This is a genomic window from Roseburia sp. 1XD42-69 (assembly GCF_003612565.1).
In the GTDB taxonomy this organism is placed as follows: Bacteria; Bacillota; Clostridia; order Lachnospirales; family Lachnospiraceae; genus Roseburia_B.
The window spans coordinates 1-57,671 of the sequence record NZ_RAZG01000001.1 but is presented as its reverse complement, the minus strand read 5'-3'; the positions used below and the strand labels follow the sequence as shown (position 1 = coordinate 57,671).

The window sequence follows — 57,671 nt, the reverse complement described above, 5'->3', positions numbered from 1 at the left end:
ATTTAATTATTAAAGAAAAAATATCTATTGAAGAACTTATAAGAAGAGTAAAAGCTGCCAATGAAGATCCGAATATTGTTTTAGATAAATTGTTTACAGATGGGTATTGTAATGATGTAAAAATGGCATAAGGAAATGAGAATAAATATATGGGGTGTGTAAGTACAATTACTTATGATAAATTTCCGAAGCAGAAAGATGAAAATTATAAATTTCCTGAATTAGCTGTAGGAAGTAGGGTTGCAGTTTGTTATCACTATGATACCAGCAAGAAACATTTAGGAACAGTTGTCAGGGATGATTTAGAAGAACCCTACGAAACTATCATTAAACTGGACAACGGCAGGTATTTACGAGGAACTGAATGTCAGTTTTCATATATCTAAGATATATACAATATATAGATATTTAAAGGAAGAACAACTACTATATATTGATGCGAAAAGCGGTTGAAATTCTTATTTCATTGGGATGAGTTTAGAGGAGGTGGGACATTGGAGAAACTTAATCAAGACGATAAGGATAAATTGTCTCAAATATTACATAATAGTTGGGACAATGTATTTAAACTTCTAACTGGTTCTTCAGTTGATGAATATGGAGTTCCTTACAAAGAAGTATATAAATATGAACTTGCGGAAAGAGAAAAAAATTTCCCGAATTTAGTTGATATTTATTTGGAAAGCAATTCATTCTTTGATAGAGGGACGATGAAAGATTGGCTAATTCAAGAAATTGTTGGAACATTATTGAGAGACACAGATTGTAGAAGATTTCAGTTTTATATGTGTACCAATCAACTATATGATTTGATTTTGAAAGTCATTCGACCATATTATAAAGGTTTGTATCCTGACAGAAATAAAATAGAAGTAAATGTTATAGAAACAAATTTAAGTATCAAGAATGGTGAAATGTTTGATCATCAATCAAGAATGGTTTCTGTAGATAACTGGGAAGATTACATAAAAGCATTTGTAGAATATGATGGATTGGCAGTTGGAGGTTTCCATGCAATAACTAATATGCTTGGTAATTCAATTCAAAAGAATGCGGAAATTTCTAATTTACAATATGACGAGTTTCATTTATCTTGTGATATAAAATATAAAGATGGATGGACAGAAAAGAAATTAGCTTATAAATGTCAATTAAGATAGCTATTATAAGCATTACAATTGATAAAATATAGAATAATAAATCAAATACACACAGTAACAAGTAAACAATTCGCACGGTTATCCGTAGAAAATCCAATATTAACAACTGAACAGTTATATTCGTTTTGGGTGGTGAACAGCATACCCTTGGTTAAATTACGTCAAATTTAGCCATAAACCACTGATTAGCATAGATTTTATATGGATTTAATCTCTATGTTCCAGTCTGAAAAGGCTGTTGATGTTATATAAGATGCAAAAATATTTAAATAATTTTATTTTACAGGAGGATTTTTATTTAATGGCAGAAACAAAGAAAAAAGGAAGACTATTCGATTTACCTGAGACAAAAGGATCATTCCAGTTAAAGGGCGTTGTTAGTGGTGTAGAGAAGGAGAACTTTTATAAGGAAATTAAAACCAAGAGCAACAAGGATATGAGAATGATTAACTTTGGAGTCGGATACGCTGAAGGTAGCACACTCTATGTTAATTTACAGGGTATGGAACAGGAAAATGTGTATTTCTCAAAGAAAGCTGAAAAGAAGGGCGATAAGCCTGAAACTGCAAAGGTTCCTTGGGCAGATAGGTTTTCTTATAATCGTGAAGGATTTCGTCTTATCGGTAAGAACATTGGCGTAAAGAAGAAGGTAGATGAGAATGGTAAGACCATGAATGACAAGAAGGTTATGACAGATTTTGATGCTTGTAAAGAAGTAAGTGAAAATCTGAAAGATGGTGCAAGCGTATTTATCAGAGGTGGTCTTGATTATAGTAGTTTCTTGGATAATAACGGCAACAAGAAGACTTCTACTAAGTTAGTGCCTAACCAGATTTCACTTTGCTCAGATATTGATTTCAGTGATGGGAACTTTACTCAGCAAAATGACTTTATCCAGGTAATTGTATTCATGGGTATTGATCAGGAAAAGGGAAATGATAAGCCGACTGGAAGATTTGTTGTATCAGCAAAGGTTATTACATACAGCAACATTGAAGATGTTGAATTCATTATTGAAAATAAGGATTTGGCAAATAAGTTCAAGAAATCCTTAAAGCCATATAATGCAATTCAGGTTAGTGGTCATATGGTCGCATCTACACAGACAGAAACGATTGAAGATGATGATGACAACTGGGGTGAAGAAGTATCTATGGAGAAGGTTCTTGCACCTACAAAGAGAGAATTTATCATTACAAACGCAAAGGGTTCTACTGTTGATAAAGAACTTTATACGGAAGCAAATGTTACAGAAGCTGTGTCAAAGATTGTACAGGCAAACAAAGCTGAAAATGATTTCGGTGGCGATGTTGATGGTGATAATTGGGGAGAAGCTGATTTGGACTCTGGAAATGATGAAGATGAGGCATGGTAAAGATAAATACTTCGGAACGTCAGAAATGGCGTTCCACAATACTTAATAATATTACAATTTCGGAGGTAATTTAATGGCAAAGGCAAGAAAAGCGTCAGTAACACAGAGTAAGTTAGGAATGATTTTATATGGAGAACAATTTACAGGTAAATCTACTATGGCTATGCAGTTAGCATATTTCAAACGCCCAGATGGTAAGCCCTTTAGGGTATTGTATCTTGATCCTGAGACTGGTTCTATTGATGATTATTTGGGTGAATTGGAAGCAAACGGTGTAGACCTTGAAAATATTTATATCGTATATACACAGTCTCTTGGAGAAGTAAGAGAGTATATTGCAAGGGTTAAGAATAATGAAGACTTATACGTTCTTGATGAAGAGACTGGTGATGAAACCGATGAAGTTCTGTTAGATGCAGATGGTGAGCCTTTTAGGGCAGACGCAATTGTTGTTGATGGTACAAGCATTTTGAACTTGACAACAAAACAGGGATTGATTGAGTTCTCTAAGAAAAGAAATAAGGTAAAAGCTGATAAGGATGGTCTTGTAGGTGATGCTCGGCTTGTAAAGATCGAGGGAGCCGGTATGGAGCTGAAGGACTATCAGACTATCAACTTTAAGGGACAGGACTTGATTCTTGATTTGATGGCATCTGGCGTTCATTACATTGTGACCGCAAGAGAAACGGATGAGAAAGAAACGATTAAACAGGCAGATGGTTCTACCATGAGTGTTACAACGGGCAGAAAGATTCCTGATGGATTCAAGGGTATGACCTATAATGTCAAGACAGAAGTTCGTATGTTTAGAAATGAAGATGGTGTTGTATGCGCCCATGTCAAGAAGGATAGGACACATACCCATGAGGACAATATTATCATTGAAGATCCTACTCTTGTTGATTGGCAAGCAGTCATTGATAAGACGGCAGATAAAAAGGCATTTGTTGTTAAGAATGACTTAACTAAGGCTGTTGATGTTGAACAGGACATTTATAGTAAAGAGATTCTTGGTAAGGTTGGTGAACCAGCAAATGAAGAATCTGCTGAAGAAAATGGTTCTGGTGTCGATATCGAGGTAATGAAGAAAGAAATCATTGCAAAGAAAAATGCGCTGTCACCTGTTGATAAGAAGGAGATGGGAGATAAGTTGAAAGCGGCAGGACTTCCTACGGCATTTAAGAATGTTACGGATGCGGTTGTTTTGCAGAAAGTTCTCGATATGTTTCAGTAATCAATTTTCTTATGTAAAGGTGGACTAATGCGGTATATAAAAGATAATCAACATGTTGGAATAAGAAGAAAATGCGGATGTTGCGAGGAATACTTTTACATAAGCCATAATGATATTGACGATGCAATCTACTATGATAAAAAAACATATCATAGTAGTTGCTTTATCAATATGTGCAACAAACGCTCACAAATGAAGAGAGAAGATGTTTCGCAGAAATGGACATGGGTTCTGGATCATTTAGATCAAATAAGAAAAGAATCTTATAAACATTTAAGCTTAGCTATTACAAAAGAAAATGTATTTGAGTTTATAAAGGATTCGTATGATGTCACGATTGTACCAACAACCGTATGGCAAAAGTTAAGTGATATATATAATGGTACATTTAAAGGCATGTCTGTTGGAATACCACCAGAGCATTTACTTGATATGTGGAAAAGAAAGATTGATATGTTAAATGGTATTGCAGATAGGAACAAAACAAAAGGACTTGTAATGAGTTCTGATAAACGTATCAATTATGACTTGTCAATTTTGATTAATAAATATGATAGCTATTTAAGATGGCTTGAAAAGCAAAGAATTATAGAGGCAGAAAAAGAAATAGAAAAAAGCGAAAATATTGTTGGTAAAAGTATTGGATATACATCAAATAAACCAGAAAAAAATGATCCAGATGATATATCTGCTTTAGTTGATGATATTTTCGGATGATTGGTGGTGATAATTGATTGGCAGAAGAACATAGTGCTGCAAATATCCAAGCTGAGATATGCTTCGTGGGCGCACTACTAAAAGACCCTGATTCATTTGTTAATTATGGCAATTTTATGAGAAGTAAATATGACTTCTCTGATCCAGCAGTAAAGTTCTTTTATGATTGTTTTGAAACGTATTATCTGACTTTTTCACAGACAGTAGATGAGACAAAGATGAATGTCTTCATGAGCCAAAATCCAGAAAGATTAAGTACATATAAGCAATATAAAGGCTGGAAAACTATACAGCAATATATGAATTTGGCTGATGAAAATGACTGTAAAAACTATTTTGATACAGTTAAAAAGTATTCTCTTGTAAGGGAATATGGAAGAAATGGTTTTCCTGTCGAAAAGATATTAGCTCATAAAAATTTCGATAAGATGTCACCAAATGATATATATAGGATCATCCGTACAAAAGCAGACAAGATTCATACAGTTATAAACGCAGGAGAGGAGGCAGTAGAGCTTACAGATAATAATACAGTACAGATTGATAAGTATCTTGAAAAACCTAATTTCGGGTTACCTTTCCCGTGGTACATGTATAATGAGTATTTTCTTGGTATGAGAGATACAAAATTATTATTTGAGGGTTTCTTATCGAATGAAGGTAAAACAAGAAAACTGGTATTATTGGCAGCATATGTTGCACTTGTGCAGAACGAAAACTTTTTCCTTATGAGTAATGAAATGGATGAGGAAGATTTGCGTAGTTGTTTGATTACTACTGTTATTAACAATAAGGAATTTCAGGATTTACATGGTGTAGTGCTTGAAAAGCCAGAAAAGGAAATTGTTCTTGGTGTATATCACGACAAAAAGGGAGAAATCATCAGAAGAAAAATAGATGATTTTGGTATCTACACAGAATCTAATGAAGAATATATAAAAAGAGTCCAGGCAGAATCAGATGAATATTGGCAAGTAAAAACTGTAACGGAATGGATTGACAGTTCTGACCGCAAAGGTAAAGTGCTATTTAAAGATGTTGGTAATGATTACAGTCCAGAGCAGATTGAGTTTGAATTGCGTAAAGCAAAGATGGTTCAAAACATCAAATATTATGGATATGACACATTAAAAGGATATAACACAGATGATTGGTCACAAATAAAACAGTTTGCTACTAGACTGAAAGAATTGACAAAAGAATTAAGAATGAGTGGTTATGCAGTGTTCCAGTTAAGTGATGATACTGTGTTTACAGATATTTTTAGTCTAAGCAGTAACAATATTGCAAATGCTAAACAGATAAAGCACGTTGCTGACATCTTAAATATTGGGAAAAAGCTGAATAAAGATGAATATCACAAATATCAAATGGTCGCAGAAAATGATAGCTGGGGAGAACCAATTACAGAAGATTTAGACTTAAAAAAGCAATATTTTTGTATTAAACCTGATAAAAACAGGGCTGGCAGTAAAGACAAAGTTATGTTATTTGAAATAGATCTCAATTTTAATATTTGGAGAAATGTAGGTTATATCATTAAAAAACATAAAAGTACAGAATAATTTGGAGGGTGGCACTTGGATGTAAAAGAATTAAAAAATTACATATATGAAAACCGATATGTTGAGCAAATCCTAGAATCCATTGGTTGCCACCATATCAAATATCATGCTTCAAATGATTATTGGACTTGTGCAAACGCAACAGGAGATAACAATGGAGCAGTTGTTCTATATAACAGCGAATATTTAATGTGTCAGAACTACACAAGGCAAATGGTTAAAACCAATAGAAAAACGGATATTATTGATTTGGTTTGCTATACGAAGGATTTAACTTTTCCTAAAGGACTACAGTTTATATGTGACGAAATTGGAATGTCTTATTATCATGATTTTGAAGAAGATATTCCAGAAAGTTTTAAAATCTTAAAGATGATTGATGACATGTGTTCTAATACAAGTATAGAAAAAGAAAAACCATTAAAACCAATTAATGAGAATGTACTTTCTTATTATAAGGGATATGTCAATGATTTGTTTTGTGAAGACAACATAGATTATTCTACCCAAAAAGAATTTGAAATAGGTTTTGATGAAGAAAGCAATAGATACACAATTCCCATCCGCTCGGAATTAGGAGACTTAGTTGGTATAAAAGGTAGGTATTTTTATAGAGAGGTTCCTGATAGTGAGAACAAATATATTTATTTAGAACCATGTGCAAAATCAAAGATTATTTATGGATTATACAAAACTATTGATTATATAAAATCATCAGGAAAAATTTATGTAGGAGAATCAGAAAAATTTACACATCAGTTATGGAGTTATGGTTATAGAAATAGTGGAGGAACCGGAGGAAAGGAATTATCACAATGTCAAATTGATATGTTGGTTAGGCTTGGCATTGACATTATACTTTGTTTTGACAAGGATGTGACTAAAGAAGAATTAGAGAAATTGGCAGACAGGTTTCCAGATGGAGTACCGCTTTTTTATATGTTTGATGAAGACAATATTTTAGGTGATCATGAGTCACCTTCGGATAAACCTACAAAATGGCAGTATATGGTAGAACATAATATTTATAAATTAAGATAGAGAGGTACAAACTTGCAGTACAAATTATATGAAAACGGAAACAATGATACTTCCAATGTTTTAAAGGAAGTTCTTAAAAATAGAGGGATAAATGATTATAATAGATATTTGAATTTAGACGAGAATGTCGTTGAGCCATATCAAAACTTAGACAATATTGAAGAAGCAGTTAATCTCTTTATGAAACATTTTAATCAAAAAGATAAAATTGGAATATTGGTGGATGAAGATCCAGACGGATTTTGTTCTGCAGCAATGATGTATTTATACATCAAACAAATGGATAGTAAATATCCTGTTGGTTATATATTGCATGGAAGAGCAAAGGCACATGGGTTATCAGACGATGTAGTCATTCCTAAAGATATACAGTTATTGATTATTCCAGATGCAGGAACAAATGATAATGAGCGGTGTAAAGAATTATCTGGGAGTGGTATTGATATTTTGATTTTAGATCACCATGAAAAGGAAGAAAATAATCCATATGCACTGATTGTCAATAATCAAATGAGCAATGATTATTCCAATAAAAATTTGTGCGGAGCTGGAGTTGTATATCGTTTCCTTCAAGCATTGGATGAAGAAAATTGGAATGAATTTGCAGATGATTATTTAGATTTGTGCGCATTGGCGAATATCAGTGATGTAATGGATATGCGTTCTTTTGAAACATGCTATTTAACAGACATGGGGTTATTAAATATTCAAAATAAGTGTTTTAAAGCTCTTATAGATGCACAGGATTATAGTATGAGTGGCAAAATCAATGTGCATAACGTACAGTGGTATATTACACCTATCTTAAATGGGATGATTAGAATCGGTTCCCCAGAGGAAAAAGAATTACTATTTAGAGCATTTATTGAACAGGATGAGTTTTTTGAATATAAGAAACGTGCCACTAAAGATAAACCTGCTGAAACAATACAGGAAAGTATATATGATAGAGCAGCCAGACTTTGCAAGAATGCAAAAAGTAGACAAGATAAGCAAAAAGAAAAATGTGTATCACAAATTGCAGAGATTGCGCAGAACATTTCAAAAGAAGACAAGGTAGTTATGATTGATACTTCTGATATTCTGGATAATGGCTTGACAGGCGTTGTTGCTATTAAAATTGCAGAAATGTTTAATAAACCATGTATTTTACTGAACAAGTTTTTAGATAAAAAAACAGGAAAGATTACATATGGTGGGAGTGCTAGAAATATTGATCACAGTCCTATTGACAGTTTTAAAGATATTGTAAACAGCACTAACATTTTAGACGGAAGAGGTCATGCTAATGCTTTTGGCATTGTTGACTTAGAAATAGATAAGAAAGAAGAAGCATTGAACAGATTAAATGATATCCTGCAAGATGTTGAATATGATTCTACTTATCGAGTTGATTTTATTATGGATATTGATGATGTTTCTATAAAAATTATTACTGATTTGGCTAGGTTTGAAGATATTATTGGACAAGGTATCGAAGAGCCGATGCTTGCCATTGAAAATATCAGCCTTACAAAAGAACAATTTGAGATATTCGGCAAGAATGAAGACACTATCAGTTTTTTGATTGATGAGATTAAATATATTCAGTTTAAGTGTAAAGAAGGAAATCAACTGTATGACTGGCTACAAAATGCATGGGATGAGAATGATAGTGTTGTCTTTGACATTGTAGGAAAACCATCAATTAACGAATATAAAGGAGTTAGAACACCACAAATAATTATTGAAGATGTGGTTGTAGTTAGCACAAATAATTCAGATGACGATGAAGAATGGTAGGTGATTGATTGTTTACACATTTACATATACATACAACTAAAGGTTCTTTGTTAGATTCTATATTGACTGTTGAAGAAGCAGTTAAATTTGCAAGTGAAAATGGTATGAAGGCTGTGGCTATAACGGATCATGGAAGTATGGCTTCATTTGTAGATTTTGTTAAAGAGTGCAATAAATATAATATCAAACCCATAATCGGAAATGAGATTTATGAAGTAGATGATATGTGGGAAAAGGCAGATACAAAAGAGTACACTCAGCCACGCTATCATTTAATTTTACTTGCAAGGACTCAGGAAGGATATAAAAACCTTATCAAAATCACATCTGCATCAAGAACAGAAGGTCTTTATAAGAAACCAAGAATTGATATTAAGTATATACAAGAAAATGGTCTTGGGAAAGGTATTATCTGCTTAACAGCTTGTCAAGCTGGGCGGTTGAGTAGATACCTTGTAAATGACAAATATGAAGAATCAGAACAATATATTAATAAACTGAAAAATACATTTGATTATGTCGTTTGCGAACTTCAATCACATAATACAGAAGATCAGGCAAATGCAAATCAACTGATTTATGATTTCTCACAGAAACACAATCTGCCATATACGATTACGACAGACGCACATATGTTAAGTGATTCCTTCAAAGAATCACACGCAATGTTTGTTGAAATAGGGGAAGGGAGAGAAGTAGGAGAAAGTTATACAGACTGCTATTTACAGACTGAGAATGAGATATACGAAAAGTTATCTGACCAATTTTCTGAAGACATTATAAGAAAAGGCATTGAAGAGTCTGTAAATATAACAGACATTATTGAAAACATTGATATTGGTCTGAATAAAGGTAACATCATGCCAAAAATAAATATTGAAAATGGCTATGATAATCACGAAGAATATTTGAGATATTTGGTATTCAAAACCTTTGATGAAAAATTTGGTCATATGTCTAAGGAAGATCAGGAGATAAGAAGACAAAGGCTTGAAACAGAACTGCCAGTATTATATGCAGTTGACTATACGGATTATTTTATTATGCTGTATATGCTTGCAAAAGAGGCAAGAAAAAGAAAAATACCATTGGGGTATTCCAGAGGTTCAGGAGCAAACTGTTTATGCCTATTTATGTTGAATGTGACACAGATAGACAGTGTTAGATGGGATTTAGACTTTTCACGTTTCGCAAATCTTGGCAGAAAATCTATGGCAGATTTCGACTGGGACATATCAAAGCGAAGAAGAAAAGAAATGGTTGAAATATCTGAGGAGTTATTTGGGAAAGAAAACGTGGCTCCTATTGCTACATTCAATACACTAAGTACAAAAGTTGCAATTCGTGATATTGGAAAGGTATTGGATGAGAAAGACTATTCCCCATACTACAAACAGATTCCGTATAAATTGCGTGACGAAGTTGCAAAGATGATCCCTACAATCATGACGCTAAATGATTTAGGAGAAGAGGAAGAGAAAGACGTTCTGCTCAAAGATATTCTCAATAAGAATGAAAAGTTGAAAGAAGTATATGAAAAGTTCCCACTTTGGTTCAAGTATGTCATGGATGTTGAGGGTTTACCTAAGTCAATGGGAAGACACGCAGCAGGAACACTTATAACACCTACTCCAGTTACAGATTATTGTCCATTATGTTATGATTCTGAAAAAAATATTATGATCGAGTTAGAGATGCATAATGCTATGGATGATTTGGGGCTTGTCAAGATGGACTATCTTGGTCTGGAGACTCTTGATATTGTTGATGACACGCTAAAAATGGCTGGTATTACATGGGATGATGTTGATATTAACCATTTGAATTTAGAAGATAAAGAAGTTTTTGAAAAAGTATATAAGAATGGCAATACAGTTGGTATCTTTCAGATGGAATCGGCAGAAGGAAGACGAATGTGTATTGAAGCAAAAGCGGATAACGTAGAGGATGTTATTGTTGTCAATGCAGCCAATCGTCCAGGAACAAAAGAGAGTTTTCCAACATATTGTCAAAATAAACTAAATCCAGAAAATGTAAGCGTTTTGCATGAAGATTTAAGAGAGTTGTTTGGAAAAACACATTATATATTGCTGTATCAGGAACAGGCATTGCAATTATTCAGACACGCAGGGTTCCCAGAAGAACAGGTTGATAATGCAAGAAGAGCTATCGGTAAGAAAAAGAAAGAAGTAATGGAACAGCTTGAAGTAGATTTCAGAGCTGGTCTTACTCAAAAAGGATGGAACAATGAACAGTTGATTGAGATTTGGCAGTTAATGCTAAAACAGGCAGAATATTGTTTTAATCGTGGTCACGCTGTTGCATATGGTCTATTATCTTATCTTACTGCATATTTGAAAACTCACTACACAATTTATTTTATGGCAGCACTACTTACATCTAAAAGCGACAAGGTACAGAAAATTAGTATCGTAATCAACGACTGCAAGAGATTGGGTATCAAAGTGTCTCCACCAAATGTTAATAAATCAGATATTGAGTTTACTGCCCTACCAGAAAATAATGAGATTTTGTTTGGATTATTGGCTGTAAAAGGTCTTGGCGAGTCTATTGTTGATAAGATTATTGAAAATAGACCATATCAGAGTATGAATGTTTTTATTGAGAAAGTTGCTGATAAGACAGCAATCATTACACTAATTAAAGCTGGTGCTATTCCAACAAAAGATAAAATGCTTTCTTTGAAGAAATATGCAAATAGACTTTTTGAAAGAAAAGAATATAAGCCAGTAACTACATTGCCATCTCCATATTCAAAACTTATACCTTTTGGATTGAATGTTGATGATTACAGGGACGGTAAAAAAGTAAATAAGGAAGCATTACTGATAGATTATAACAAAGCAAAAGAGAAATTATTTATAGAAGAACAGAACCAAAAATATAAGAATCACATGATAGAGTTTCAAGAAAAATATGCAAAAGATGAATATATGTGGGAATTTGATACATTGTCTATGTTCCTGACGAATGACCCGTTAAAAGATGCTTACAAATATACAAAAACAGATTGGGATATGGTAGAGGACGGAGATAAGACTACATTATTTTGTGTCATAGTTGATATTAAAAGGAAGAAAGATAAAAACGGGAATCAATTTGCATATTTAGACCTATATACGCCATTTGGTATTGTTGAAGCAACTATATGGTCAAGCCAGTTAAAACAGTATAGCGATGATATTAAGAAAGGAAATTGTCTTGCAATACTTGGAAGAAAGAGAGAAGAACATTTTTTTGTAGAGAAGGTAAAACCATATAATACTTGGTTGGATCAGATGAGGAAGAAAGGAGTGGCAGTATAAATTTGTTTGAAAACGATGAAGATATTTTGAAATTTAAAGCAGTAATAACTTATGAACGATACTACAATTCAGATACCACTTGGGGCGTATATGGTTTTTACACAAACGATGATATTCCTCAATATACAAAAGAAACAAAAATGGATTTACCATTTGAAGATAGTAAAGAAGTCGATCCAGATAAAAAGTTTAGTTCTTTGGCTGGCAAAATGCAGGAATTGGTTGTCGGTGGAGAATATATGATAAAGGCTAGGTATAAGTATGACAAAACATATGGTCATCAGTATACACCAATAGCCATATATGCTCTTATACCACAAACAAAAGAGTCACAGTTAATGTTTCTGCAATCCATTATTTCACCTTGGATTGCGGAGAATTTAATAAGTGTGTACCCAAATGTAGTAAATGATGTGGCAAATGGCACGTTAAAAGAAATTGATTATGATTTAGTAAAGGGAGTTAGAGAACTTACTTGGAACAGGATTAAGGACAAGATCATCAATAATTATCTGATTTCAGACATTATCACAATGTTAAAGCCATTAGGAGTTACATATACGATGATTAAAAAACTTCTAACAGATGAACCTAATCCGGCATTGTTAAAACAGCAATTAGAAGAAAATCCTTATATACTTACAAAAATTAATGGGCTTGGGTTTAAGAAAGTCGATGACTTGGCATTAAAATTGAAGCCAGAACTCATAAATACAACTGAAAGATTGGTTGCGTTTATAAAATACTATTTCACAGATTTGGGAGAAAGTAGTGGTCATACTTGGTGTTCAGTTAAAATTCTAAAGTCGGCAATAAGTAATAGTGTTCCTGAGTGTGCCGATAAAACGGATTGGTTATTGGAAAACAATGAGTTTTTACACATATCAGAAGATAGAGTAGGGCTGAAATATTATCACGATATCGAAATGCAGATTTATAATATACTGCTTGAAAAGTCTAAGAAACAGACGGACATTAATATTTCTGATGAAAAAATAGAACAGGCGATCAGACATGCAGAAGAAGAACAAGGATTCCAATATGTAGTAGAACAGCTTGATACAATCAATAAAAGTCTGCATAGAACAATCAGCTTAATAACTGGGAAGGCTGGTACTGGTAAGACATCCATTATGAGAGCGATTGTGAAAGCATATACAGAAAACCAATTTACATTAACGGCATCTGCTTTATCGGCTATGGCAGCACAGAGAATCACTGAAGCAACATCATTTCCTGCTATGACGATTCATAGGACATTGGGATGTAAAGGTTTGAATAAGTTTGATTTTAATAAGGATAATCACTTGATTACAAGCGTTGCGTTTCTTGACGAGGGAAGTATGGTAAATGCCAGTTTATTTCTACACTGGTTAGAAGCCATTGATGATAATACAAGAATTATTATTTCTGGAGATCATAAGCAGTTGCCACCAATAGGATTTGGTAATGTATTTTCTGATTTAATAGAAATGTTTGATGATACAGTAGTAAGTAAACTGGTTAAGCCAATGAGACAAGCTGAAAAGTCTGGCATTCTTGTAGACGCAAATCTGATCCGTGAAAACATCAACCCTATAACTGAAAAGTTACAACCGAGAATTATTCATGGTGAGTTACAGGATATGTATTATATGTTCCGTACAAATAGGCAATCATTATTTGATATTGCAGTTAAGACATTTCTAAAATCGGTAGAGTCTGATGGGATTGATAATGTTGTTATTACAGTACCACGAAGAAAAGATTGCTTGAATAGTACAAATGAACTGAATAAAACAATTCAGGAGAAGTTGCTAGGAGATGTATTGCAAAGTATATCTGGTTTTGAGATGACATTTAAATTGGGTGCGAAAGTGATGCAGACAGTAAATGATTACGATAAGAATGTGTTCAACGGAGAAATAGGATATATAACAGAAATCAGTGAGAGACAGAATGGCAAAAAGAAAGAGGAATATTGTGTAGTAACCTATACTGATATTTTTGGAAAAGAAAAATTGATTGAGTATACAAAGAAAGAACTGACAGCTTTGGATCTTGCTTATGCAATGACCGTACATAAGTTACAGGGAGCCGGTAGGAAGATTGTGATTGGAATTATTGATAACACACATCATCAACTTTTGGATAACTGTATGTTGTATACGCTGCTTACAAGAGCAAAGAAAAGATGTCTACTGTTGGCAGAACCACAAGCATTTTTGCAATGTATTCGTACAAGTCATAATAAACGGAACACATGGATGATGTTAGAGGGAAAAGTAGCATAAAAATAGTCTATATATAGCGGTTTTGAATTTTGCAAACTACTATATATAGACTGAACAAGGTGATGAAATAGGACTTTCATGGAATAATGTATAAAGTTAAATTTCTGAATTTAAACAAATATCACAAAAAGTATCACCTAATTTAGTCAAAGTAATATAGGCTGTTTTGATAGGAATATTAACATCAAAATTTGTATGTAATTTTAATAAGTTTTTATCAATGGATAATGTTTGAGCAGATTGTTGCATATGTACATGAATTAATCCCTGTTTTTCTAATGAAGATAATGGAAAAAGCAAGTCGTTATCATCAATAATAATATTTATATTAGATTCAATTTGGCATTCATATATATATGCTAATATTCTTGCATCATAAGTAGATAATTGTTTAATTATATTAACGAATGAAGGATGTGAATATAAGGATGTTTCTTTATTCATTGATTTAGCTATTAAATTACTAAACATTCTTCGTAGAGATTTTTTTCAATACAATATTTAGCAGCTTCTAAAGCCTGAGCGACAATTTGTATATCAGGCTCAACTAATTTATCTTCTGGAATTTTATAAATTTTTTCTTCTAACTCATTTTTAAATTCTTGAAGAGCATGTGCATATTCTAATTTACGTTTTTCTGCAGCTTGTGAAATACCACCAAAAACAAGATACCAAATATCAGCAAGAGTGGTTCCAATATTTTGTGTTGGTTTATCAGTAATATTTTTAACAGCATTATCAATGGAATCAGGAATTAAGTTGATTAACGACTTTTTATCTTCAGACATATATGTAACCTCCAAACTATTTATGAAAATATTATATATCAAACATTTGTAAAAATAAAGTGAGGAATTGATTAATGAGAGAAATAATTATAGATACTGATGAAAATTATCAATTTTCAAGTGGTAGACCCTATCCAATAATCATTTATGAATATTTTGGCAGAGGAAAAGTAGAAAAATTGTATGAAGGATATATTGATGGCTGTGTCGGATTTTTAAATGATATAAAAGAAGACATAGGAATAATTTGGACAGATTGTAACCATAGATTTACAGAATTATTTGTTAATTATCTTTACGAAAAAGGGATAGCTAGTATGTCTTGTTATCCTGCCTATGAATATATTAAGGAAAGTAATTTTAGGAAAAGATTTGTTTCTTATTGGATTGAAACAAAACCATGAAAGATAGGTTTTAAGTAGTAGGAAAGGATATAAAAATGGATATTGAAAAAGTTAAGCAAGAATATTTTAACACATTGAGTGAGTTACAGAATGAGATGTTACTTTTACAGAGTAGAATTAAAAAAGCAAAAAATCAACTACTAATTGCAAAAACGGAAGAAGATATTAAACAATTTCGTAAGGCGAATGATTTGGAAGAGGGGTTAAAACACATTTCGTTATTCGATTAAAAGGAGAAAATAAATTTATGATAATGATAAATGAGAATTGGGAGCAAGCCAAAGATTTATCAGATGTTCTCAGAATTGTATCTGAAAATATTGGTAATGAATTTTCTCAGAAAGTAGAAGAGATATGTGGAGAACCAAGCGAAGAATTATATGCAGCATATCAGAAATTAGAAAACGAGAAAAATGAATTAGAACAAAGATATAATGATTATGGTGATATATCAGAAAGTTTAGATTATTTAAATGAACAGATAGATAAATTGGAGAAGTATATAGACGATAATTTGGATGGGACTGACTTCATGGAAGGCATGAGAAAAGCATTTGAAATGATTGAGAGGTGAAAATAAATGTTATGGTCATGGAACGAAACAGATAATGAAAATTGGACACATGGCACATTTAATACAAAAGAAGAAGCAATACAGGATGCTTTAGGTTGTAAAAAATGGATTGAAAGAAGTTTATCTACAAATAATCCAACAATTTATGTTGGTGAGTGTGAACTTGTTCCTTTGAGAACTGATCCTGATCCAGATAGGATTATGGAAGAATTAGCTGAAGCGTATTGTGATGATTCTGGTTGTGATACATACATTTATGAAGGTGTAACAGATGAAGAGAGAAAATGGTTAGAGGACAAGTTATCAGAATTGATGTTTGAGTTTCATCAGAAGATTGGTTTGAATCCTGGATGGTTCAGTGTTGTTTCTATAGAAAAAGTTAATTTGAATGATTATCAAGGAGCAGTTTAGATGAAAGATTTCTTAAATAATGAAATAAAAATCGGAGATAAAGTTGTAGCAATGAGGCATAGAGGAACTTCTTCCTTTTTATATAAAGGGGAAGTAATAGGATTTAAAGGTCAATTTGTTGTTATAGGAAAAATTGAAAATGTAGAAAGTGAATGGGGATTATATGATGAGATGAAAGTATCTTCGTATAAGGTGGTTGTTGTAAATGATATAGTAACAAAGTCTTAAAACCACGCTTTTAAAGGAGGAAAATGTAGAGTGTACTTAGAGAAAATAAATAGCAATGATTTGATTTTTAGTGACAATATTGAAGATGATAGGACAAATACATATTTACACTTATATGATTATGACTGGATGGACTACAATCTTTCCACAAGGTTTAAGACAGAATCTCTCGGTATTCTAAATGTTAAATTTAGTTATTTTGGAATGACAACATCCACAATGGAAGTTGAACAGAATCTTGGTGGTAATATAGAAAAGATAACATATGAATACTCAACAGATATTTTTAAAAAATATATTGTAAAGTTTCTCAAAAAACATATTTCATTCTGGGGTAATAAATATGCTTTCAACGGAGAAGAAGAGGTTATAGAGTTCTTTAATGATGTTATTGAAAATGGGAAGGTTGTAAACAGATAAAACAAGTCTTTTAAGGAGAAAAAAATGGAAGAGATAAAAGCAGTAACAAATACAATTAAAGAATACTCATAAAATTTTCAAGAGTTATATAATTCATGGAAATATGTTGTAGAACAAGATGATGTAAATATCAATATCAAATATATGGAAATTGATAATGATAAACATTGGGTTGAAAAACAAAGTATCGGAATCAACATATCATGTGCAAAGAAGTTATTTAAAGAAATAGCTGAATGCATTGAACGTGGTGAATTTACAGATGACTATTAAATCGCAATTTTAACGGAGGTAACAGATGTATTTATTATTAAGCGATAAGGATAAAATAATCCTTGATACGGTGCAAGAACTAGAAATGGGAGGATTTCAACTTGACAAATACAAAATTTATAACTTGTCTCCTATAGATCCTTCGGAACTAATCAATGATGGACAAATCAGAGATATGGTATGTCATATTCTTAGGGGTGATCAAATGAGTAAAAATGAACTTATTGAGAAAGTTATTACTAATATTGATGTCCCTAAATCGAAAGTTTCTAAAGTAATAACAAAAATGAAGAAAGAGAAAGTTATATATGATATAGAAGATTGGAATTATTTAGGTGAACGGATTATAGGTATGGATAAATAAAAAAGTCTTTTACCCCAATTAGAAATATGGGTTACTAATTAAATGTGTGTTTCAAAGGAGGAATGTGGTTGGATAAGGTAAAAAGAATAAAGGAATTAACACAGCAACTTAATCAATATAGAGATTCATATTACAACAATTCTTTATCAGAAATATCAGACCAGGAATACGATGATTTATTTGATGAGTTAAAGAATTTAGAAGATAAAACAAATATAGTAATGACTAATTCACCAACACATACGGTTGGATATGAAGTCAAGTCAAAACTTGAAAAGGTGAAGCATAGTCATCCTATGCTTTCACTTGATAAAACAAAGTCAATGGATGATTTAATTAAATTTTCAAATGGTAGAGAATGCATTTTATCTTTGAAAATGGATGGGCTTACGATTCTGAATACTTATAATAGCGGATGTTTGTATCAAAGTGAAACAAGAGGTAATGGTGAAGAGGGAGAAATTGTAACACATAATGCAAAAGTATTTTCTAACCTTCCATTAAATATTCCATTTAATAATAAATTTGAAATTGAGGGAGAAGCAATTATTACTCAATCAGATTTTGAAAAGATTAATACAAATGGAGAATATAAAAATTGCAGAAACTTGGCAAGCGGATCTGTTAGACAACTAGATAATAATATTACAAAAAAAAGACATGTTAAGTTTATTGCTTGGAAAATACCATTTGAATTAACAACATATTCATTAGGATTTGAATTAGCTGAAAAATGGGGATTTGAGGTCGTTCCTTATGTAAGATACAATAGTTTGACAGATAATATTGAAGAAAAGATTGAGGAACTAAAAATCATTGCAAGAGATAAATCATATCCGATTGATGGTCTTGTGATTACTTACGACAATATTGAATATGGTAAATCTCTTGGAAAAACAGGGCACCACCCAAAACATTCATTAGCATATAAGTTTTATGATGAAGAAGTAACATCTACACTTAAAGATATTGAATGGAGTATGGGGAAAACAGGCGAACTTACACCAGTGGCAATTTTTAATGAGGTTGAATTAGAAGGAACTACAGTAAGTAGAGCATCATTGCACAATATTAGTATATGCAAGGATTTACAACTTGGTATAGGTGATGAGATTACAGTATATAAGGCTAACCAAATAATTCCTCAGATAAGAGATAATCTTACTAAGAGTAATAGTTTTAATATTCCAAACATTTGTCCTATATGTAGTGGTAGTACAAAGATTGTTAAAGAAAATGGTACGGAAGTTCTTATATGTACTAATCCAGACTGTAAGGGGAAATTACTTGGTAAACTATCACATTTTGTAAGCAAAAATGCAATTAATATAGATGGATTATCAGAGCAGAGACTACAGAAATTTATTAATTTAGGATGGTTAAATTCATTTAGAGATATTTATTACTTATCAGATCACAAAGAAGAAATTTATAAACTTGATGGCTTTGGTAAGAAATTAGTAGGCAAACTATTAGAAAACATTGAAAAAAGTAGAAATACTACATTGGATAGATTCATTTATGGACTGTGTATTCCTCTGATTGGTAGAACAGCAAGCAAAGTTATTGCAAAAGAATTTAATAATCAAGCAGAAGAATTTTATGATATTTGGTACCATGGTTATGACTTTACTAAATTAGATGATTTTGGAGATGCAATGAATAACTCAATGAAGGCTTTCATCAGAGAGCATTATAGATGGATTGCTGAGTTGATTGGGGAATTTAATTTTAGAGAGGCAGAGAATAATGGCAATGTAAAACAAGTATTAGAAGGTCAGTTGTTTGTGATTACAGGAAGTTTAAAGTTTTACAAAAATCGTGAAGAATTGGTTACTACAATTGAGAGAAATGGAGGAAAAGTATCTGGTTCTGTGTCGGCTAAAACATCATACTTGATAAACAATGATGTTGCAAGTACATCAGGAAAGAATAAAAAGGCTCATGATTTGGGGATACCAATTATAAGCGAAGGTGAATTTGTTCAGATGATCACATCTTAAATAGAGAAGTAATAAATGTAACTCGTAAACATATATCAAATAGAATTCAAAATTTGTAGGAAAATAAATGTATAAGATAATAAAGATTTTTCTATTAGCAATGATAGTTTGTTTAAGTTTGCCTAATATTTCAGCATATGGAGAAGAAAATAGTGGTGCATATGCAGGTGTAACAAATGATATTCGTGAAGTATTGCATGTTAAAGAAAATAGAAGTAATCAATGTTATATAGCATATACTACTGATAATTTAAATATGAGAAGTGAGCCTAATTTGGAAGCAGAAATATTATATATAATTCCATTTAACAGTGAAATTTTAATATGTGATTATAACGATAATTGGGAAATCGTATTCTGCAAATATCATAATAATGATTCAAAAAATGATATTGCATATATTAGTAAGAAATATATTTCAAATGAAACTTGTAAAAGTGTAATGTATAATTTCCCAACAAATAATGGCTTTAAATCATTTATGCCATATACAGCAATTACAGATATCTCTTCAATGCAATATGAGCTTCAGATTAGTTTAGCCCATACTGGGAATTTTGGGATTAGACAAGTAGGCGATAGATATTGCGTTGCTGTAGGCAGTGCGTTTAATGTAGATGTTGGAACATATATAGACTTGATATTAGAGAATGGAAATATAATACAGTGCATAGTAGGAGATATAAAATCACCAAATGACACATTGGAAGATAATATTACAACAGCAGAGAATGGTTGTGTATCAGAATTTATCGTTGATATTAATTTTTTGGAATCAGATATAAAACGTGATGGCGATATTTCTTCATGTAATGTGGGATGGGACAGCCCTGTGAATTCATTGATTGTATATGATAAAAATATTTTAAAACAAGGAGAATAAAAAATGAATACAGAATTAACATTAAATTTAAATGATTTTGAAAAGGTAAGAGAATTTACGAATGAAGCGAATAAATTTAACAGTGATATTGATATTTTAAGAGATAGATATGTGATAGATGCAAAATCAACACTTGGAATTTATACCATAGATTTATCAAAGCCAGTAACAATTAGAATTATTAGTGATGATCGTGCTGAAATTGCAAGGTTTAATGAACATATGGAACAATTTTTATAATAAAAGTGTTATTTCATCGTTTATTGAAGATATGAGAAAGTTTGAGGTGTAAAAGTAGAATGATAAAAGCAGATAAATATATGATTAAATCTATAAGCCATATTTTAAATGATGGATATAAAGATGTAAATCCAAGACCACATTATGAGGATGGAACACCAGCACATACCTTATCAGTAAATAGCGTGGTTCATACATATGATATTAGCAAAAATGAGTTTCCAATTACTACATTAAGACCAATTTATTTTAAGAAAGCTATTGGTGAAATTCTTTGGATATATCAGGATGAGAGCAATAATCTTGATTTGCTTAGAGATAAGTATAATGTTGACTGGTGGGACTCATGGGATATTGGCGACAGAACAATCGGCTCATGTTATGGAGAAACAGTAAGAAAGCATAATCTTGTAAAACCTATTTTAGATGAAATTGTTAATGATCCATATGGAAGAAGGCACATTATTAATTTATGGCAGAAAGAAGATTTTAATAGACCTCATGGATTAAAACCATGTTGCTATCAGACACAGTTCTTAGTTCGTGGAGAATATATTGATATGATTATGTATCAGCGCAGTTCTGATTGGTTGACAGCAGGTAACATAAATCAGATGCAATATGTGGCGTTAATGATGATGGTAGCAAGACATTGTGGATATAAACCAGGGGTGTTTACACACTTTATTGCTAACCAGCAAATCTATGACAGGCATGTAGATAATGCATTAGAAATGTTAAAGAGAGAACCAATCGACTGTCATCCAATATTAGAACTAAATCCAGATAAAAAAGATTTTTATTCTATTACTGTTGATGACTTTGTTTTGAAAGGATATGAGTCAAATAAACCTCAGTTAAAATTTGAATTAGGAATATAAGGAAAATATTATGAATTTAATTGTAGCAGTAGATAAAAATTGGGCAATTGGAAATAAAAACGAATTACTAATTCGTATTCCAAAAGATCAAAGATTTTTCAAAGATTCAACATTTGGCAAGACTGTTGTTATGGGTCGTAAGACTTTTGAGAGTTTTCCGAATGGACTACCATTAAAAGGCAGATTAAATATTATATTAACTAATGATATTAATTATCAAGTTTGTAATGCAGTTGTATTAAATTGTTTGGATGATTTATATGACGAATTGAAAAAATATGAGACTAAGGATATTTATGTTATCGGTGGAGAATCAATTTATAAGCAACTGTTAGATAAATGTGATACTGCTTATGTGACTAAAATATATAGTAATTTTGAAGCAGATTCTTTTTTCCCAAATCTTGATAATAATACAAAGTGGGAAATTATATATGAAAGTGAAAAGGAAACTTATTCCAATATTGAATATAATTTTTGCACATATAAGAGAATGGAGAAGATACATATATGATTATTGTCTTACTAGGGGCTTCCGGATCAGGGAAGTCCACAATCGAAAACGAACTGGCAACACATCATGGCTTTGAAAAGATTATTTCATGATATAAATACAGGAGGTAGCATTTGGATAAACAGATTTTTATAATTAATGGTTCTGGAGGAGTTGGTAAAGATACATTTGTAGAATTTGTATCTACAGAATTAAATGATTTGTTTAAAAAATTTCATACAGTAATTAATTTTTCTTCTGTTGATAAAGTAAAAGAGATAGCTAGAGAAATAGGATGGAATGGTAAAAAGTCCGAAAAAGATAGAAAATTTCTATCTGATTTGAAAATTTTAACAAGTGAATATTGTGATATGCCATTTGAAAGTATGAAAAGTAAAGTTGCTGAATTTATGAAAGACGAAGAAAGTAGATTTCTATTCTTACATATCAGAGAGCCGAAAGAAATTGCCAGAGCAGTAAAAGAATTTGATGCAAAGACATTATTAATCATTAGAAATTCAGTAAAACATATTACTTCTAATATGGCAGATGAAAATGTATTTAATTATAACTATGACTTCATTATTGATAATAGTGGCACAAAAGAAGAATTGAATGGTAAAGCAAAAGATTTTGTTCAGGAGGTTATTGATAGTGAATAAAACAATTTACCTTGCAGGTGCTATGAGTTGTTATTTTAATACGGATCAGCACGACTATCCTAAAAAGTGGAGAGAAGATGCAAAGAAATATGTAAAGCAACTTTATGAAGATATATCACTTGTATCGCCAACAGATTTTTATGAGATAGGTAAGAACTATCACCATTCTGAAACAGAAGTTATGCGATTTGATTTAAGAATGGTTAGAGAAGCAGATATAGTATTATGCAACCTTAGAGATTTACATAGTTCACTTGGAACAAGCGATGAAATTTTATATGCGTTTATCAGTGGTAAACCTGTTATTGGATTTATTGATGATGATTCAGAAGTAAAAAATATTCATCCTTGGAAGATTGAGCAGATTGATAGATTCGAGATTGGCAAAGATGCTATGAAACGTGCAATAGATTACATCTACAGATATTATGTAGATAGGTACAATTAAAGCGAAATGAGATATTAGAAATTTTAGAAGTAATTAGTACGAGCCATGCATTAGCCAAAGAACTGTTAAGTAAACCAGTCGGTTTCATCACAGCTATGCTTGGCGATGAAGAATATATAATTAGTAATACACAAAGAGTCGTTACACACGCAAATTTTAATGATTCTGTAACACATTGGGCATTAAATTTGCGTGATGGCGGTAATGGAAATTTGAAGAGGTAGGACATGACAAATTTAATGAAAAATGAATACAGATATAATTCAAATTTTAGAAAATTCGTTGATGAATACTGTAACAATAACGGGTGTACAGTTGATGAAGCGTTTTGCAGCGAAGAAATAAAAAAAATGTTTTGGATATATACAGAATTATAAGATATGGGTTTTACAGTAGAAGAAATAAATATGTTGTTGGAACTATTGGCGGTAGAATAGGGCAAACAGGCAGTAAAAATAATGAAAGTATCATTGAAAAATACGAGACATTAGATAAAAATTACATGCGTTGACTAGAAATTTTAAAAGTTGAGATGCCTGTTTCAAAGGATGAGAAAGTAGGTGAAATTATATGAAGATTAATTTATGGGATGGTCTTTGGAAATTTGAGATTGACTGGAAAGCAGTTGTAGGTATTGGAATTATTATTTTGGGATGTGCTTTATTAACGATGTGAGGAGGGGAATGGTTATTGACAGTAATTTTGTATTCTACGCACTGTCCTAAATGCAGTGTATTAGAGAAAAAGTTAAAACAGAAAAATATATCATATGAAGAAGTAAATGATATTGAGACTATGAAAGAAAAAGGTTATTTATCTGTGCCAATTCTTGAAGTGGATGGTGTGAGTATGGATTTCAAAACAGCAAGTGATTGGATTAATAACAATTAGGGAGGACTGATAAGGTACATGAATATTCCTATTAAAATGAACAAAGATTTTGAGAGAGCATTATCTACAATTGATGCAAAATATGGTGAGGATTTCGAAATTTTGAATGGTTTCAATGAGTCACAACTTAATTTTTCTGATTTTATAGACGGATTTGTAGATAAAAATGTTGCAGACGTTACTATTGATGGAAATGCAAATGCACATCATAAAGATATTTGTAGCATGTTAGGTGAAAAAGGAAAGTCAGAAGATAAATTATTTGCATTTAATAAGATTTTCTACGAACTAAAAAAGAAGTATGGATTAAGGACAGCAAAAGAATGGTTGGAAACAGAATATAATGGTGGGTTCTATTTGCATGATGCTCCAAGTGCGACATATAAACCCTACTGTTACGCTTACGATCTAACCAGACTTGCAAAAGAAGGCCTGTTTTTCTTGGAAGACTACAACAATAAATCACCGGGTCATTTAACAACATTCTTAGATGATGTAATCGAATTTGTGTCTTTTATGAGTAATAGAAGTTCAGGAGCGTGTGGTTTACCGAATGTATTATTATGGACGTTCTACTTTTGGAAGAAAGATTGTGATGAAGGATATTTCTTGCGAGATAAAGATTATTACATCAGACAGTCATTTCAAAAATTTATTTACAGATTGAATCAGCCATTTTTAAGAGTGGATCAGTCAGCTTTTGTAAATGTATCAATTTTTGATAGACATTATCTTGAAGCATTATTTGGTGGTGTAGAATTTCCTGATGGAAGTTTTGCGATTGATTATATTGATGAACTGATTAAACATCAGAAAATATTCATGGAAGTAGTATCTGATATCCGTAGCAGTAATATGTTTACATTCCCTGTACTTACATATTCATTACTTTATAAAGATGGAGAATTTCAAGATAAAGAATTTGCAAGATGGTGTTCAGATCATAACACAACTTGGAATGATAGCAACTTTTTTATGAGTGACAATGTTGGTGTTCTTAGTAATTGCTGTCGTTTACTCTCAGATACATCGAAGCTTGATGGTTTCATCAATTCTATTGGTGGTACAGCATTATCTATTGGCTCAGTCAAAGTTAATACGATTAATCTTATGAGAATTGCATATGAGACAGATTTTAACGAAAAGAAATATCTAAATTTATTAAGGAAAAGAACTGAACTGTGTTGCAAGTCACTTGATGTTATCCGTCATATTATTTCAAGGAATGTCGAAAAGGGATTATTACCTAACTACTGTGATGGTGGCATCGAAATGGATAAGCAATATTGCACTTGCGGCATTTTGGGATTGTATGAAGTTATTGAGGCATTTGGATACACGCAGAGAGATGATTTTGGAAATGTATATTACACAGAACAGGGAATTGATTTTGCATCTAAAATTTTTGAGGTCTTGAATGATGTAAAAGACCATTTTACAGATGAATTTAGTTACAATGTCGAATCTGTTCCAGCAGAAAGAGCAGCGGTTATTTTGTGCCAGAAAGATAATTTATTATATGAGAAGAAGGATAAGTTTATCTATTCTAACCAATGGATACCTCTTTCAGAAAAATGTACAGTACAAGAAAAGTTAAGGTTGAGTTCTATTCTTGATACTAAATGCTCTGGTGGAGCAATCGCACATATCAACTTAGAGCATAATTTTCCTAATACAGATATGGCATGGGATATGTTGAATAAAATTGCTGAGTCTGGCGTGATTTATTTTGCTTTTAATACAAGAATTAACGAATGTGACAATCATCATGGGTTTGTAGGAACTGATATTTGTCCTGAATGTGGACATGGTGTAATGGACACATATCAAAGAATTGTAGGTTTTCTGGAACCTGTAAGGTCGTATTCTAAGGATCGGAAACGAGAATTCAATACACGCCAATGGTATTCCTATGCAGATATGAAAGGTGAAGTCTAATGATAATTAAGCAGTTGTTAGATGAAGATTTTATAAACTACAAGAAACCTTCGATGTTTATAGGTTTTCCATCGTGTTCTTGGAAATGTGATAAAGAATGTGGAATGCAAGTGTGTCAAAACAGCGCACTTGCTTCTTCTCCAATAAAAGATATTAGATTTAAGACAATAGTGAACAGATATATAAATAATCCAATAACATCTTCAGTAGTATGCGGAGGACTTGAACCATTTGATACGTGGGATGACTTATACGGATTGATAGCATATTTAAGAGTGTCAACACAAGATGATATTGTGATTTATACAGGATATTATAAAGAAGAAATTGAAGAATATATAGATAAACTAAAGATGTTCCCTAATTTGATCGTTAAGTTTGGCAGATATATTCTAAATCATGAAAAACATTTTGATGAAGTATTAGGAATTTATTTAGCATCTGACAACCAGTATGCAGAAAGGATAAGTTGATATGTCAATTAAGTTGTCTGAAGATAAGGAATTAGTACAAGAAATTAGAGAAAAGATAAAAGAGAATGGCGGTTATTGTCCATGCAAAATTGAAAAAACAGATGATACAAAGTGTATGTGTAAAGAGTTTAGGGAACAAGAAGGTGGTGAATGTCATTGTGGATTATATGTTAAAGAGTAATGACGAAAGAATTGTAATTAATGATTATATAGAAAATGATCCATTATCAGAAAATAATTTGGACAAAACTCTTTATTTAGTCAATGAAATCCGTCTTTCAAGTCCACAAAAATCTATATGGCTTTATACGGGATATAAAGTAATATCTGTAGACAGTGAATACGGTAGTATTATATTTGATAGAGATAATGAGGATATTATTAAACAATTTACTTATAAATCTGTTATTAATCATAATAAACGGATAAATATAGCATCAATGTGCGATGTAATTGTAGATGGAAGATACGTTGATTCGCAACGCAATATATCACTTTCTTATAGAGGAAGCCAAAATCAAAGGCTCATTGATGTAAAACAATCATTACAAAAAGGTGGGATAGTACTATGGCAAACATGATTATAACAAGCGAATGTGAACAATGCATTCACTCAACAATTAACGAAGAGGATAAGGCAAGAGTAAAGGTGTACTGCAATGTAAAAGACAAAACATATTATTTCGGACAATGTATTCCATGTGATTATAAAGAAAATAAAGGAGAAGAATAAATTGTGAGCGATTTAGTAGAAAACATGTATATAAAAGAAAATGTATCAAAAGAATGGTTACAATCAAATGGATTTAGACGCAATAGAATATTCAGCAATAATGAGATTGATCTATACACGTATCGATTCCCAGTATATAGATATGGAGATACATGTACATTAGAATGTGAATTATCAATCGTGTTACAAAGTGGAAGAGTAAACATTGATGTTTATGACTATAGCACCAGAAATAAATATGCGCCATTTTATTGTGTAAAATATGGTAATTATAGTAATATGGTTAATCAAATTAATGAAAAGATACAAATAGAACTTAAACGATTAGAAATTATGGAGGAAAAAACATATGGAAGTAAAAATAAAGAAAATAAGACAAAATGTAACAATACCAACAAGAGGAAGTAAAGAAGCGGCAGGAAGTGATATATTTGCTTGCATTGAAGAAGAAATAAAAATCAAGCCTCATGAAACAGTAAAAATTCCAACAGGTTTTGCCACAGAAATGCTAGATAGAACAGTTGCCTTAGTATATTCAAGAAGTGGTATGGCAACTAAACGAAGTTTAGTAGTATGCCAGGGCACTGCTGTTATTGACAGTGACTATAGAGGTGAATGGTTTATACCAATACATAATGATTCAAACAGTGAACAAAAAATTTCTCCGGGAGAAAGAATTGCACAGGTTATTTTTACAGATTTCATAGTACCTGAATTTGTTGAAACGGATGACTTATTAGGTACAGAGCGAGGGGATGGAGGATTTGGAAGTACTGGGACAAGATAGTATTGTTGAAAACAAGTATATTTTTCTAAATGAATTAAATGAGAAATTTTTTGATGATATTGAAAAAATACAGGAAAAGCACAAATGTAATGCAGAATGCTGTTATCCTCCTATCTGGAAGCATCATGACAAACATAAATATAGAAATTGGAATTGTGGAGAATTATTTTCTTGTGATAAATCTTGTAACAAAATAAGACATGATTATATAAAGCAGTACAAATTATGGGATAAAACTTATAATAAAATCACTTGGAAGGATTTATATGAGTTTTTCACTACAGTTGTAGCAATGACTATATGTATATTTGTTTATATTATAGCTTTTATAATCGTGTATATTTCCCCGATAGTATTAATTTTATTAGCTGTAATGTCTCTTGTCAAACAAATAACAATTACATAGAAAGGATGGGTTGGAGTATTTTTTTATCCAACCTATTTTGGTATTTGATGGATAATGAATTATTGAAATATGCTGTTGAGAATGGTATGATTAATGTATCATACGTGCAAGAGCAAATTAAAATGAAAAAAAGAAAGGAATTATTAGAGAAACATCCATATAAAATATGGGAAGGAAAAGATGGGAAATGGTATACTTATATACCAGATAAGAAGAGAGGAAGGATATTAAAAAAAAGAATAACAAGAGAAGCTATTGAAAACGATGTTATCGAATACTGGAAATCAGAAATTGACAATCCTTGCATATCAGAAGTGTTTCATGAATGGAATGATAGAAGATTAGAACTAAAAAAGATATCAATGGCTACCCATTTGAGAAACAAACAAATTTTTTACAGGCATTATAATGAATTTGGAAACAGAAAAATAAAATCTGTTTGTGAAGAGGAATATGAAGAGTTTTTAGAAGAACAAATTGCAGAAAAAGAATTAACAGCAAAATCATTTTCAAATCTAAAAACTATCACACGTGGAATGTTAAAAAGAGCAAAAAAGCGAAAACTTATATCATTCAATGTAGAAGAAATGCTACAAGATTTGGATACTTCTGAAACAGATTTTAAAAAAACGATAAAGGAAGATTATGAAGAAGTTTTCAACGATGAAGAGATGTCTTCAATGATTAATTATTTAAAAGAAAATCTTGATAGTAAAAATATTGGGATTTTGTTAATGTTTGCTACAGGAATAAGAGTAGGTGAACTTGTTGCACTCAAACATGATGTCTTTGATGGAAATACTTTTAAAATTCGCCGGACAGAAACCAGATATCTTGGAGAAGATGGAAAATATGTATATTCGGTCAAAGAGTTTCCAAAGAGTGAGGCAGGTGTCAGAACAGTAGTAATACCTGATGACTATGTATGGCTATGTTCTAAGATAAAGACATTGAATCCATTTGGAGAATATGTCTTTACAAATGATAAGGGAGACAGAATGACTACCAACTGTATCAGAAGAAGGTTAGAAAGAAATTGTCAAAAACTTGAAATATACAAGAAGTCTCCACATAAGATTCGTAAAACATATGGTACTATATTATTAGATCATAATATAGATCGTCGTCTTATTATGGAACAGATGGGACATACAGATATCTCTTGTACAGAAAATCACTATCACAGAAATCGCAGAAATATAGAAACAAAAAGTCAGATTATTAGCAGTATTCCAGAATTTAAAGCAACATAAAAGGTTTTTAAACTGGCAAAAACTAATTTTAATGAAGTTTTTTAGAAATGATTACCAAGTAATCAAAAGTAATCAAAGCAAAATTGCTGAAACCCTTGATTTTACTGGGGAAATGGCACATTGATAGTGGGTCCGATTCCCGTTGCCAGCTTTTAAAAGCCTTGATGATTCAGGGCTTTTTTCTTTTAAAATTAATTCAATTAATTTCTAAATTTTGTCACCTTTTCCCCTTCCCAACTGTATCATTAGTGAAAGGCCTTTACAAACAAGTTATAAAGGAGCGCCCAGAAAACTATGAGAGAACCAGTACAGGAGCTGATAGGTTTATACCAGAACAACATCTATGCGGCAGCCTTTAGCATATGCAAAAATGCACAGGATGCGGAGGATGTTGTCCAGGAAACCTTTATTCAGTATCACATGAGCAAAAATCAATTTGAAAGCCAGCAGCATATCCGTGCATGGCTGATTCGGGTGGCGATCAATAAAGCGAAAAATGTAAACCATACCTTCTGGAGAAAAAATAAAGTGCCTTTGGAAGAGTATATGGAAACCCTTGCTTTTGAGACGCCAAAATCCCAAAATCTCTTTGAAACGGTGATGAAACTCCCGGAAAAGTACAGAACGGCCATTCATCTGTTTTATTATGAGGATTACGGGGTAAAAGAAATTGCCGGAATTTTAAGAATCAGCGAGAGCAATGTAAAAACCCGGCTGTCACGAGGGAGAAAGCTGCTGAAAGAATCATTACAGGAGGAATGGGACCATGACGAATAAAGAAAAATATAAAGAGGCGTTTTCGGTACTTCAGACCTCCCGGGACATTTCTTTGGAGGTAGAAAACATGGCAAATATGAAAAGAAAACACAAAATGAACCTTGCAATTGCAGCTTTTGCAGCATGTATTATCATCGGCGGCTCCGCCACTGCCTATGCGGCGGATATCGGGGGAATCCAGCAAATATTTTCCACATGGATAAAAGGCCAAAAAATAACTGTAAGCGTGAAAGATAACGCCGACGAAAATGGCTATACTTTTTCCTGCAACAATGAAGGGACAGAAGTTGTCTGGGGAGGGGGAGGCGTGGCCATTGATGAAAATGGAAATGAAGAAAAACTCTCTGCAAAGGACATTATGGATGAATACAGCGATACGCCCCAGGTAGACAGGGATAATGCCGGGCGTGTATGGATTTATCTTAAGGATAAGTCAAAAGATATCACAGAATTGTTTGACGAAAAGGGTGTGTGCCGGGTAGCCATTCTAGACGGGGAAGTTACCCACTATGTGAAAATCACAAGAGAAAATGACGGCTCCTATCCTTACGAATCCACTACAAATACGCCAGAGGAGGGCAAAGAATTGTATACACAGATAAATTAGTATAAAAAGTACCGGCCGGGAAAGTTTCCGGCTGGTATTTTTGTGTGGCACAAAACAATGAATTGACTTCTTTATACTGGGGAGTTATACTTAAATGAAATAAAGGGAGTTATGAGGGAGGGAAGAGATGGAAGAACATATCCGGATTTTGGAAGTCAATGACGGGGAAAAGAAATCAGCGTACACAAGAGAGGTTCTTTATAAACTGCCCCAGTGGTTTGGAAATAAGCAGTCCTTTGAGGAGTATGCAGAAGAGGTTAAGGAATATCCCTTTTATTCTGCAGTAGATGATACAGGTAAGTGCGTGGGATTTTTCTCCGTAAAAATACATTATCAGCATACCGGGGACATATTTGTGTGCGGAGTGCTTCCGGAGTATCAGCATACTGGTATAGGAAAAGCGCTTTATCGCACTTCGGAAGAGTACTTTATAAAAAGCGGCTGTAAATACGTGATAGTAAAAACACTAAGCGATATTGTTGATTCCGAACCATATGAAAGGACACGCAGATTCTATAGGAGCATTGGTTTTGACACACTTCTTACGCTGACAGAAATGTGGGATGAAAAGAATCCTTGCCTGATTATGTTCAAGGATATCCGATTGAGTAAAATGAATTGCAGAAAAGAACAATTACTTCTCTATGCAGTGACAGACAGAAGCTGGCTTAAGGGGGAAACCTTATATGAACAGATTGAAAAAGCCTTAAAGGGCGGGGTGACTTTTTTACAGCTTCGGGAGAAAACCCTTTCGGAGGAAGAATTTTTAAAAGAGGCCGCAGAGGTAAAAAAACTCTGCCAGTTATACCATGTGCCGTTCATTATCAATGACAATGTGGAAATTGCCCTGAAATCAGGGGCCGACGGCGTCCATATCGGACAGGGGGACATGGGGGTAAAAGAGGCAAGAAAGATTTTAGGGCCTGATAAGATTATCGGAGTTTCCGCAAGAACTGTGGAGCAGGCAAGAAAGGCCCAGGAGGAGGGGGCGGATTACCTTGGCAGCGGGGCAGTCTTTCAAACAGGTACAAAAGGGGATGCAAAGCCCCTGGACCATAAGGTATTAAAAGAAATCTGTGCCAGCGTGGAGATTCCTGTGGTCGCCATAGGGGGAATTACCAGGGAAAATATCAGGCAGTTAAAGGGATGCGGAATGGACGGGGCGGCAGTGGTGAGCGCCGTATTTGCCCAGAGGGATATTGAAGGGGCGGCAATGGAACTAAGAGAAATCCTGGAGGATATGATTACAAGTGGAGAATAGCTTCAGGGCTGTACTGATTGGGGAATCAAAAAGGGGAGCCTGGGCTCCCTCTTTTCTGTTACCTATGCAATTTCTCCGTTGTTTACAAGAAATGTCTTTGCCGGGGCAGTATTTAAATCCTGATAAGCTTTATAGCTGTCGGAAACCGGTTCCTCATTTTCTTCCTGATTTTCTTCATCAGAAATTACATTAAAAGAGAGAGTCACATTTTCATTGTCTTTCCCTGCAAGGGTGGCGATAACCTTCATGTAATCCTCATAAGAAAAAATATTCGTTAAAATTTCCTGGGCAAAATCATTTAAATCCTGATATGTAATGTCGGTATCCGTGGCAACTGTGGCCTGTCCTACCATATAGTGGGTTTCCCTGTCAGGAACCTCCACCCCTTCGGATAAGTACTGGGTAATTTTGGCAACGTAGTTCTGCGTCTCTGCAAAAGGGGGAATCCCGCCGTACTTGTCCACATTATTGCTGCCTGCGTTGTATGCGGCAAGGGCAAGGGACACGTCACCGTTGTATTTGTCCAGCATTTTTTTAATATATTTTGCCCCTCCCATAATATTCTGATAGGGGTCGTAGGAATCCGTCACCCCAAGGCTTCTGGCGGTGGCGGGCATTAACTGCATCAATCCCTGGGCGCCGCTGCGGCTGGTGGCGTTTGTCCGGAAACTGGACTCCTGCTTTGTCATAGCTTTTAACAGTTCTTCCGACACACCGTAGGTCTGGGAAGCTTCTGTGTAAATTTCATCTAAAGTCTTGCTTGTTTTTAAATAAGAAGAAAAATCAACATCGGACTGCTGGCTCACGGAATCGGAAGCAGTCAGTGCGGCCTGCAAAGCCTGAATGGCTGATACATTTGTCATTGCAAAAACTCCTTTTTTCATAATCGAATATATTATACTACATTTTACAGGTAAAAGAAAAGGGGAAAATTAAAAATTTTTATAGAATCGGAGAAGGGCTTATGGTAAAATAGCCCTGATGCAAATGTATCATACCGAAAATTTTGGAGAATGGCATATGAAAACCATAGACTTAAACATAAAAGAAAAAAAATTCCCTGGAGTGTACCTGCTTTACGGGGAGGAAGTGTATTTAAAAAGGCAGTATCGGGACAAACTTCTTGCGGCCCTAACCCTTCCGGGGGATACCATGAATTTTTCCGCCTACCAGGGGAAAGATATCAATCCGGGGGAACTGATTGACCTGGCGGAAACACTGCCTTTTTTTGCGGAAAAAAGGGTGATTCTTGTGGAGGATTCCGGCTTTTTTAAAACCACCTGCGACGCCCTGGCGGAATATTTTCCCCAGGTAAATGAGACGACATGTTTTATCTTTGTGGAATCGGAGGTGGACAAGCGGGGAAGGACATACAAGGCCGTGAAAAAGTCCGGCTCTGCGGTGGAATTTATTCCTCAGACAGAAAGCGTCCTCACCAGGTGGGTGTTGGGCAGAATCAAGCGGGAAAATAAAAATATTACCCAGCCTGTGCTCTCCATGTTTTTTGAAAGGACAGGGTTCGACATGAGCAATATGGACAGGGAGCTGGAAAAACTTCTGTGCTACACTTTAAAGAAAGATGTGATTGAGGCGGAGGATGTAAAAGCTGTGGTGACGGAGAAAATCAGCAATAAGATTTTTGACATGGTGGATGCCATATCCGCCCACAACCAGAAAAAAGCCCTGGATTTGTATTATGACCTTTTAACTTTAAAGGAGGCCCCCATGCGGATATTGTTTTTGATTACCAGGCAGTTTCGGATTCTGGCGGAGGTAAAAGAGCTGACGGGAAAGGGATATCCCAGAAGTGAAATCGCAAAAAAGGTGGGAGTGCCGGAATTTGCCGTGGGAAAATATCAGAATCAGAATAGAAATTATACAAAAGACAAACTGATTCAGGTCCTAAAGGACGGGGCGGCGGCGGAGGAGGACGTAAAGACAGGGAAAATGAATGAAAAAATTGCAGTGGAGATTTTTATTGTAAAATACAGCAAAGCTTCCTGAGCAGGAGAGATGAAAGCAGGTTTGGGCAGCAAAAAAGCAGGTCATCTGACGGGAATGACCTGCTTTTACTTTAAGCCAGTGTGTTTACCAACTTGGTTAAACGGGAAACTTTTCTGGCAGCGTTGTTTTTGTGATATACGCCTTTACTTGCAGCTTTGCTGATGGCAGAGATTGCAGCAGTCAATGCAGCCTGTGCTTCCTCTTTATTCTTAGCCTCCACAGCAGCCTCAACTTTTTTCATAGCTGTTTTCACTGCAGATTTGATAGATTTGTTCCTTGCAGTCTTTGTCTGTGTTACTAAGATTCTTTTCTTAGCTGATTTAATGTTAGCCAATCCGGACACCTCCAATATGTGAGAATTTTACATTTGTTTTTCCTATTTGGTGCATTGAAGCCGGACACGGACGTCTCAATACACGCATACAAATGTTATTTTAGGATAATATTTCTAATATGTCAATACATATTTTGCCTGTTTTTACAAAAAACTATTTAGAATACAAATCAAAGGTGGTGCAAAAAATGTATCAGGTTCGTACGGACCTTGCATTAGAAGCAAGAGAAAAATTTGAAAGCGACAATGTGGAGATTAAAGGTGTGGAAGTCAAAAATGAAGAGGTTGACGGAAACATGAAAATTACAAAAGTGATAATCCGAACGGAGAACGGGGCGAAGGCCATGGGAAAGCCAAGAGGGAATTACATTACCTTGGAAGCTCCGGATATGGCGGATTCCGACGAGGATTACCACAGGGAGATATCCAGGCAGTTAGCGAGAATACTAAAGGAACTTTTACCCATTGAGGATAAGGAGCTGTCAGTTCTCATTGTGGGCCTTGGAAACCGGGAGGTGACGCCGGACGCCTTAGGCCCCAGGGTGGCGGACAATATGATGATAACTAGGCATATTATCCGAAAATTCGGAAAATACGCCTTCGGCCTTACCAGCAACCATCAAATCAGCAGTATTGTGCCCGGGGTGATGGCCCAGACAGGGATGGAAACCCTGGAAATTATAAAAGGGGTGTTAAAAGAGACAAAACCTGACTATATCATAGCGGTGGACGCTTTGGCAGCCAGGAGCACCAAGCGTTTAAACCGCACCATACAGATCACGGACACAGGGATTTCCCCGGGCTCCGGTGTGGGAAACCACAGACATGCCTTAAACAGCGAAAGTATGGGAATTCCTGTTATTGCCATTGGAATCCCCACAGTTGTGGACGCTGTTACCATTGTCAGCGACACTATGAGCAATCTTGTGACGGCAATGGAGGAGACCAGGCGGCTGGAGGATTTGGGCCATTCCATCAGCCAGTTAGAGGAGGCGGAGAAACATGAACTGATACGGGAACTTCTCTCCCCTAACTTAAATGCCATGTTTGTTACACCAAAGGACATTGACGAATCCATTAAACGGCTGAGCTTTACCATTTCAGAGGGAATTAATATGGCTTTTTTCCCCGCTTAAACAGTTTTAGTAATAAAGCCTTTGTCCTGCCATATATATATAAGTGGCAGGAGTGTGTAGAGTGAAAAATAAGTGGAAAAAAAGGCGTCAGTATCAGAAATATAAGACTTTTTTGACAGGAGGCATTGCCATAGTTTTATGCGTGTGCGTTCTTTCCGGAAATATGATAAGAAAAGATTCCCTGATGTATTCTGTGATAAGACAGGGCAGAAGCGAAGGGTATTTCCAGATGTTAAGGACGGTGGTTCCCTCTATATTTTATAAAAACAGTGAACAGACTTTGGAGCAGTTTCTCATGGAGCGGATTTTTGAAATGGTTCCAGGGTATCGTTATGTGACAGGGACAGAGGATTATGCCACTCAAACAGAGAGTGATATTTCCTACGAGACCATTATTGCCAGGGAGGCCAGGGACGAAAACTATGTGGACCAAAACACCGGGGAGGTGGTAACCTCAGGGGAAGTGCAAGGCGGGGATTCTGTGGGGCAGACATCCCTGAAAGAAGGGGACAATGTGCTCCCGGAAGACCGAAAGGAAAATCAGGAGATGAAACAGGAAGCCCCAGAGGAAGAGGAGCCTTCGGATACTCCCGGTGAGGCGGTACAGGTGGCCCAAAACAGCTCTGGGACGGATTTTATCCCAAACAATACCCCGGTGGCCACATACCCAAAGGAAAAATTAAACGATTTTGACTATCTGCTCCAGAATTTTTATGTGGTGGACAGAACCACTACCATAAACAGCGGACAGTTAAACGCAGAAGAACTGTTGGGGAAAAGCATGAAGCTAAACCACGGGCCGGATGCTCCCCAGATTCTTATTTATCACACTCATTCCCAGGAAGGGTTTGCAGACTCCACCGGGGATGCCTCCACCTCCATTGTAGGGGTGGGAGAGTATTTAAACCAGCTTTTGGGGAGTTACGGGTTCCATGTCATACACCACACCGGGGAATATGACGTGGAGACCAGGGACAATGCATATTCTAAGGCCGGGCCTGCGGTGGAGCAGATTTTAAGGGAAAATCCAAGTATAGAAATTGTAATAGATTTGCACCGGGACGGGGTTCCTGAGGGCACCCGCCTTGTGACGGAGCAGGGAGGCAAAGAGATGGCAAGCATTATGTTTTTTAACGGCCTAAGCCGCACCACCGCCAACGGTGACATCGGCTACCTGCCCAATCCCTACATACAGGATAACCTGGCCTTTTCTCTTCAGATGCAGCTAGCGGCAAAAGAATATTATCCGGGTTTTTCCAGGGCGATATACTTAAAAGGCTACCGGTATAATATGCATTACTGCCCCAAAACCCTTTTGGTGGAAGTGGGGGCCCAGACCAATACGGTGCAGGAGGCCATGAATGCCATGGAGCCCTTGGCGGATATCATTGCAAAAGTGATTTCACCTGGGGAGTGAAAGTTCCGTTTTTTAACAGGACCTTACAAGAAAATTTAGATCCACAAGTTGACAAATCCACCATAATATGCTAGTGTAATCTTTGTGGAATTTATTACACAGGTTATATTTTAGCAGGAGGAAAAAGTTATGCGGCAGGGAACTGTAAAATGGTTTAATGCAAAAAAAGGTTATGGATTTATTTCTGACGCAGAGGGAAATGACATTTTTGTTCATTTTTCTGCATTACAGATGGATGGATTCAAAGAATTGAAAGATGGGGAGTCTGTTGAATTCGAGGTAGTGGAAGGGGAAAAAGGTCCACAGGCAGCAAACGTGACACGTTTGGCTTAGAATCGTTGAAAAGAAACTCATTTCATAAATTTATAGAATTCGGAAATAATAACCAGAAAAGAGGGTGGATATCACCCTCTTTTGTAGTTGTGGATATATGGAGGAAAACAGGTTGAATTTAGAGAAATTAAAAGCATATGAACTGGTAGAGGAAAAAGACTTAAAGGATTTAAATTCCAAAGGATATCTTTTCCGGCACAAAAAAAGCGGGGCGAGAATCAGTGCCATATCCAATGATGATGAAAACAAAGTGTTCTATATTGGGTTCCGCACACCTCCGGCAGACAGCACCGGGGTAGCCCACATTGTGGAGCATACGGTGCTCTGCGGCTCTGACAAATTTCCTGCAAAAGACCCTTTTGTGGAGCTGGTAAAGGGCTCATTAAACACTTTTTTAAATGCCATGACTTATCCGGACAAAACTGTGTACCCTGTGGCAAGCTGTAACGACAAGGATTTCCAGAATTTAATGGATGTGTATATGGATGCCGTGCTCCATCCCAATATTTACAAGAGGGAGGAGATTTTCAAGCAGGAGGGCTGGCATTACGAACTTGAAAGTAAAGACGCCCCAGTAACGATTAACGGGGTGGTTTACAATGAAATGAAGGGGGCATTTTCCTCACCGGAGGGAGTGCTGGAGCGGGAGATTTTAAATTCTCTCTATCCGGACACATCCTACGGCAATGAGTCCGGGGGAGACCCACAGTTTATTCCTGATTTAACTTATCAGGACTATCTAGATTTCCACAGCCGGTATTATCATCCCTGCAATTCCTACATCTATCTCTACGGAAATGTGGATATAGAGGAAAAACTTTTGTGGCTGGATAAGGAGTATCTATCCAAATATGACGAAATTTCCATAGACTCCACCATAAAGCGCCAGGAAGGATTTGACGCCCCGGCATACGTGTCAAAGCATTATCCCGTGGCAAGCAATGAGCCTTTGGAGGATAACACATACCTTTCCTACAATCTGTCTATCGGAACCTCCACGGACAGGAAACTGTACCAGGCATTTGAAATTTTAGATTATGCCCTGTTAAATGCCCCGGCGGCGCCCTTGAAAAAGGCATTGATTCTTGCCGGCATCGGCAAGGATATTATGGGCTCCTTTGACAACGGGGTATATCAACCCATGTTTTCCATCATTGCCAAAAACGCCAACCTGAAAGATAAAGACAGATTTCTGGAAATTATTCAGTCGGTGTTAAGAGAGCAGGCAGAGGGCGGTTTAAATAAGAAATCCCTTCTGGCAGGGATTAACAGTGCGGAATTCCGGTATCGGGAATCCGACTTTGGCTCTTACCCCAAGGGGCTGATTTACGGCCTGCAGATGTTTGACAGCTGGCTGTATGATGACAGTATCCCCTTTATGCACTTAGAGGCAGGGGAAATCTTTCAGTTTTTAAGAAAACAGGTGGAAACAGACTATTTTGAAAAATTAATCCAGGATTATATGATTGACAATACCCATGCCTCTGTGGTTGTCATTGAGCCGGAGCGGGGGTTAAACGCAAGGAGCGAAGAAAAACTAACGGAAAAATTAAAATCTTATAAGGAAAGCTTAAGTGAGGATGAAATTGAAAAACTTATAAGAGATACCAAGCATTTAAAAGCATACCAGGAAGAGCCTTCCTCCAGGGAAGATATAGAGAAAATCCCCATGCTAAAGCGGGAGGATATGAAAAAGGAGGCCATGCCTTTTGTAAATGAGGAGAGGAACTGTGAAAACTTGCCGGTGCTTTACCACAATATTTTTTCTAACGGCATCCTTTATTTGAATTTCCTGTTTGATATCTGTTTTGTGTCCCAGGAAGATTTGCCCTACCTTGGAATTTTAAAGGCGGTTTTAGGCTATATGGATACAAAGCAGTACAGCTATGGAGATTTGGCGGATGAAATTAACTTAGAGACCGGGGGAATGTCAGCGTCCATCTCTGTATATCCCAGCATTGCAGATGACACATCCTACGAGGCCAAGTTTGAAGTGCGGACAAAAATGCTCAACGACAAGCTTCCCAAAGCCTTAGAGCTTTTGGAAGAAATTTTGTGCCATACAAAAATTTCAGATGAGAAACGGCTTTTAGAAATATTGTCAGAAGTAAAATCAAGACTTAAAATGAGTCTTTCCTCTGCCGGAAATTCCGTTTCCGCTATCCGTGCCATGTCCTATTTTTCAGAGACTTCCCTCTATAACGACATGACCATGGGGATTGACTTTTACCGTGTGGTGGCAATGTATGAGGAACATTTCCAGGAGAAAAAGGAAGAGTTGGTTTCCAAATTAGAAGATCTTTCAAAGCGTATCTTTACCAGGGAGGGACTGCTTTTAAGCCTTACCTGTGATGAGGAGGGATATGGAAAACTTCCGGGATGCCTAAAAAAATTAAAAGAAGCTTTGCCTTTGGGAGAAGGTGCGGAGAAAAAGGAGAAAGCACATCTTTCCTGCGAAAAGAAAAACGAAGGGTTTATGGATGCCTCCAAGGTACAGTATGTGTCCCGGGCAGGGGATTTTAAAAAGGCGGGATTTTCTTATACGGGGGCTCTTAAGATATTAAAAGTAATTTTAAGTTATGATTATCTCTGGAACAATATCAGGGTAAAAGGGGGAGCCTATGGATGCGGCAGCGGATTTGCCAGAAACGGCAACGTGTACTTTTCCTCCTACCGGGATCCCAATTTGAAAAATACCAATGAGGTATATGAAAAGATTCCCGAATATATCCGAAATTTCTCCGCAGACGAGCGGGATATGACAAAATATATCATCGGCACCATAAGCGGGATGGATACCCCTTTAAACCCAAATGCCAAGGGAGAGCGCTCCACCCTGGCCTATTTGTCCCATATTACCTTTGAGGATATCCAGACAGAGCGGGATCAGGTGATTTCGGCAAAAGAGGAAGACATTCGGAAACTTGCGGATTTGGTGGAGGCGGTTTTAGCCCAAGAGAATATCTGCGTCATTGGAAATGAGGAGAAGATAAAGGAAGAGCAGGAGTTGTTTTTGTCAACAAAAGATTTGTTTTAAAGAACAGGGAGTTTGTTTATGGAAGAAAATATGAAATCCGGATTTGTAACTATTATCGGCCGTCCCAATGTGGGAAAATCCACATTGATGAACCAGTTAATCGGGCAGAAAATTGCCATTACTTCCAAAAAGCCCCAGACTACAAGAAACAGGATCCAAACCGTATACACAGATAATTCACGGGGACAGATTGTGTTTTTGGATACGCCGGGCATCCACCAGGCAAAAAATAAGCTGGGGGAATATATGGTGCATGTGGCGGAAAACAGTCTGAGGGATGTGGATGTGATTTTATGGCTGGTAGAGCCCTCCAATTATGTGGGGGCCGGAGAGCAGCATATTGTAAAACAGCTAGAAAAAGCAAAACTTCCAGTAATTCTTATTATCAACAAAATTGATACGGTGGAGCGGGAAAAGATTCTTGAGTACATTGACACTTACCGGAAAATCTACGACTTTGACGAGATTATTCCGGTATCCGCCCTCAGGGGAACCAATCTTTCCGATGTCATTGACAGTATTTACAAATATCTTCCCTACGGGCCCATGTTTTATGATGAAGACACGGTGACAGACCAGCCCAAACGCCAGATTGTGGCGGAAATTATTCGGGAAAAGTCCCTCCACGCCTTAGAGGAGGAGGTGCCCCACGGCATTGCCGTTGTCATTGAGTCTATGAAGGACAGAAAAAAAGGAAATATGACGGATATCGAGGCTACCATTGTGTGTGAGCGGGAATCCCACAAGGGAATCATCATCGGAAAAGGCGGGGCGATGCTGAAAAAAATCGGCAGCAACGCCCGGTTTGAGATAGAGCGGCTTTTAGAGCGTAAAGTGAACTTAAAGCTCTGGGTGAAAGTGAAAAAAGACTGGCGTGACAGCGATTCCCTTATGAAAAACTTTGGTTACCGCAAAGAGGATGTGTGAATTTGCCGGATAATATATGGGGATAAAATCTGGCAAAATTTATCTGGTATGAATCTGCCCGGGAAGGAAACCCTAAGTATGTAAACTATAAGGGATAAAGGATGTGGCAGAGATGGAAGATGCATGGAAAAATTTTGAGACAAGCGGAAAAGTTACAGATTATCTTTTTTACCGGAATACTGTAAAGGAGTCAGGGACAAAAGGGTTTTCCGGTGAGGAGGAAACCGAAAAAAGGATGGATAGGTATGGGGCAGAATATCGTTTTGACGGGGATGATTTTAAATGTAATGCCCATTGGGGAGTATGACAGACGGATTACCATATTGACAAAAGAAAGAGGGAAGATTACAGCCTTTGCCAGGGGGGCCAGGCGGCCCACAAGCCAGCTTTTAGCTGCAACCAGCCCTTTTTCCTTTGGGGAGTTTGAATTTTTTGAAGGGCGCAGTACATACAATCTTATGCGGGCCAGCATACAAAACTATTTCAGGGACTTGTCCTTAGAGCCTGCCGCAGCGTGCTACGGCTTTTATTTTCTGGAAATCGCAGATTATTACGCCCAGGAGAACAACGACGAAAAAGAATTGTTAAAGTTATTGTACCAGACCATGCGGGCCTTAGAGAGCAGCGCATTAGACAACCGTCTGGTACAGCGGATATTTGAACTAAAGGCACTTCAGATTGAGGGGGAAGTGCCCAATTTTTTTTCCTGCCAATCCTGTGGGAAAAAAGAAAACCTGATTTATTTTTCCGCTAAACGCCAGGGAATGGTCTGCAGTGCCTGCCGTCAAAAGGCTGAGGAACTCCCTGTGGGCGAGTCTGCCCTATATACCATGCAGTATATCCTGTCTGTAGAAATCGGAAAACTCTATACTTTTGCGGTGTCGGAAGAAGTGCTCCATACCCTGGAAATGTTGTTAAGCCGCTATTTTTCAATATATATTTCCCATAAGTTTAAGTCCTTAGATATTTTAAAGACAATTCAGGGTTAGCTTTGGGACTTTACATATCTGGAAAATAATTGTATAATAAATGCCATTAGCGACAAGAAAGCAGAAAGCCAAGGAGGCAGAGTATGAAAAGATATTTATGTATGGGATTGGTGTTTCTTCTTGCAGTTTCTTTGTTTGCAGGGTGCGGCGGCAGGCTGAATGTGGACCGGAGCACTGTCTATGTGCAGAAAAAGGGAACGGTACTTAGCGCAGATGTGATACAGTTTGACAAAGCACATTATGATGAAACGGAACTAGAAGAAGGAATAAAAAGCCAGGTGGAGGAATATTGCAGCGAGGCGGGAGATAAGGTATCCATGGAGTCTTTTGCCGTGAAAGACGGAGTGGCAAAACTGAATTTGAAATTTGATACTTTTGAGGATTACCAGAATTTTATCCAGATTGAACTTTACAGCGGGAACATAGTAAAGGCAAGGGCCGAAGGGTATGATTTTGACGCAGAGTTTTTCTCCGTTTCCGACGGGGAGAAGAAAAGCGTTTCCACAGAGGAAGTCCTAGAGGCAGACGATAATAAAGTTGTGATTATCAAGGCAAATGTGGATGTGAAAGTGGACGGGACAATTCTTTATGTTTCCGGGGAAAACACTTCGGTAAAAGGCAAGGACACTGCGTCTATTGCCGGTGACGAGGAGCGCAGTGAGGAAGCGGATGTAACGTATATTATATACAAGTAGACAGGGAGGATTTTATGGAAAAATCAATGGAGAAAATTGTGGCCTTGGCAAAGGCAAGAGGATTTGTGTATCCGGGTTCAGAGATATACGGCGGGCTGGCCAATACCTGGGATTACGGGAATTTAGGGGTGGAGCTTAAAAATAACGTAAAGCGGGCCTGGTGGCAGAAATTTATCCAGGAAAACCCTTACAATGTAGGGGTGGACTGTGCGATTTTAATGAATCCCCAGACATGGGTGGCCTCCGGTCACCTGGGAGGTTTTTCCGACCCCTTAATGGACTGTAAGGAGTGCCATGAGCGTTTCCGTGCAGACAAACTGATTGAGGATTTTGCAGAGGAAAATAAAATAGAGTTAAGCGGCACTGTGGACGGCTGGTCCCAGGAAGATATGGTGAAATTTATTGAAGAACATAAGATTCCCTGCCCAACCTGCGGGAAACATAATTTTACGGATATTCGTCAGTTTAACCTGATGTTTAAAACATTCCAGGGGGTGACGGAGGATGCAAAAAATACGGTTTACCTTCGACCGGAGACAGCCCAGGGTATTTTCGTAAACTTTAAAAATGTCCAGAGGACTTCCAGGAAAAAGATTCCCTTTGGCATCGGCCAGATTGGAAAATCTTTCCGAAACGAGATTACCCCGGGGAACTTTACTTTCCGGACTAGGGAATTTGAGCAGATGGAGCTGGAGTTTTTCTGTGAGCCGGGTACGGACCTGGAGTGGTTTCAGTACTGGAGAGGATTCTGCCGTGACTGGCTTCTTAACCTTGGCATGAAAGAGGAGGAGATGCGCCTTAGGGATCATTCTCCCGAGGAATTATGTTTTTATTCCAAAGGCACCACGGATATTGAATTTTTATTCCCCTTTGGCTGGGGAGAACTGTGGGGCATTGCAGACCGCACCGATTATGATTTAAACCAGCACCAGGAGACTTCCGGCCAGGACATGAGTTATTTTGACGACGAGAAAAAGGAAAAATACATCCCCTATGTGATTGAGCCTTCATTGGGAGCAGACAGGGTTGTCTTGGCATTCTTATGCTCCGCCTATGACGAGGAGAATATAGGCACGGAGGAAAAACCGGATATGAGGACGGTTCTTCACTTCCACCCGGCTTTGGCCCCGGTAAAAATCGGCGTGCTCCCCCTGTCAAAGAAACTAAGCGAGGGAGCTCAAAAAGTATTTGCAAAGCTCTCTAAAAAATACAACTGTGAATTTGACGACAGGGGAAATATTGGAAAGCGTTACAGAAGGCAGGATGAGATTGGTACGCCGTTTTGCGTGACATATGATTTTGACTCTGAGGAAGATATGGCCGTTACGGTGAGAGACCGTGACACCATGGAGCAGGAGCGCATAAAAATTGAGGAACTGGACGCTTACTTTGCAGAGAAATTTGAGTGGTAGAAGTTCAACTGTAAGAAAAATGGATCACCGGACGGATAAAGTTTACGATATGCGGCTGGAGGTCCATTTTGTACAATATTTTGGAAATAAAACAAAAAATTGGTTGATTTCAGGGAAAATTGTGGTAAGATAATTATGTGCGTTTATTACGCTGCAGGAAATGAAATGCCGCGGAAAATCCGCTGGTCATAAGTATTAAATTTAGGAGGAATAGAAATGGCAAACAAATGGGTCTACCTCTTCAGTGAGGGAAATGCAAACATGCGTGAACTTCTGGGAGGAAAAGGAGCAAACTTAGCAGAGATGACAAGTTTAGGTCTTCCGGTGCCTCAGGGCTTTACAATCACAACAGAAGCCTGCACCCAGTACTATGAGGACGGCAGGGAGATTAACGCTGAGATTCAGGGACAGATTAACGAGTATATTGTAAAAATGGAGGAGATTACCGGAAAGAAATTTGGTGACAAAGAGAATCCATTATTAGTATCTGTCCGTTCCGGAGCAAGGGCTTCCATGCCTGGTATGATGGATACCATCTTAAACCTGGGTCTTAATGAGACCGTTGTAAACGTAATTGCGGACAAATCCGGCAATCCCCGTTGGGCTTGGGACTGCTACAGAAGATTTATTCAGATGTACTCTGACGTAGTTATGGAAGTAGGTAAGAAATATTTTGAGGAATTAATCGATAAAATGAAAGCGGCAAAAGGCGTAACCTATGACGTTGACCTTACCGCTGACGATTTGAAAGAGCTTGCATCCCAGTTCAAGGCTGAATACAAGGCAAAAATCGGACAGGACTTCCCGGATGACCCCAAGGAGCAGTTAATGGGAGCAATCAAAGCCGTATTCCGTTCCTGGGACAACCCACGTGCCAATGTTTACCGTCGTGACAACGATATTCCTTATTCCTGGGGAACTGCTGTAAACGTACAGTCTATGGCATTTGGAAATATGGGAGACGACTGCGGAACAGGTGTTGCGTTTACCCGTGACCCGGCTACAGGTGAGAAAAAACTTATGGGCGAGTTCCTTGTAAATGCTCAGGGTGAGGACGTGGTTGCCGGAGTTCGTACACCAATGCCCATCGCAAAAATGGAGCAGGAGTTCCCGGAAGCTTACAAACAGTTTACCAATGTATGCCAGACTCTGGAGAAACATTACAGAGATATGCAGGATATGGAGTTTACTGTTGAGAATAAAAAACTTTACATGTTACAGACACGTAACGGTAAGAGAACAGCACAGGCAGCATTAAAGATTGCCTGCGATTTAGTGGACGAGGGCATGAGAACAGAGGAAGAGGCTGTTGCCATGATTGATCCCCGTAACTTAGATACATTACTTCATCCCCAGTTTGACACTGCAGCACTTAAGGCTGCAACACCTGTAGGAAAAGGTCTTGGAGCATCTCCGGGAGCTGCCTGCGGTAAAATCGTGTTCTCCGCAGAGGACGCTGAAAGCTGGGCATCAAAGGGAGAGAAAGTCGTACTGGTACGTCTTGAGACTTCACCGGAAGATATCACAGGTATGAAAGTATCCCAGGGTATCTTAACAGTCCGCGGCGGTATGACAAGCCATGCAGCCGTAGTTGCCCGTGGTATGGGAACCTGCTGTGTATCCGGATGCGGCGACATTGCTATGGATGAAGAGAATAAGAAGTTTACTTTAGCAGGAAAAGAGTATCATGAAGGAGATCCAATCTCCATTGACGGTACTACAGGTAACATCTATGACGGTCTGATTCCTACCGTAGATGCAACCATCGCAGGTGAGTTCGGAAGAATTATGGCATGGGCTGACAAATATAGAACTCTGAAAGTCCGCACCAATGCAGATACTCCTGCAGACGCTAAGAAAGCAAGAGAGCTTGGGGCAGAGGGAATCGGCCTTTGCCGTACAGAGCATATGTTCTTCGAGGAAGACAGAATTGCTGCATTCCGGGAGATGATCTGCTCTGACACAGTAGAGGAGAGAGAAGCAGCCCTTGAGAAAATCCTTCCTTACCAGCAGGGAGATTTCAAGGCATTATACGAAGCTTTGGAGGGAAATCCTGTTACCATCCGTTTCTTAGATCCGCCTCTTCATGAGTTTGTACCTACAGAGGAAGCTGATATTGAGAAACTTGCACAGTCCCAGGGCAAATCCGTTGAGGATATCAAGACATTAATTGCATCTCTTCATGAGTTTAACCCCATGATGGGACACAGAGGATGCCGTCTTGCAGTTACCTATCCGGAAATTGCAAAGATGCAGACAAAAGCTGTGATCCGCGCTGCAATCGAAGTGCAGAAAGCACATTCCGACTGGAATGTAAAACCTGAGATTATGATTCCTCTTGTTGGAGACATCAAAGAGCTGAAATATGTGAAGAAAGTGGTTGTTGAGACAGCAGATGCTGAAATCGCAGCAGCAGGAGTAAAATTAGAGTATGAAGTAGGTACTATGATTGAGATCCCCCGTGCAGCCCTTACAGCAGACGAAATTGCAAAAGAAGCTGACTTCTTCTGCTTCGGAACAAATGATTTGACACAGATGACATTCGGTTTCTCCCGTGATGATGCAGGCAAGTTCTTAGATGCTTACTATGACGCTAAGATTTTCGAGAACGATCCCTTTGCAAAACTTGACCAGACTGGCGTAGGTAAACTTATGGAGACAGCCATCAAGTTAGGAAAGCCGGTAAATCCCAACCTTCACATTGGTATCTGCGGCGAGCACGGCGGAGATCCGTCTTCCGTAGAGTTCTGTCATAAGATTGGTTTGAATTATGTATCCTGCTCACCGTTCAGGGTGCCGATTGCAAGATTGGCAGCAGCACAGGCGGCGATTGCCAATGTAGGAAAATAGAGGAACGCAAATATTTTTACTTCACAACGCTTGTTGTTACAAGGAAAGATGTGCAGGAGTACATGAAACATCATTCCGAGTATACAAAGGCGAACCGATTTAAAGATTGCCGGAAGAAAGCAGGAAGCGGTTTGAGGAATGGAACATGATGATTTCCGCCATGAGGATATGACAAAATATGCAAGGTTTGAACAGGGTTTTAGGTTTGGCGCAATGCTTACGTCTGAAATTTATTCGGGGAGTGGGGCAGATAAGCGCATGGAAAGAACAGGACAGGGCATATGACGAACTGTATGCCAGTGCTGTAGTCTATACCATGGTTGAGATAGCAAAAGCACATGATCTGAACATTTACGGATATCTGAAATTTCTTCTAGAGCATCGGCCAGCGAAAGAGATGACAGACGATCAGCTCGCAGAGCTTGCACCTTGGAGCGAAAAACTCCAATCGATCAAAAATCACATGTGAATTATAGTGAATTGCTCCAACTCGCAAAGGGTTGGGGTGATTTTTATATCTGACTGCATTATTATTTGGCGCTTACGAAGAAACGAGGTAAATCAATATGGAAAAACAGGTTTATATCACAGAGGAAGAACGGGCAAAATGAAAAAAGGTGGCTGAAGCGTTTACGGAGTTATACGAAATGGCGGACATTGTAGTGGTTGATGTCGGCAGATACGGTTTTGTGATGCTGAAATACTATATGCCGCCGCATGGTTTTGAGGGAGATGAAACTTATACGGACAGCAGGGATAGACCTGTAAAAGAATGTTTTTATAAAAGAAATGGATAAAGAGATGGATTCCGTAGGCGCAGCCAGTTATGCACATTTCCATGATGCAGCTTTTGATGATTTGCTTATTTGATGAGAAATTAACAAATCGGCGGGAGGTATCCTAATTGAATCGCCTTGGTTACAGCTTCGACAGAGGAGGAAACATCAAGTTTTTCAAATATATGCTGTAAATGATTGGAGAGGGTACGCTCGCTGATATAAAGCGTGCCTGCAATCTCTTTCCGCTTTCTGCCGTTAGCTATAAGCTGCAAAATCTGTTTTTCACAGTTAGTTAATTCTTCTAAAAATGGAACTGAACCGTTGAAGATAAACTTTCCCTGCATGATCTGTGAAAGAAAAGCTATCAGCATTTCCGGTTCTGTATTTTTGTTGATAAATCCTTTGGCCCCGATTTTTTTAGCTTCGTTGCGGTATACTGGAAGATCGTATCCGGACAGAATAACAATTTTCTGCTCCGGATGACGGTGTAATATCTGCTTTGCCAATTCCAGACCATCTTCAGATGTTATATTTCTTAAATTGATATCCATGAGCAGGATGTCCGGGGCATCTTCTTCAATGAATTTATCCAATAGGGAAATATCATTGATACTTTTAAAGGATTTTATTTCCGGGTAGTCTGATAATACAATTTCCAGACTTTTGGAAAATAGAACGTGGTCATCGACTAATAAAATATTGATAAGAAGCATCTCCTTTCATTGGCAAGTTGATACAGACGCAGATTCCATGTGGGAAATTTGGGGTTATACTTACAGTGCCGTCCATGCTTTGCACACGGTCAGTGCTTAATGCAAGACCTCTGTGTTTTGATGAGTCTGCATAGGTGAGGCTGCCGGTATCAGCACTTCCATTATCCTTTACGCATAATACTATTATTCCATTATCCTGTGTAAGCGTTATCCATGCTTTATCTCCCGTAGAGTGTTTGTAAACATTCGTGACGAGTTCTTTCAAAAGCCGATATATGAAAATATCATATGGCGGAACTAAAAATAAAGAGTCGGAACAGTTAAAAACAATGCTGACATGGCGTTCAGGAAACGACTGTGCAATATATGCAAGCAAATTTTGATAATTCTCTTTTATAGTAAGTTTTGACAGTAATACGGGATGATAATTCTGCATCTGCTCACGGATATAGATATTCATACTATCAAGAGTTTCTGTGATTATTTTCTGTATATCAGGTCTTGCTGATTTATGCATCATATTTTTTATGGAAAGCAGGTCTTGAAGTATATTGTCATGAAGAAAGTTTGAAAATTCAAGATTTATCTGCTCTTCCTGCTGTAACTGTGCTAATGCAGCTTTGTATTTGCTTTCCATAACCATGTTGCCTCCTCCCTGCCTTAAATTAAAATCCAGTATGATATTACAGACATAGATAAACACAAACATGGCGTCTAACATAAGAAGGAAAGATAACCAGCCAATACCTAAAGTCATTGTAATCAGGCCACAAATGATAACACCGAAAAGCAGGATCAACATTAACTGGAATCTGCTAAATATGGCTGACAATGGAAAACTGCGATGTTCTTTCAGTATAATACCATGAATACTCATGGAGAACAGCAGGACAGGGATATACACTCCAAAGTTTGAAAGATTTCCTTTTATTCCCGTTGTGGTAAGACAGTATGCAATGAAAAAAATGATTATTACCACAAGGGAGAATAGAATGGACTTCCATTCTGCTTTAAGGACAAAAGCAGTTCTTTTTCTATGGTAAGCGACAACAAAAACGAAGCAAAGCCAGCTTACCAAAAACTGGATGCCATACAATAATGCAAACACATTGTCTGATATTAAAATGCCAATTAGGGAGCAGATACAGGTTCCAGTCAGGCAGAAGATTGTTGCTTTTTTGAATTTATATCCGCTCCCCTGAAATAGAAACATGAGTATGAAATTTATGAAGATGTACCATATAACCGGACTTAAGGCATAAAAAACAATATCTGCTATAGCGTTGTCCGAAACGGAAAGGAGCATATACCAACCGTCTAATGCCAGCAGACCGCAAAACAAGGAGATAGCTTTATTATCTCTGATGTTGCAGGAGCTTACATAAGTAGCGTCTATCAGCATCAATGATGACAGGAATAATGATACGATTTTGCTGATGATGCACGGCATCTGAATATTTATTTCCAATCCCATATATATTATAAGCAGAGTGGAGTTTATAAAAAGCAAAAGCTTAAAGATAATACGCTTCATAATTATTGCCCCCTTATCCATGCCTAAATTATATCATTTATCTGTGTGCATACAACTAAATTTTTCACATGATTCCGATAGTCTTTATTTTTCCAAAACCATTTTACAGCAGGTATGGACAGTCATACAGTAATAAATCAGATAAATGATCAGTGTTAGCGCAATAGCCAATATTGTAGGAGCGTATAAAACAAGACTGTTCGCCAGAAGGTTCTGCATAAGTGCTGTTTTGTATACTAATGTGGCAAAGATACAGTCTGCTAGTCCGAACAGGAACGGAATGCTAAAAAATGTGATTACCTGTTTCCTGATAATTTTTTTTATCTTCCTGTTCGTATATCCCATTTTTGTAAGGATATCGTAATCGGATTTTGAATCGGCTATCGCCGAAATGTTATTAAAATACAGGATGCTTCCTGTTGCTATAAAGAATAATACCACAAGAAAGCCTATCAACAGGAAAGTAGAACTGTTCAGGGAAACCACTTCGTGTATTCTGTGGGAATTGCCCTGCAGGTAAGGAATTTTATCCAAATATACAGATAAAGCCTGAAACAGATCCTCGTTACCTGTTATGGAATTTCCATTTATACTTAAGACTTTTGTTTCGGGAGCAGCATGTTCAGATATCATTTTGTATAAACTGTCACTTACAATTAAAGTACCAACACTGTTCGCAAATGAAATAGGATTATCTAATGTGGTCATAGTCACAGTGACAGGTATTTCAGTATTGTTTATGAGCAGTGGATAAGTGCTGCCTGCTTCGTCCTTGCCGGAAGCCGGCTGGTATCTTACAAAAATACACTCATTGTTGTTTAGTGTTGTAAATTGTTCCAAAGCCTTTTGCCGCCCTTGCGCTTTCAGAATGGCGGTATAGTCAGAATATGAGATACATTCAAAACCTGCATTCCGAAGAATTTTTTCGTTGTCAGCATCTCCCTTGGAAGTCCCGACACTATATTCCATGGGAAGCTGTCTGGCAGTAGAAGTAACTTTATAAATATCGGTCTGTAGGAATGTAATATCATCTCCGGATGAATAGTTGTTCACTATCTCCATGATTGCGGACAGATCGCTCTCCTTTTCAATACGGCATTCGATTTCTGACGGCGCAATGCGGGATATTGCTGCAATCGGATAATACAGGGTGAGAGCCATAATGCTTGAAACAGTCAGAGTTGCGGCTGACAGCAATGTGAGCATGATCAGCGTTTTTGAATTGGAGCGCATCCGGTATATAAAACCTGGTGAAGTAATGATTCTTGTTTCTGTATAAAATTTCTTCTTATTTTTTTTGCCAGTCTGTACCGCATAAGGGAGAAATGATGCAATAAAAAGCACTGTTCCCAAAAGAATGAGTGTAAATGTAAGCATTCCAACAGCATAAAACCCGACTGAAAACCAGACAGATTTTTCGCCCTGTAAGATGTCAAGGGCAATACAGTATCCCAAAATGACAAATAGAAACCCGATTATGGAAGGAACGGCATGGAACTTTGTCTGCTTTTCCGCACTTTTTTCAAACCGCACTAAATCCATAAGGGAAGATTTAAAAAGAAATCTGTTGTTGGACAGCGATAATATGATAATAATGGCAAAAACAAAACATGCCGTCTTTACCAAGGCATTTAGGTTAAAAAACGGTATTTCTGAATTGTTGACTGTCAAATTCAATAATTTTGTAATGCCAAACACAATGCCTTTATGAAACAGACCACCCAAAAGGATTCCGATTACGAAAGCCCCGAAACAGGAGAGCAGATTTTCTGCTGTAAGCAAGGACAGTATTGTGGATTTCCGATATCCTAATAAAGCATAAATACCTAATTCCTTTGTGCGTCGGCGCAGGAAGAAACGGTTTGAATATGACATATAAAAAATAACGAATGCCATAAGGAATATAGAAATCGTGTTGCACATGGTTTCTACCCGCCCATCGCCTGATATTTTTTCAAGCATGATTTTATTCATGGAAAACGAAGTGAATGCAAAAAAAATAGTAATCACAAAGGAAATGGATAATAAATATAGGGCATAAAAGGAAAAATTATTTTTTAGGTTCTTAAGTGCCATAGATAAATGGTTCATGGGTACTTCCCTACCTTTCTGTGTCTAATTTTGCTATTTCATGTGCAATGGATTCATAGAATGCACGCCTGCCAGCATTTTGTTTCAATAATTCCTGAATGATACAGCCGTCTTTAAAAATCAGGATGCGGTCGGCAAAACTTGCAGCATAAGCATCATGAGTGACCATTAGTATCGTAGTATGGAAACTTTCGTTTGATTCCTTTAAAGTGTTCAGCAAATCTGTTGCGGAACTTGAATCCAATGCCCCAGTCGGTTCGTCTGCAAATAAAATGCTTGGACGTTTCACAATAGCCCTTAGAGCAGAAGCACGCTGCCTTTGCCCGCCTGAAAGCTCACTTGGATATTTATCTAACTGTGCGTCAATGCCAAATGCTTCTGCCAGGCTCCGTATCATGTTTTCTATTTTTTTCGGTGGGAGTTTCTGTAAAGTCAGCGGAACAGCGATATTTTCAAAAATAGTGAGGCTGTCTAACAGCAGGTACTCTTGGAAAATGAATCCCAGATTATCCCTGCGAAAATCCGCTGCATTGGAACCGGTCAGATTTTTAAGATTGACACCGTTTATTAGGATATCACCGCTTGTGGGTGTATCAATCGTAGAAAGAACATTAAGCAATGTGGTCTTTCCTGATCCGGAAGCCCCCATAATGGCGATAAATTCGCCGTCCGTTACGCTGAACGATACTTTATTAAGGCTTGGATGCTGAGATTTTGCATAAATTTTAGTTACGTTTTTCGCTTCCAATAATGTAGCCATTTCTTTTATTCTCCTTTGCTTTTTTGATAACAGTATTGTAATTTGGGTGCTGTAAAAAAGAATGAGTAAATCACGCAAAAATCTGTGTGATTTACTCATTCTTTTTAAAAAGCAGGGTGGTAATCTGTTTTCTGTATTTGTAATAGCTGTTTCGCTGTTATATAGAAAACAGAAAGGGTTAATGAACAATAAATGTGCTTTTAGGGCTGGCAATCCTGAGCGGTTTTCAAACAGCCGCCGGGAGGGGGAATAGGCATGGACACGGCACATAGGAGAATGGAAATCATCAGCATTTTATCTGTCAAAGGGCATATAACGTCAAGGGAGCTTACGTGGGAATTAGGCGTTACGATACGCACGATACACCATGATATTTTCGCATTGACTTTTGATTGCCAAGTATTTTCGGAGAAAGTTTGCTGGATGAGTTTTTTGACCATCCGCACCAGAGAACCCATTACCAATCCCATGTGTCCGAGATGATGAGGACTGATATTAAAGATTTGGGAAATGCTTATGAAATGACCATGAATCTTCCTGGCATTAAGAAAGAGAATGTAAAGGCAGAGCTGAAAGATGGATACCTGACAATCAGTGTCTCATCCGCTTCCCAAAATGAAGAGAAGGACAGCAACGGAGTATACATCAGGCGGGAGCGCTATGCTGGTACCTGCAGCAGGAGTTTCTATGTAGGGGAAGATGTAAAGCAGGAAGATATTAAGGCACGTTTTGAGGATGGCACTTTGAAACTGCAGGTTCCGAAGAACATGAAGGAAGCAGTCCCTGAAAAATCCAATGATATCGCAATCGAAGGGTGATGGGATGTACGACAGATAAACAGACATTTTGTATATCAAATAAAAAGCGATATGGATGCTTTCTGGTATCCATATCGCTTTTTGCTGTGAAAGTTAATGGTGAGATGTGTTCGTTACAATAGAAATAAATTTTTTTAGCAAAGGACTTTGTGAACTTTTTTTATAAAAAAGACCATAGGATAATGGCTCGCTGTTTTTTAGAGGGACTGAACAGATATCCGAATTTATAAAATTCATCTGTGGAAGTACAGAACAGCCATACCCTGCCCTGACAAGAGTAAGAAGCACCTGCAGGTTTTCACATACATAAGTGGATTCAGGCAGGATATGCTGTGAAATCTGGTTCTGCATTTCTGCGACTTTGGCAGGAATTGCATAGGAATTGCAGACAACAATATTCTCCAGATACAATTCCTCTTTTGCAAGCTCAGATCTGGCCGCATAAGGATGTGCGGCAGGAACAATACAGCACAGTGGTATCCGGAATAACTCTTTATAGATTGTATCATTCTTTATGGGAATATCATTCTGGAAACCAAATAGCAGATCCAGCTCATCCTGGTAGAAAAGATTCAGGATGGATCTGTGAGGGATTACTTTCAGGAATGGATAAAGCTTCGGCATTTGGTCTCTGCAGGATTTCAGTATCCTGCAGAGCAGATCCAGATTGGCCTCGTTCTGGCATCCGATGGTTAGAACCTGCATATTTGTACTTTGGCAGCGTTGCAGTTTCTGCTCGGCAATTTTCAGTCTTCCCATAATATGTTTTGCATCTTCCAGAAAACTGATTCCAGCAGGGGTAAGGGTAACTGTCCTGGTGGTGCGGTGAAGAAGTTTTGTCCCCAGTTCATCTTCCAGCGAATGAATCTGCCGGGAAACGGCAGACTGGGTAATATTTAAAATTTCAGCGGCTCTTGCAAAGTTCAGGTTTTCAGCAACCTGGATAAAGCTCTTTAACTGGTCTGTATTCATGGGTTTCACCTCCATTATTGCGTTTTTGTCATTGATAATACCATATTTTCACTTCACTTTCAAGAGCGAGTGTGGTTTAATATGTATTGCAAAGGTTAGCACTCAAAAAAACGAAGGAAAAGATGTGCAGATGCAGGTTAAGAAAGGGGATCATGTGATCTTTTCCAAATATGCTGGGACAGAGGTAAAAGTTGAGGAAGAAGAGTACATTATTGTTTCCCCAAAAGACATTATTGCGGTTGTAGAATAGCAGGCAAAAGGAAGGACAAATCTGCAGGGGCTAATCCCATCATTCTACGCAAAGGGATGAAAAAAGCAAAAGAGACGGCTGTACGTGCGATTGAGGATATAAGCAGGCCGGTTACCGGAAGAGAGCAGATTGCAAAAGTGGCAGCCATTTCCGCAGGGAATGAAGAAGTAGGAGAAATTAAATAAGCCGCGGGGAACCTTAAAGGCAGCTGCGGTAAAAGCGCCTGGATATGGCGACAGCCGAAAAGAAATTGAGGACAGGGTTCGGACGCTTCGCAGCCAGGCGGCGGATCAGCCTATATCCACGCACGGAAAAAAGTGGATGAGACAGCGAAAGGACTGGAAGGCGCTGTCGTTGTGAATAAAGTGCAGGAAAAAGAGGCAGGAACAGGATTTGACGCTGTGAAAGAAGAGTATGTGGATATGCTGAAAGAGGGCATTATCGATCTGGTAAAGGTAACAAAGAGTGCTTTGGAAAACGCAGTAAGGATTTCTGCTATCCTGCTTACGACTGAAGCGTTGGTAGCAGACATCAAGGAGAAAAATGCGGCGGTGCTTGCAGCAGGCGGTGCAGACATGGATTATTAAAATGTATATGGGGCAGGGCGGAAAAACTGTCCTGTCTTATAAAAAGGATGGAAGGGGGAGTGAAATGAAGATTTATTCTATTGAAATTCCTTCAGCTGATAAACTGAGAGAATTGGTTCATATTGTGAATCAGTTCCCTTGTGATGTAAATTTGAAAAACGGGCTTGGCTGTATAGACTGTAAAAGCCTGTTAGGAGTTTTACAAATGGGGTGTTTCCGCAATATGACACTTGAAGTGATTGGAGAGGATACAGACTGTGGAGCATTGGAAAATGAACTGGCTGCCTTTTTCCTATCAGTTTAAAGGAAGTGACGTGACTTATGGATGGAAAACAGTGTGCCAGTTCTGTTCTGGGGCTGGCCAACCAGATAAAAAGAGTTTTTGATACGACAACGGGACGATGCGGTACGCAGATACGGATTTTAAATTTTGTCCTGGTGTCATATCCAGACAGGAAAATTTATCAGAAGGATATAGAGGAGGAACTGAACATAAGAAGTGCATCTGTTTCTACGCTTTTGAAGATAATGGAGGCGCAGGACTTTATCCGCAGGGAAAAGGTTTCCTATGATGACCGTTTGAAAAGAATACTGCCAACCAGCCATACAGTGGAGATGAAGGAACAGGTTGAGCGGCATATTACCCTGCTGGAAAAAAGACTGACGGCAGGCATTGAGGAAAAAGAACGAAAGGTTTTCTCTGATGTGCTGAAAAAAATGCAGGAAAATATGGAATTAACGGAAAAGGGAGACAGATACGGGTAGGATTTTGTTCTAATGTTCATCATGTGTTTTGAGTTAGGACAATATGAAGTGACCCCACATTTGTAGCAACGTGGATTTACCTGTATACTAGAGTTTGTTAAGAACAATGGTAACAGGGATTACCGCATACAAAAGGAGGCCACTTACATGAAAAGAATACTACGAATTGGAATGGATGTCCATAGCACAAACTACACTTTATGCGCCATTGAGCCAAGATTTGACGGAGACGACATTATTTACGCAAATGTCAAGGTAACGCCTGACCCGGACAATATCGTGCAGTTCATTGAAAACTTAAAGAAAAAGATAAAAGAAGAATGTGATATTCTCTGCGGTTATGAGGCGGGCTGTCTGGGATTCTCTTTATATCATGAATTAGTCAAAAAGGAAATCCGCTGTGTAATTCTTGCCCCGACAACTATGATGACCCAGCAGGGAAAGCGGATCAAAACAGATAAACGCGACGCATTGATGATTGCGCAATGCCTTGCCTATGGCGGTTACCATGCGGTACACATTCCGAGAGCGGTCTCGGAAACTCAATAGAGAATAGACAGGAAAGGGTTGATTTTCAGAAATGAGTGGAATAAGGGA

68 protein-coding genes and 3 pseudogenes (1 of these 71 running past the window's edge) are annotated in these 57,671 nt (G+C 37.0%); 62 read left to right on the top strand and 9 right to left on the bottom strand.

Annotation, left to right across the window (positions count from 1 at the left end):
- The 11 genes from D7Y06_RS00335 to D7Y06_RS00285 all read left to right on the top strand — a co-directional run.
- A protein-coding gene (locus D7Y06_RS00335; RefSeq protein ID WP_120405848.1) for a hypothetical protein crosses the window boundary here: on the top strand, positions 1 to 131 show its 3' portion. It extends 97 nt beyond the left edge of the window; only the last 131 of its 228 coding nucleotides appear in the window; the start codon falls outside the window, past its left edge; it ends in the stop codon at positions 129 to 131.
- Between the two features lie 18 nt (positions 132 to 149).
- Complete coding sequence (locus D7Y06_RS00330) at positions 150 to 386, top strand: hypothetical protein (RefSeq protein WP_120405847.1); 237 nt, start codon at positions 150 to 152, stop codon at positions 384 to 386.
- A 108-nt stretch (positions 387 to 494) separates the two neighbouring features.
- The gene (locus tag D7Y06_RS00325) at positions 495 to 1,160 is read left to right on the top strand and encodes a hypothetical protein (RefSeq protein ID WP_120405846.1); all 666 of its coding nucleotides are present in this window, start codon (positions 495 to 497) and stop codon (positions 1,158 to 1,160) included.
- 301 nt (positions 1,161 to 1,461) lie between these two features.
- Positions 1,462 to 2,535 carry a hypothetical protein gene (locus D7Y06_RS00320; RefSeq protein ID WP_120405845.1) on the top strand — a complete coding sequence of 358 codons (1,074 nt, stop codon included), beginning with the start codon at positions 1,462 to 1,464 and terminating at the stop codon, positions 2,533 to 2,535.
- 73 nt (positions 2,536 to 2,608) lie between these two features.
- Positions 2,609 to 3,769, top strand: a complete 1,161-nt coding sequence (locus tag D7Y06_RS00315; protein WP_120405844.1) for an ATP-binding protein — start codon at positions 2,609 to 2,611, stop codon at positions 3,767 to 3,769.
- Positions 3,770 to 3,796: 27 nt separating this feature from the next.
- The gene (locus D7Y06_RS00310) at positions 3,797 to 4,486 is read left to right on the top strand and encodes a hypothetical protein (RefSeq protein WP_120405843.1); all 690 of its coding nucleotides are present in this window, start codon (positions 3,797 to 3,799) and stop codon (positions 4,484 to 4,486) included.
- 17 nt (positions 4,487 to 4,503) lie between these two features.
- Complete coding sequence (locus D7Y06_RS00305) at positions 4,504 to 6,051, top strand: hypothetical protein (protein ID WP_120405842.1); 1,548 nt, start codon at positions 4,504 to 4,506, stop codon at positions 6,049 to 6,051.
- Between the two features lie 15 nt (positions 6,052 to 6,066).
- Positions 6,067 to 7,092, top strand: a complete 1,026-nt coding sequence (locus tag D7Y06_RS00300; RefSeq protein ID WP_120405841.1) for a DNA primase — start codon at positions 6,067 to 6,069, stop codon at positions 7,090 to 7,092.
- A gap of 12 nt (positions 7,093 to 7,104) precedes the next feature.
- Positions 7,105 to 8,874 carry a DHH family phosphoesterase gene (locus D7Y06_RS00295; protein WP_120405840.1) on the top strand — a complete coding sequence of 590 codons (1,770 nt, stop codon included), beginning with the start codon at positions 7,105 to 7,107 and terminating at the stop codon, positions 8,872 to 8,874.
- 8 nt (positions 8,875 to 8,882) lie between these two features.
- Positions 8,883 to 12,200 (top strand): DNA polymerase III subunit alpha, encoded by a 3,318-nt coding sequence (gene dnaE / locus D7Y06_RS00290; protein ID WP_120405839.1) that lies wholly within the window; start codon positions 8,883 to 8,885, stop codon positions 12,198 to 12,200.
- 2 nt (positions 12,201 to 12,202) lie between these two features.
- Positions 12,203 to 14,473 (top strand): AAA family ATPase, encoded by a 2,271-nt coding sequence (locus D7Y06_RS00285; RefSeq protein WP_120405838.1) that lies wholly within the window; start codon positions 12,203 to 12,205, stop codon positions 14,471 to 14,473.
- 96 nt (positions 14,474 to 14,569) lie between these two features.
- Here D7Y06_RS00285 and D7Y06_RS00280 read toward each other — a convergent pair whose 3' ends face one another.
- Together D7Y06_RS00280 and D7Y06_RS00275 are read right to left on the bottom strand one after the other, a co-directional pair.
- Positions 14,570 to 14,944, bottom strand: coding sequence for an Abi-alpha family protein (locus tag D7Y06_RS00280; protein ID WP_120405837.1), 375 nt, complete (start codon positions 14,942 to 14,944; stop codon positions 14,570 to 14,572).
- Complete coding sequence (locus tag D7Y06_RS00275) at positions 14,929 to 15,261, bottom strand: Abi-alpha family protein (protein ID WP_120405836.1); 333 nt, start codon at positions 15,259 to 15,261, stop codon at positions 14,929 to 14,931. Before D7Y06_RS00275 ends, D7Y06_RS00280 begins: the two co-directional genes overlap by 16 nt.
- Before the next feature lie 74 nt (positions 15,262 to 15,335).
- Here D7Y06_RS00275 and D7Y06_RS00270 point away from each other — a divergent pair, with 74 nt between their 5' ends.
- The 29 genes and pseudogenes from D7Y06_RS00270 to thiE all read left to right on the top strand — a co-directional run bounded on the left by D7Y06_RS00270 (position 15,336) and on the right by thiE (position 32,671).
- Positions 15,336 to 15,665 (top strand): hypothetical protein, encoded by a 330-nt coding sequence (locus D7Y06_RS00270; protein ID WP_120405835.1) that lies wholly within the window; start codon positions 15,336 to 15,338, stop codon positions 15,663 to 15,665.
- A gap of 35 nt (positions 15,666 to 15,700) precedes the next feature.
- Positions 15,701 to 15,895 (top strand): hypothetical protein, encoded by a 195-nt coding sequence (locus D7Y06_RS00265; protein WP_120405834.1) that lies wholly within the window; start codon positions 15,701 to 15,703, stop codon positions 15,893 to 15,895.
- A 17-nt stretch (positions 15,896 to 15,912) separates the two neighbouring features.
- On the top strand, positions 15,913 to 16,239 hold the full coding sequence (locus D7Y06_RS00260; protein ID WP_120405833.1) for a hypothetical protein: 327 nt from the start codon (positions 15,913 to 15,915) through the stop codon (positions 16,237 to 16,239).
- A 6-nt stretch (positions 16,240 to 16,245) separates the two neighbouring features.
- Complete coding sequence (locus tag D7Y06_RS00255) at positions 16,246 to 16,650, top strand: hypothetical protein (protein WP_120405832.1); 405 nt, start codon at positions 16,246 to 16,248, stop codon at positions 16,648 to 16,650.
- Entirely contained in the window at positions 16,651 to 16,878 is a 228-nt protein-coding gene (locus D7Y06_RS00250) for a hypothetical protein (protein ID WP_120405831.1), read from the top strand. It begins immediately after the preceding gene.
- A gap of 30 nt (positions 16,879 to 16,908) precedes the next feature.
- Complete coding sequence (locus D7Y06_RS00245; protein ID WP_120405830.1) at positions 16,909 to 17,298, top strand: hypothetical protein; 390 nt, start codon at positions 16,909 to 16,911, stop codon at positions 17,296 to 17,298.
- 298 nt (positions 17,299 to 17,596) lie between these two features.
- Positions 17,597 to 17,935: a hypothetical protein gene (locus D7Y06_RS00240; RefSeq protein ID WP_120405829.1), complete on the top strand. Its 339-nt coding sequence runs from the start codon at positions 17,597 to 17,599 to the stop codon at positions 17,933 to 17,935.
- 68 nt (positions 17,936 to 18,003) lie between these two features.
- Positions 18,004 to 19,938 carry an NAD-dependent DNA ligase LigA gene (ligA, locus tag D7Y06_RS00235; protein ID WP_120405828.1) on the top strand — a complete coding sequence of 645 codons (1,935 nt, stop codon included), beginning with the start codon at positions 18,004 to 18,006 and terminating at the stop codon, positions 19,936 to 19,938.
- Positions 19,939 to 20,005: 67 nt separating this feature from the next.
- On the top strand, positions 20,006 to 20,821 hold the full coding sequence (locus D7Y06_RS00230) for an SH3 domain-containing protein (RefSeq protein WP_120405827.1): 816 nt from the start codon (positions 20,006 to 20,008) through the stop codon (positions 20,819 to 20,821).
- A gap of 3 nt (positions 20,822 to 20,824) precedes the next feature.
- Complete coding sequence (locus D7Y06_RS00225; RefSeq protein ID WP_120405826.1) at positions 20,825 to 21,061, top strand: HPr family phosphocarrier protein; 237 nt, start codon at positions 20,825 to 20,827, stop codon at positions 21,059 to 21,061.
- A gap of 59 nt (positions 21,062 to 21,120) precedes the next feature.
- Entirely contained in the window at positions 21,121 to 21,942 is an 822-nt protein-coding gene (locus D7Y06_RS00220) for a thymidylate synthase (RefSeq protein WP_120405825.1), read from the top strand.
- A 10-nt stretch (positions 21,943 to 21,952) separates the two neighbouring features.
- Positions 21,953 to 22,456 (top strand): dihydrofolate reductase, encoded by a 504-nt coding sequence (locus D7Y06_RS00215; RefSeq protein WP_120405824.1) that lies wholly within the window; start codon positions 21,953 to 21,955, stop codon positions 22,454 to 22,456.
- A 113-nt stretch (positions 22,457 to 22,569) separates the two neighbouring features.
- Complete coding sequence (locus D7Y06_RS00210; RefSeq protein WP_120405823.1) at positions 22,570 to 23,097, top strand: hypothetical protein; 528 nt, start codon at positions 22,570 to 22,572, stop codon at positions 23,095 to 23,097.
- Positions 23,090 to 23,545, top strand: coding sequence for a nucleoside 2-deoxyribosyltransferase (locus tag D7Y06_RS00205; protein ID WP_158591163.1), 456 nt, complete (start codon positions 23,090 to 23,092; stop codon positions 23,543 to 23,545). Before D7Y06_RS00210 ends, D7Y06_RS00205 begins: the two co-directional genes overlap by 8 nt.
- A gap of 328 nt (positions 23,546 to 23,873) precedes the next feature.
- The gene (locus tag D7Y06_RS25720) at positions 23,874 to 24,056 is read left to right on the top strand and encodes a hypothetical protein (RefSeq protein WP_158591162.1); all 183 of its coding nucleotides are present in this window, start codon (positions 23,874 to 23,876) and stop codon (positions 24,054 to 24,056) included.
- 179 nt (positions 24,057 to 24,235) lie between these two features.
- Positions 24,236 to 24,436, top strand: a complete 201-nt coding sequence (locus D7Y06_RS00200; RefSeq protein ID WP_120405821.1) for a glutaredoxin family protein — start codon at positions 24,236 to 24,238, stop codon at positions 24,434 to 24,436.
- 18 nt (positions 24,437 to 24,454) lie between these two features.
- Complete coding sequence (locus D7Y06_RS00195) at positions 24,455 to 26,374, top strand: anaerobic ribonucleoside-triphosphate reductase (protein WP_120405820.1); 1,920 nt, start codon at positions 24,455 to 24,457, stop codon at positions 26,372 to 26,374.
- A complete protein-coding gene (locus D7Y06_RS00190) occupies positions 26,374 to 26,847 on the top strand; it encodes a hypothetical protein (protein ID WP_120405819.1) in 474 nt (157 codons plus the stop codon). Before D7Y06_RS00195 ends, D7Y06_RS00190 begins: the two co-directional genes overlap by 1 nt.
- Position 26,848: 1 nt before the next feature.
- Complete coding sequence (locus D7Y06_RS00185; RefSeq protein WP_120405818.1) at positions 26,849 to 27,028, top strand: ferredoxin-thioredoxin reductase catalytic domain-containing protein; 180 nt, start codon at positions 26,849 to 26,851, stop codon at positions 27,026 to 27,028.
- Positions 27,015 to 27,428 carry a 4Fe-4S cluster-binding domain-containing protein gene (locus D7Y06_RS00180; protein ID WP_243119030.1) on the top strand — a complete coding sequence of 138 codons (414 nt, stop codon included), beginning with the start codon at positions 27,015 to 27,017 and terminating at the stop codon, positions 27,426 to 27,428. The genes D7Y06_RS00185 and D7Y06_RS00180 overlap by 14 nt, the downstream gene beginning before the upstream one ends.
- Positions 27,416 to 27,580 (top strand): hypothetical protein, encoded by a 165-nt coding sequence (locus D7Y06_RS26410; protein ID WP_199714585.1) that lies wholly within the window; start codon positions 27,416 to 27,418, stop codon positions 27,578 to 27,580. The genes D7Y06_RS00180 and D7Y06_RS26410 overlap by 13 nt, the downstream gene beginning before the upstream one ends.
- A 3-nt stretch (positions 27,581 to 27,583) precedes the next feature.
- Complete coding sequence (locus D7Y06_RS00175) at positions 27,584 to 27,988, top strand: hypothetical protein (protein ID WP_120405816.1); 405 nt, start codon at positions 27,584 to 27,586, stop codon at positions 27,986 to 27,988.
- Positions 27,930 to 28,367 (top strand): dUTP diphosphatase, encoded by a 438-nt coding sequence (dut, locus tag D7Y06_RS00170; protein ID WP_120405815.1) that lies wholly within the window; start codon positions 27,930 to 27,932, stop codon positions 28,365 to 28,367. The genes D7Y06_RS00175 and dut overlap by 59 nt, the downstream gene beginning before the upstream one ends.
- Positions 28,345 to 28,773, top strand: coding sequence for a hypothetical protein (locus D7Y06_RS00165; RefSeq protein WP_120405814.1), 429 nt, complete (start codon positions 28,345 to 28,347; stop codon positions 28,771 to 28,773). Before dut ends, D7Y06_RS00165 begins: the two co-directional genes overlap by 23 nt.
- 122 nt (positions 28,774 to 28,895) lie before the next feature.
- Positions 28,896 to 30,026: a tyrosine-type recombinase/integrase gene (locus D7Y06_RS00160; protein WP_243119022.1), complete on the top strand. Its 1,131-nt coding sequence runs from the start codon at positions 28,896 to 28,898 to the stop codon at positions 30,024 to 30,026.
- Positions 30,027 to 30,320: 294 nt separating this feature from the next.
- Positions 30,321 to 30,803, top strand: coding sequence for an RNA polymerase sigma factor (locus D7Y06_RS00155; RefSeq protein WP_120405813.1), 483 nt, complete (start codon positions 30,321 to 30,323; stop codon positions 30,801 to 30,803).
- A complete protein-coding gene (locus tag D7Y06_RS00150) occupies positions 30,793 to 31,410 on the top strand; it encodes a hypothetical protein (protein ID WP_120405812.1) in 618 nt (205 codons plus the stop codon). The genes D7Y06_RS00155 and D7Y06_RS00150 overlap by 11 nt, the downstream gene beginning before the upstream one ends.
- 127 nt (positions 31,411 to 31,537) lie before the next feature.
- Positions 31,538 to 31,939, top strand: a pseudogene (locus D7Y06_RS28155) (GNAT family N-acetyltransferase); the annotation flags it as partial.
- An 84-nt stretch (positions 31,940 to 32,023) separates the two neighbouring features.
- Positions 32,024 to 32,671, top strand: a complete 648-nt coding sequence (gene thiE / locus D7Y06_RS28150; protein ID WP_243119029.1) for a thiamine phosphate synthase — start codon at positions 32,024 to 32,026, stop codon at positions 32,669 to 32,671.
- Positions 32,672 to 32,733: 62 nt separating this feature from the next.
- Here thiE and D7Y06_RS27780 read toward each other — a convergent pair whose 3' ends face one another.
- Positions 32,734 to 33,534, bottom strand: coding sequence for a lytic transglycosylase domain-containing protein (locus D7Y06_RS27780; RefSeq protein WP_305793766.1), 801 nt, complete (start codon positions 33,532 to 33,534; stop codon positions 32,734 to 32,736).
- Between the two features lie 157 nt (positions 33,535 to 33,691).
- On the opposite strand from D7Y06_RS27780, the gene holA reads away from it, so the two are divergent.
- Complete coding sequence (holA, locus tag D7Y06_RS00135; protein WP_120405809.1) at positions 33,692 to 34,675, top strand: DNA polymerase III subunit delta; 984 nt, start codon at positions 33,692 to 33,694, stop codon at positions 34,673 to 34,675.
- Between the two features lie 70 nt (positions 34,676 to 34,745).
- On the opposite strand, the gene rpsT is transcribed toward holA, so the two are convergent.
- Entirely contained in the window at positions 34,746 to 35,009 is a 264-nt protein-coding gene (gene rpsT / locus D7Y06_RS00130) for a 30S ribosomal protein S20 (RefSeq protein ID WP_120405808.1), read from the bottom strand.
- A 188-nt stretch (positions 35,010 to 35,197) separates the two neighbouring features.
- Between rpsT and gpr the strand changes: the two genes are divergently transcribed.
- From gpr to D7Y06_RS26780, 13 genes and pseudogenes are all read left to right on the top strand, one after another.
- A complete protein-coding gene (gene gpr / locus D7Y06_RS00125) occupies positions 35,198 to 36,145 on the top strand; it encodes a GPR endopeptidase (RefSeq protein ID WP_120406040.1) in 948 nt (315 codons plus the stop codon).
- A 295-nt stretch (positions 36,146 to 36,440) separates the two neighbouring features.
- Positions 36,441 to 37,562, top strand: coding sequence for a stage II sporulation protein P (spoIIP, locus tag D7Y06_RS00120; protein ID WP_120406039.1), 1,122 nt, complete (start codon positions 36,441 to 36,443; stop codon positions 37,560 to 37,562).
- A 129-nt stretch (positions 37,563 to 37,691) separates the two neighbouring features.
- On the top strand, positions 37,692 to 37,895 hold the full coding sequence (locus D7Y06_RS00115) for a cold-shock protein (protein ID WP_120405807.1): 204 nt from the start codon (positions 37,692 to 37,694) through the stop codon (positions 37,893 to 37,895).
- A gap of 112 nt (positions 37,896 to 38,007) precedes the next feature.
- A complete protein-coding gene (locus D7Y06_RS00110; protein WP_120406038.1) occupies positions 38,008 to 40,932 on the top strand; it encodes an insulinase family protein in 2,925 nt (974 codons plus the stop codon).
- Positions 40,933 to 40,950: 18 nt separating this feature from the next.
- The gene (era, locus tag D7Y06_RS00105) at positions 40,951 to 41,859 is read left to right on the top strand and encodes a GTPase Era (RefSeq protein WP_120405806.1); all 909 of its coding nucleotides are present in this window, start codon (positions 40,951 to 40,953) and stop codon (positions 41,857 to 41,859) included.
- Between the two features lie 112 nt (positions 41,860 to 41,971).
- On the top strand, positions 41,972 to 42,166 hold the full coding sequence (locus tag D7Y06_RS00100; RefSeq protein ID WP_120405805.1) for a hypothetical protein: 195 nt from the start codon (positions 41,972 to 41,974) through the stop codon (positions 42,164 to 42,166).
- Entirely contained in the window at positions 42,105 to 42,848 is a 744-nt protein-coding gene (gene recO / locus D7Y06_RS00095) for a DNA repair protein RecO (protein ID WP_120405804.1), read from the top strand. Before D7Y06_RS00100 ends, recO begins: the two co-directional genes overlap by 62 nt.
- 83 nt (positions 42,849 to 42,931) lie before the next feature.
- Positions 42,932 to 43,543 carry a hypothetical protein gene (locus tag D7Y06_RS00090; RefSeq protein ID WP_120405803.1) on the top strand — a complete coding sequence of 204 codons (612 nt, stop codon included), beginning with the start codon at positions 42,932 to 42,934 and terminating at the stop codon, positions 43,541 to 43,543.
- 14 nt (positions 43,544 to 43,557) lie between these two features.
- Positions 43,558 to 44,955, top strand: coding sequence for a glycine--tRNA ligase (locus D7Y06_RS00085; RefSeq protein ID WP_120405802.1), 1,398 nt, complete (start codon positions 43,558 to 43,560; stop codon positions 44,953 to 44,955).
- Positions 44,956 to 45,171: 216 nt separating this feature from the next.
- Complete coding sequence (gene ppdK, locus D7Y06_RS00080; protein ID WP_120405801.1) at positions 45,172 to 47,805, top strand: pyruvate, phosphate dikinase; 2,634 nt, start codon at positions 45,172 to 45,174, stop codon at positions 47,803 to 47,805.
- A gap of 138 nt (positions 47,806 to 47,943) precedes the next feature.
- Complete coding sequence (locus tag D7Y06_RS26405; protein WP_199714595.1) at positions 47,944 to 48,090, top strand: hypothetical protein; 147 nt, start codon at positions 47,944 to 47,946, stop codon at positions 48,088 to 48,090.
- Positions 48,091 to 48,100: 10 nt separating this feature from the next.
- Positions 48,101 to 48,274, top strand: a pseudogene (locus D7Y06_RS28480) (transposase domain-containing protein); the annotation flags it as partial.
- Positions 48,275 to 48,452: 178 nt separating this feature from the next.
- Positions 48,453 to 48,602 carry a hypothetical protein gene (locus tag D7Y06_RS26780; protein WP_243119032.1) on the top strand — a complete coding sequence of 50 codons (150 nt, stop codon included), beginning with the start codon at positions 48,453 to 48,455 and terminating at the stop codon, positions 48,600 to 48,602.
- An 80-nt stretch (positions 48,603 to 48,682) separates the two neighbouring features.
- Here D7Y06_RS26780 and D7Y06_RS00065 read toward each other — a convergent pair whose 3' ends face one another.
- From D7Y06_RS00065 to D7Y06_RS00050, 4 genes are all read right to left on the bottom strand, one after another.
- Positions 48,683 to 49,297: a response regulator transcription factor gene (locus tag D7Y06_RS00065; RefSeq protein ID WP_120405800.1), complete on the bottom strand. Its 615-nt coding sequence runs from the start codon at positions 49,295 to 49,297 to the stop codon at positions 48,683 to 48,685.
- A complete protein-coding gene (locus tag D7Y06_RS00060) occupies positions 49,266 to 50,831 on the bottom strand; it encodes an ATP-binding protein (protein ID WP_120405799.1) in 1,566 nt (521 codons plus the stop codon). Before D7Y06_RS00060 ends, D7Y06_RS00065 begins: the two co-directional genes overlap by 32 nt.
- 84 nt (positions 50,832 to 50,915) lie before the next feature.
- A complete protein-coding gene (locus D7Y06_RS00055) occupies positions 50,916 to 52,754 on the bottom strand; it encodes an ABC transporter permease (protein WP_330566329.1) in 1,839 nt (612 codons plus the stop codon).
- 178 nt (positions 52,755 to 52,932) lie between these two features.
- Complete coding sequence (locus D7Y06_RS00050) at positions 52,933 to 53,682, bottom strand: ABC transporter ATP-binding protein (protein WP_120405797.1); 750 nt, start codon at positions 53,680 to 53,682, stop codon at positions 52,933 to 52,935.
- A 255-nt stretch (positions 53,683 to 53,937) separates the two neighbouring features.
- Here D7Y06_RS00050 and D7Y06_RS00045 point away from each other — a divergent pair, with 255 nt between their 5' ends.
- Positions 53,938 to 54,165 carry an HTH domain-containing protein gene (locus D7Y06_RS00045; protein WP_120405796.1) on the top strand — a complete coding sequence of 76 codons (228 nt, stop codon included), beginning with the start codon at positions 53,938 to 53,940 and terminating at the stop codon, positions 54,163 to 54,165.
- On the top strand, positions 54,075 to 54,500 hold the full coding sequence (locus D7Y06_RS00040) for an Hsp20/alpha crystallin family protein (RefSeq protein ID WP_120405795.1): 426 nt from the start codon (positions 54,075 to 54,077) through the stop codon (positions 54,498 to 54,500). The genes D7Y06_RS00045 and D7Y06_RS00040 overlap by 91 nt, the downstream gene beginning before the upstream one ends.
- Before the next feature lie 93 nt (positions 54,501 to 54,593).
- Here D7Y06_RS00040 and D7Y06_RS00035 read toward each other — a convergent pair whose 3' ends face one another.
- On the bottom strand, positions 54,594 to 55,472 hold the full coding sequence (locus tag D7Y06_RS00035; RefSeq protein WP_120405794.1) for a LysR family transcriptional regulator: 879 nt from the start codon (positions 55,470 to 55,472) through the stop codon (positions 54,594 to 54,596).
- Between D7Y06_RS00035 and D7Y06_RS27585 the strand changes: the two genes are divergently transcribed.
- The 6 genes and pseudogenes from D7Y06_RS27585 (at position 55,471) to D7Y06_RS00005 (ending at position 57,623) form a co-directional block, all read left to right on the top strand.
- Positions 55,471 to 55,722 carry a co-chaperone GroES gene (locus D7Y06_RS27585; RefSeq protein WP_256387202.1) on the top strand — a complete coding sequence of 84 codons (252 nt, stop codon included), beginning with the start codon at positions 55,471 to 55,473 and terminating at the stop codon, positions 55,720 to 55,722. The two genes, D7Y06_RS00035 and D7Y06_RS27585, sit on opposite strands and share 2 nt — an antisense overlap.
- A 56-nt stretch (positions 55,723 to 55,778) precedes the next feature.
- Complete coding sequence (locus D7Y06_RS00025; protein ID WP_330566327.1) at positions 55,779 to 55,907, top strand: hypothetical protein; 129 nt, start codon at positions 55,779 to 55,781, stop codon at positions 55,905 to 55,907.
- A 96-nt stretch (positions 55,908 to 56,003) separates the two neighbouring features.
- Positions 56,004 to 56,309 (top strand): annotated as a pseudogene (gene groEL / locus D7Y06_RS00020) (chaperonin GroEL); the annotation flags it as partial.
- The gene (locus tag D7Y06_RS00015) at positions 56,266 to 56,613 is read left to right on the top strand and encodes an HPr family phosphocarrier protein (protein ID WP_120405792.1); all 348 of its coding nucleotides are present in this window, start codon (positions 56,266 to 56,268) and stop codon (positions 56,611 to 56,613) included. The pseudogene groEL and the gene D7Y06_RS00015, both read left to right, overlap by 44 nt.
- Positions 56,614 to 56,630: 17 nt before the next feature.
- Positions 56,631 to 57,074: a MarR family winged helix-turn-helix transcriptional regulator gene (locus tag D7Y06_RS00010; protein ID WP_120405791.1), complete on the top strand. Its 444-nt coding sequence runs from the start codon at positions 56,631 to 56,633 to the stop codon at positions 57,072 to 57,074.
- A 147-nt stretch (positions 57,075 to 57,221) separates the two neighbouring features.
- Positions 57,222 to 57,623: an IS110 family transposase gene (locus D7Y06_RS00005; RefSeq protein ID WP_120405790.1), complete on the top strand. Its 402-nt coding sequence runs from the start codon at positions 57,222 to 57,224 to the stop codon at positions 57,621 to 57,623.
- Positions 57,624 to 57,671: the final 48 nt, after the last annotated feature.

Bases quoted from the DNA above. Each gene is read 5' to 3' on its own strand.
- D7Y06_RS00060 (WP_120405799.1), bottom strand. From the start codon at position 50,831: ATGAAGCGTATTATCTTTAAGCTTTTGCTTTTTATAAACTCCACTCTG.
- gpr (WP_120406040.1), top strand. From the start codon at position 35,198: ATGTATCAGGTTCGTACGGACCTTGCATTAGAAGCAAGAGAAAAATTT.
- D7Y06_RS00220 (WP_120405825.1), top strand. From the start codon at position 21,121: ATGATAAAAGCAGATAAATATATGATTAAATCTATAAGCCATATTTTA.
- D7Y06_RS00045 (WP_120405796.1), top strand. From the start codon at position 53,938: ATGGACACGGCACATAGGAGAATGGAAATCATCAGCATTTTATCTGTC.
- D7Y06_RS00085 (WP_120405802.1), top strand. From the start codon at position 43,558: ATGGAAAAATCAATGGAGAAAATTGTGGCCTTGGCAAAGGCAAGAGGA.
- D7Y06_RS00150 (WP_120405812.1), top strand. From the start codon at position 30,793: ATGACGAATAAAGAAAAATATAAAGAGGCGTTTTCGGTACTTCAGACC.
- D7Y06_RS26405 (WP_199714595.1), top strand. From the start codon at position 47,944: ATGGAACATGATGATTTCCGCCATGAGGATATGACAAAATATGCAAGG.
- recO (WP_120405804.1), top strand. From the start codon at position 42,105: ATGGGGCAGAATATCGTTTTGACGGGGATGATTTTAAATGTAATGCCC.
- D7Y06_RS00280 (WP_120405837.1), bottom strand. From the start codon at position 14,944: ATGTTTAGTAATTTAATAGCTAAATCAATGAATAAAGAAACATCCTTA.
- D7Y06_RS00265 (WP_120405834.1), top strand. From the start codon at position 15,701: ATGGATATTGAAAAAGTTAAGCAAGAATATTTTAACACATTGAGTGAG.
- D7Y06_RS00320 (WP_120405845.1), top strand. From the start codon at position 1,462: ATGGCAGAAACAAAGAAAAAAGGAAGACTATTCGATTTACCTGAGACA.
- D7Y06_RS00270 (WP_120405835.1), top strand. From the start codon at position 15,336: ATGAGAGAAATAATTATAGATACTGATGAAAATTATCAATTTTCAAGT.
- D7Y06_RS26410 (WP_199714585.1), top strand. From the start codon at position 27,416: ATGGCAAACATGATTATAACAAGCGAATGTGAACAATGCATTCACTCA.
- D7Y06_RS00015 (WP_120405792.1), top strand. From the start codon at position 56,266: ATGCGGCGGTGCTTGCAGCAGGCGGTGCAGACATGGATTATTAAAATG.
- D7Y06_RS00160 (WP_243119022.1), top strand. From the start codon at position 28,896: ATGAAAAAAAGAAAGGAATTATTAGAGAAACATCCATATAAAATATGG.
- ppdK (WP_120405801.1), top strand. From the start codon at position 45,172: ATGGCAAACAAATGGGTCTACCTCTTCAGTGAGGGAAATGCAAACATG.
- D7Y06_RS00065 (WP_120405800.1), bottom strand. From the start codon at position 49,297: ATGCTTCTTATCAATATTTTATTAGTCGATGACCACGTTCTATTTTCC.
- D7Y06_RS00100 (WP_120405805.1), top strand. From the start codon at position 41,972: ATGGAAGATGCATGGAAAAATTTTGAGACAAGCGGAAAAGTTACAGAT.
- D7Y06_RS00240 (WP_120405829.1), top strand. From the start codon at position 17,597: ATGTATTTATTATTAAGCGATAAGGATAAAATAATCCTTGATACGGTG.
- D7Y06_RS00055 (WP_330566329.1), bottom strand. From the start codon at position 52,754: ATGTGCAACACGATTTCTATATTCCTTATGGCATTCGTTATTTTTTAT.
- D7Y06_RS27780 (WP_305793766.1), bottom strand. From the start codon at position 33,534: ATGACAAATGTATCAGCCATTCAGGCTTTGCAGGCCGCACTGACTGCT.
- D7Y06_RS00330 (WP_120405847.1), top strand. From the start codon at position 150: ATGGGGTGTGTAAGTACAATTACTTATGATAAATTTCCGAAGCAGAAA.
- D7Y06_RS00260 (WP_120405833.1), top strand. From the start codon at position 15,913: ATGATAATGATAAATGAGAATTGGGAGCAAGCCAAAGATTTATCAGAT.
- D7Y06_RS00225 (WP_120405826.1), top strand. From the start codon at position 20,825: ATGAATACAGAATTAACATTAAATTTAAATGATTTTGAAAAGGTAAGA.
- D7Y06_RS00310 (WP_120405843.1), top strand. From the start codon at position 3,797: ATGCGGTATATAAAAGATAATCAACATGTTGGAATAAGAAGAAAATGC.
- holA (WP_120405809.1), top strand. From the start codon at position 33,692: ATGAAAACCATAGACTTAAACATAAAAGAAAAAAAATTCCCTGGAGTG.
- D7Y06_RS00195 (WP_120405820.1), top strand. From the start codon at position 24,455: ATGAATATTCCTATTAAAATGAACAAAGATTTTGAGAGAGCATTATCT.
- spoIIP (WP_120406039.1), top strand. From the start codon at position 36,441: ATGGAGCGGATTTTTGAAATGGTTCCAGGGTATCGTTATGTGACAGGG.
- D7Y06_RS00185 (WP_120405818.1), top strand. From the start codon at position 26,849: ATGTCAATTAAGTTGTCTGAAGATAAGGAATTAGTACAAGAAATTAGA.
- D7Y06_RS00250 (WP_120405831.1), top strand. From the start codon at position 16,651: ATGAAAGATTTCTTAAATAATGAAATAAAAATCGGAGATAAAGTTGTA.
- D7Y06_RS26780 (WP_243119032.1), top strand. From the start codon at position 48,453: ATGGCGGACATTGTAGTGGTTGATGTCGGCAGATACGGTTTTGTGATG.
- D7Y06_RS27585 (WP_256387202.1), top strand. From the start codon at position 55,471: ATGGGTTTCACCTCCATTATTGCGTTTTTGTCATTGATAATACCATAT.
- D7Y06_RS00230 (WP_120405827.1), top strand. From the start codon at position 20,006: ATGTATAAGATAATAAAGATTTTTCTATTAGCAATGATAGTTTGTTTA.
- D7Y06_RS00155 (WP_120405813.1), top strand. From the start codon at position 30,321: ATGAGAGAACCAGTACAGGAGCTGATAGGTTTATACCAGAACAACATC.
- thiE (WP_243119029.1), top strand. From the start codon at position 32,024: ATGAATTGCAGAAAAGAACAATTACTTCTCTATGCAGTGACAGACAGA.
- D7Y06_RS00035 (WP_120405794.1), bottom strand. From the start codon at position 55,472: ATGAATACAGACCAGTTAAAGAGCTTTATCCAGGTTGCTGAAAACCTG.
- D7Y06_RS00255 (WP_120405832.1), top strand. From the start codon at position 16,246: ATGTTATGGTCATGGAACGAAACAGATAATGAAAATTGGACACATGGC.
- D7Y06_RS00180 (WP_243119030.1), top strand. From the start codon at position 27,015: ATGTTAAAGAGTAATGACGAAAGAATTGTAATTAATGATTATATAGAA.
- D7Y06_RS00115 (WP_120405807.1), top strand. From the start codon at position 37,692: ATGCGGCAGGGAACTGTAAAATGGTTTAATGCAAAAAAAGGTTATGGA.
- D7Y06_RS00090 (WP_120405803.1), top strand. From the start codon at position 42,932: ATGAAAAGATATTTATGTATGGGATTGGTGTTTCTTCTTGCAGTTTCT.
- era (WP_120405806.1), top strand. From the start codon at position 40,951: ATGGAAGAAAATATGAAATCCGGATTTGTAACTATTATCGGCCGTCCC.
- D7Y06_RS00050 (WP_120405797.1), bottom strand. From the start codon at position 53,682: ATGGCTACATTATTGGAAGCGAAAAACGTAACTAAAATTTATGCAAAA.
- D7Y06_RS00215 (WP_120405824.1), top strand. From the start codon at position 21,953: ATGAATTTAATTGTAGCAGTAGATAAAAATTGGGCAATTGGAAATAAA.
- D7Y06_RS00275 (WP_120405836.1), bottom strand. From the start codon at position 15,261: ATGTCTGAAGATAAAAAGTCGTTAATCAACTTAATTCCTGATTCCATT.
- dut (WP_120405815.1), top strand. From the start codon at position 27,930: ATGGAAGTAAAAATAAAGAAAATAAGACAAAATGTAACAATACCAACA.
- D7Y06_RS00010 (WP_120405791.1), top strand. From the start codon at position 56,631: ATGGATGGAAAACAGTGTGCCAGTTCTGTTCTGGGGCTGGCCAACCAG.
- D7Y06_RS00025 (WP_330566327.1), top strand. From the start codon at position 55,779: ATGAAAAAAGCAAAAGAGACGGCTGTACGTGCGATTGAGGATATAAGC.
- D7Y06_RS00315 (WP_120405844.1), top strand. From the start codon at position 2,609: ATGGCAAAGGCAAGAAAAGCGTCAGTAACACAGAGTAAGTTAGGAATG.
- D7Y06_RS00190 (WP_120405819.1), top strand. From the start codon at position 26,374: ATGATAATTAAGCAGTTGTTAGATGAAGATTTTATAAACTACAAGAAA.
- D7Y06_RS00005 (WP_120405790.1), top strand. From the start codon at position 57,222: ATGAAAAGAATACTACGAATTGGAATGGATGTCCATAGCACAAACTAC.